We start from the raw sequence: 53,171 nt of genomic DNA, 5'->3' as shown, positions 1-53,171 counted from the left end.
CCAAGACCGTAGGTGACTCGCGTTTTAAATGTCAGGCTTGCCTGATGGCCTACGCAGATGGTGCTCCCGATTCGTTACCGAATCAGACACCAAAACGCCGCCAAGCTTCGGTTTGGCGATACGGTAAAAACCAGGAGTAAACCCGTGGCAATTAAACTCGAAGACAAGAAGGCCATCGTCGCTGAAGTCAACGAGGCTGCCAAAGCCGGTCTGTCCGCTGTCGTGGCTGATGCCCGTGGCGTGACCGTCGGCGCAATGACCGGACTCCGTAAAGAGGCCCGCGAAGCTGGTGTGTACGTGAAAGTCGTGCGTAACACCCTGCTCAAGCGCGCCGTTGAAGGCACTCAGTTCGACGTGCTCAACGACGTGTTCAAAGGCCCGACCCTGATCGCTTTCTCCAACGAACACCCGGGCGCTGCTGCTCGTCTGTTCAAAGAGTTCGCCAAGGGTCAGGACAAGTTCGAGATCAAGGCAGCTGCGTTCGAGGGCAAGTACCTCGCAGCAAACCAGATCGACGTACTGGCAAGTCTGCCGACCCGCGACGAGGGCATCGCCCAGCTGATGAGCGTTATTCAAGGCGCCACCAGCAAACTCGCTCGCACCCTGGCAGCCATTCGCGACCAGAAAGAAGCTGCTGCTGCCTAAGGCAGCGTGAGCCCTTTCGAAATCAAACGTTTAATTTGATGGTCGCGTAGGCCGTCACCCCAATACAGGAATTGATAGTCATGTCTCTGACTAACGAGCAAATCATCGAAGCTATCGGCCAGAAATCCGTTATGGAAATCGTTGAGCTGATCAAAGCGATGGAAGAAACCTTCGGCGTTACCGCTGCTGCTGCTGTTGCCGCTGGCCCGGCTGCTGCCGCTGCTGCTGTTGAAGAGCAGACCGAGTTCAACGTTGTTCTGGCCGAAGCTGGCGACAAGAAAGTGAACGTGATCAAGGCCGTTCGCGAGCTGACTGGTCTGGGCCTGAAAGAAGCCAAGGAGAAGGTCGACACCGCTCCTCAGGTTATCGCTGAAGGTCTGAGCAAAGAAGCTGCTGAAGACGCCAAGAAGAAGCTGGAAGAAGCTGGCGCCAAGGTCGAGCTCAAGTAAGCTCGCACCTTGCGTCTACAGCCCGCGCGACTCGCACAAGGCTGATGGCTGGTGGCTTTTGCCACCGGCCTTTTTCCGTTCTAGGTCGACTGTTCGTCAGTTGGCCTGGAGCCGGGAAATCCCGCCCGAGAGGCGGTTGCAAACCGAGGGTTTGCACGATTTTCTGGTCACCGCCGCCGGCGTTGACCAAATAAGCAGGTGACCAAGCTGGGGAACGCTGATGGCTTACTCATACACTGAGAAAAAACGTATCCGCAAGGACTTTAGCAAGTTGCCGGATGTCATGGATGTGCCTTACCTCCTGGCCATCCAGCTGGATTCCTATCGCGAATTCCTGCAGCAAGGGGTGAGCAAGGAACAATTCCGCGACATCGGCCTGCATGCGGCCTTCAAATCGGTATTCCCGATCATCAGCTACTCCGGCAACGCTGCCCTGGAGTACGTCGGCTATCGCCTGGGCGAGCCGGCATTCGACGTCAAGGAGTGCGTCCTGCGTGGCGTGACCTTCGCCGTGCCGCTGCGTGTGAAAGTGCGCCTGATCATTTTCGACAAAGAATCGTCGAACAAAGCGATCAAGGACATCAAAGAGCAAGAAGTGTACATGGGCGAGATTCCGCTCATGACCGAGAACGGTACCTTCGTCATCAACGGTACCGAGCGCGTCATCGTGTCCCAGCTGCACCGTTCGCCAGGCGTGTTCTTCGATCACGATCGTGGCAAGACCCACAGCTCGGGCAAGCTGCTGTACTCCGCTCGCATCATTCCTTACCGCGGTTCCTGGCTGGACTTCGAGTTCGATCCGAAGGACGCGGTATTCGTGCGTATCGACCGTCGCCGCAAACTGCCGGCTTCTGTCCTGCTGCGCGCGCTGGGTTACAGCACTGAGGAAGTGCTGGATGCCTTCTATGACACCAACGTCTTCCATGTGAAGGGCGAGAGCCTGAGCCTGGAGCTGGTTCCGCAGCGTCTGCGCGGTGAAGTCGCGGTCCTGGACATCAAGGACGCCAGCGGCAAAGTGATCGTGGAGCAGGGCCGTCGTATCACTGCCCGTCACATCAATCAGCTGGACAAGGCTGGCATCAAGGAGCTGGAAGTTCCGCTCGATTACGTCATTGGCCGTACCACTGCCAAGGCCATCGTGCACCCGGCTACCGGCGAGATCATCGCCGAATGCAACACCGAGCTGACCGCCGACCTGCTGGCCAAGATGGCCAAGGCTCAGGTTGTGCGTTTCGAGACGTTGTACACCAACGACATCGACTGCGGTCCGTTCATCTCCGACACCCTGAAGATCGACAGCACCACCAATCAGCTGGAAGCGCTGGTCGAGATCTACCGCATGATGCGTCCTGGCGAGCCGCCAACCAAGGATGCCGCCGAGACCCTGTTCAACAACCTGTTCTTCAGCGCCGAGCGTTACGATCTGTCCGCCGTTGGCCGCATGAAGTTCAACCGTCGTATCGGTCGTACCGAGATCGAAGGTTCGGGCGTACTGAGCAAGGAAGACATCGTTGCCGTACTGAAGACTCTGGTCGACATCCGTAACGGCAAGGGCATCGTCGATGACATCGACCACCTCGGTAACCGCCGCGTTCGTTGCGTCGGCGAAATGGCCGAGAATCAGTTCCGTGTTGGCCTGGTGCGCGTAGAGCGTGCGGTCAAGGAACGCCTGTCGATGGCCGAAAGCGAAGGCCTGATGCCGCAAGACCTGATCAACGCCAAGCCGGTTGCGGCGGCGGTGAAGGAGTTCTTCGGTTCCAGCCAGCTCTCGCAGTTCATGGATCAGAACAACCCGCTGTCCGAGATCACCCACAAGCGCCGAGTTTCCGCACTCGGCCCAGGTGGTCTGACTCGTGAGCGCGCAGGCTTCGAGGTCCGCGACGTACACCCGACTCACTATGGGCGCGTGTGCCCGATCGAAACGCCGGAAGGTCCGAACATCGGTCTGATCAACTCCCTGGCGGCCTACGCCCGCACCAACCAGTACGGCTTCCTGGAGAGCCCGTACCGCGTGGTCAAGGAAGGCAAGGTCACCGACGAGATCGTGTTCCTGTCCGCCATCGAAGAAGCCGATCACGTGATCGCGCAGGCTTCCGCCACCCTTAACGACAAGGGCGAGCTGGTCGATGAGCTGGTAGCCGTGCGTCACCTCAACGAATTCACCGTCAAGGCACCGGAAGACGTGACCCTGATGGACGTCTCGCCGAAGCAGGTCGTTTCCGTCGCTGCCTCGTTGATTCCGTTCCTCGAGCACGACGACGCTAACCGTGCGCTGATGGGTTCGAACATGCAGCGTCAGGCTGTACCGACCCTGCGCGCCGACAAGCCGCTGGTAGGTACCGGCATGGAGCGCAACGTCGCTCGTGACTCCGGCGTCTGCGTCGTGGCCCGTCGTGGCGGCGTGATCGACTCGGTCGATGCCAGCCGTATCGTGGTTCGCGTCAATGACAACGAAGTCGAAACCGGCGAAGCTGGTGTCGACATCTACAACCTGACCAAGTACACCCGCTCCAACCAGAACACCTGCATCAACCAGCGTCCGCTGGTGAGCAAGGGGGATCAGGTTTCGCGTGGCGACATCATGGCCGACGGCCCGTCCACCGACATGGGTGAACTGGCGCTGGGTCAGAACATGCGTGTCGCGTTCATGCCGTGGAACGGCTTCAACTTCGAAGACTCCATCTGCCTGTCCGAGCGCGTGGTTCAGGAAGACCGCTTCACCACCATCCACATCCAGGAACTGACCTGCGTGGCGCGTGACACCAAGCTCGGCCCAGAGGAAATCTCCTCTGACATCCCGAACGTGGGTGAAGCTGCTCTGAACAAGCTGGACGAAGCCGGTATCGTTTACGTCGGCGCCGAAGTCGGCCCGGGCGACATCCTGGTTGGTAAGGTCACCCCGAAAGGCGAGACCCAGCTGACTCCGGAAGAGAAGCTGCTGCGTGCGATCTTCGGTGAGAAGGCGTCCGACGTTAAGGACACCTCTCTGCGCGTGCCGACCGGCACCAAGGGTACCGTTATCGACGTACAGGTCTTCACCCGTGACGGCGTCGAGCGTGACAGCCGTGCTCTGGCGATCGAGAAGCAGCAACTGGACGAGATCCGCAAGGACCTGAACGAAGAGTTCCGCATCGTCGAGGGTGCGACCTTCGAGCGTCTGCGTTCGGCGTTGGTTGGCGCCATCGCCGAAGGCGGCGCTGGTCTGAAGAAAGGCACTGCGATCACCGATGAGTTCCTCGACGGTCTCGAGCGTGGCCAGTGGTTCAAACTGCGCATGGCTGACGACGCCCTGAACGAGCAATTGGAGAAGGCCCAGGCCTACATCTCCGACCGCCGTCAGATGCTCGACGACAAGTTCGAAGACAAGAAGCGCAAGCTGCAGCAGGGCGACGACCTCGCTCCGGGCGTACTGAAGATCGTCAAGGTCTACCTGGCTATCCGCCGTCGCATCCAGCCGGGTGACAAGATGGCCGGTCGTCACGGTAACAAGGGTGTGGTCTCGGTGATCATGCCGGTCGAAGACATGCCGCACGATGCCAACGGTACTCCGGTCGATATCGTCCTGAACCCGCTGGGCGTACCGTCGCGTATGAACGTCGGTCAGATTCTCGAGACCCACCTGGGCCTCGCGGCTAAGGGCCTGGGTGAGAAGATCAACCGCATGCTCGAAGAGCAGCGCAAGATCGCCGAACTGCGCAAGTTCCTCAACGAGATCTACAACGAGATCGGTGGCCGTCAGGAAAACCTCGACGAGTTCTCCGATACCGAGATCCTCGAGCTGGCGAAGAACCTCAAAGGCGGTGTGCCGATGGCGACTGCCGTGTTCGACGGCGCCAAGGAAACCGAGATCAAGGCCATGCTGAAGCTGGCCGATCTGCCGGAGAGCGGCCAGATGCGCCTGTTCGACGGTCGTACCGGTAACCAGTTCGAGCGTCCGACCACCGTCGGCTACATGTACATGCTTAAACTGAACCACCTGGTGGACGACAAGATGCACGCCCGTTCCACTGGTTCCTACAGCCTGGTTACCCAGCAGCCGCTGGGTGGTAAGGCGCAGTTCGGTGGTCAGCGCTTCGGGGAGATGGAGGTCTGGGCACTGGAAGCCTATGGCGCCGCCTACACCCTGCAGGAAATGCTGACCGTGAAGTCGGACGATGTGAACGGCCGTACCAAGATGTACAAGAACATCGTGGATGGCGATCACCGTATGGAGCCGGGCATGCCCGAGTCCTTCAACGTACTGATCAAAGAGATCCGTTCGCTCGGCATCGATATCGATCTGGAAACCGAATAACACGACGTGAATCGGCAGCGGGGCTAACCCAGCCCGCTGCCCGCTCCGCCAGGAGGAAAGGCCTTGAAAGACCTACTGAATTTGCTGAAAAACCAGGGTCAGATCGAAGAGTTCGACGCCATCCGTATCGGATTGGCCTCGCCTGAGATGATCCGTTCGTGGTCGTTCGGTGAAGTTAAAAAGCCGGAAACCATCAACTACCGTACCTTCAAGCCAGAGCGCGACGGCCTGTTCTGCGCCAAGATCTTTGGCCCGGTAAAGGATTACGAGTGCCTGTGCGGTAAGTACAAGCGCCTCAAGCACCGTGGCGTGATCTGCGAGAAGTGCGGCGTTGAAGTCGCCCTGGCCAAGGTTCGTCGTGAGCGCATGGCGCACATCGAGCTGGCCTCGCCGGTTGCCCACATCTGGTTCCTGAAGTCCCTGCCGAGCCGTATCGGCCTGCTGATGGACATGACCCTGCGTGATATCGAACGCGTGCTCTACTTCGAGAGCTACGTCGTTATCGATCCGGGCATGACCACGCTGGAGAAGGGCCAGCTGCTGAACGACGAGCAGTACTTCGAAGCCCTCGAAGAGTTCGGTGACGACTTCGACGCGCGCATGGGCGCCGAGGCCGTGCGCGAGCTGCTGCACGCCATCGACCTGGATCACGAGATCGGCCGCCTGCGTGAAGAGATTCCGCAGACCAACTCCGAGACCAAGATCAAGAAGCTGTCCAAGCGCCTGAAGCTGATGGAAGCCTTCAAGGACTCCGGCAACCTGCCGGAGTGGATGGTGCTGACCGTTCTGCCGGTGCTGCCGCCGGATCTGCGTCCGCTGGTACCGCTGGATGGTGGCCGCTTCGCCACGTCCGATCTGAACGATCTGTATCGCCGCGTGATCAACCGTAACAACCGTCTCAAGCGCCTGCTCGACCTGTCCGCGCCGGACATCATCGTGCGCAACGAAAAGCGCATGCTGCAGGAAGCGGTTGACGCCCTGCTCGACAACGGCCGTCGCGGTCGCGCCATCACTGGCTCGAACAAGCGTCCGCTGAAGTCGCTGGCTGACATGATCAAAGGTAAGCAAGGTCGCTTCCGTCAGAACCTGCTCGGTAAGCGCGTGGACTACTCCGGTCGTTCCGTGATCACCGTGGGTCCGACCCTGCGCCTGCACCAGTGCGGCCTGCCGAAGAAGATGGCCCTCGAGCTGTTCAAACCGTTCATTTTCGGCAAGCTGGAAGTCCGTGGTCTGGCGACCACCATCAAGGCTGCGAAGAAGATGGTCGAGCGCGAGCTGCCTGAAGTGTGGGACGTTCTCGCTGAAGTTATTCGCGAACACCCCGTCCTGCTCAACCGTGCGCCGACCCTGCACCGTCTGGGCATCCAGGCGTTCGAGCCGGTACTGATCGAAGGTAAAGCGATCCAGCTGCACCCGCTGGTCTGCGCCGCGTACAACGCCGACTTCGACGGTGACCAGATGGCCGTGCACGTGCCGCTGACGCTGGAAGCCCAGCTCGAAGCGCGCGCGCTGATGATGTCGACCAACAACATCCTGTCGCCGGCCAACGGCGAGCCAATCATCGTGCCGTCGCAGGACGTGGTACTGGGTCTGTACTACATGACCCGTGAAGCCGTGAACGCCAAGGGCGAAGGCCGCGTATTCGCCGACCTGCAGGAAGTCGACCGCGTGTTCCGCGCCGGCGAAGCGTCCCTGCACGCCCGCGTGAAAGTGCGTATCAACGAAACCATCAAAGAGAAAGATGGTTCGATCACCAAGAACACCCGCATCGTCGACACCACTGTCGGCCGCGCGCTGCTGTTCCAGATCGTGCCGGATGGCCTGTCCTATGACGTGGTCAACCAGACGATGAAGAAGAAGGCGATCTCCAAGCTGATCAACCAGTGCTACCGCACTGTTGGCTTGAAGGACACCGTGATCTTCGCCGACCAGTTGATGTACACCGGTTTCGCCTACTCGACCATCTCCGGTGTGTCGATCGGCGTGAACGACTTCGTCATTCCCGATGAAAAGGCGCGCATCATTGACGCCGCCACCGAGGAAGTGAAGGAAATCGAATCGCAGTACGCCTCCGGCCTGGTGACCCAGGGCGAGAAGTACAACAAAGTGATTGACCTGTGGTCGAAGGCCAACGATGAAGTCTCCAAGGCGATGATGGCCAACCTCTCGAAAGAGCCGGTTGTCGATCGCGAAGGTAAGACCGTCGAGCAGGAATCCTTCAACTCCATGTACATGATGGCCGACTCCGGTGCGCGTGGTTCCGCTGCGCAGATCCGTCAGCTGGCCGGTATGCGTGGTCTGATGGCCAAGCCGGACGGCTCCATCATCGAAACGCCGATCACCGCGAACTTCCGCGAAGGTCTGTCGGTTCTGCAGTACTTCATCTCCACCCACGGTGCTCGTAAAGGTCTGGCGGATACCGCACTGAAGACCGCGAACTCCGGTTACCTGACTCGTCGTCTGGTCGACGTGGCGCAGGATCTGGTGGTGACCGAGATCGATTGCGGTACCGAGCACGGTCTGCTGATGACGCCGCACATCGAAGGCGGCGACGTTGTCGAGCCGCTGGGTGAGCGCGTACTGGGTCGAGTGATCGCCAAGGACGTGTTCAAGCCTGGCACCGAGGACGTCATCGTTCCGGCCGGCACCCTGATCGACGAGCAGTGGGTCGAGTTCATCGAGCTGAACAGCGTCGACGAAGTGGTCGTGCGTTCGCCGATCACCTGCGAAACCCGCTTCGGCATCTGCGCCAAGTGCTACGGTCGCGATCTGGCCCGTGGTCACCAGGTCAACATCGGTGAGGCGGTCGGCGTTATCGCTGCCCAGTCCATCGGTGAGCCGGGGACCCAGCTGACCATGCGTACCTTCCACATCGGTGGTGCTGCAAGCCGTACCTCGGCTGCCGACAGCGTCCAGGTGAAGAACGGTGGTGCGATCCGTCTGCACAACCTGAAGTACGTCGAGCGCGTGGATGGCAATCTGGTGGCGGTTTCCCGTTCCGGCGAGCTGGCTGTGGCCGACGAGTTCGGGCGCGAGCGCGAGCGCTACAAGCTGCCGTACGGTGCCGTGATTTCGGTGAAGGAAGGCGACAAGGTCGACGCTGGTGCCATCGTCGCCAAGTGGGACCCGCACACCCACCCGATCGTGACCGAAATGAAGGGTATCGTGACCTTCGTCGGCATGGAGGAGGGCATCACCATCAAGCGCCAGACCGACGAACTCACCGGTCTGACCAACATCGAGGTTCTCGATCCGAAGGATCGTCCGGCTGCTGGCAAGGACATTCGTCCGGCCATCAAGATGGTCGACGCCAACGGCAAGGAACTGCTGCTGCCGGGTACCGACGTTCCCGCCCAGTACTTCCTGCCAGCCAACGCCCTGGTCGGTGTGGCTGACGGCGCGCAGATCGCGGTCGGTGACGTTATCGCTCGTATCCCGCAAGAGACCTCGAAGACTCGCGACATCACCGGTGGTCTGCCGCGCGTTGCCGACCTGTTCGAAGCCCGTCGTCCGAAGGAAGCTTCGATCCTGGCGGAAATCAGCGGTACCATCTCGTTCGGTAAAGAGACCAAGGGCAAGCGCCGTCTGGTCATCACCCCGACCGATGGCAGCGATCCGTACGAGGAGCTGATTCCGAAGTGGCGTCACCTGAACGTCTTCGAAGGCGAGCAAGTGAACCGCGGCGAAGTCATCTCCGACGGTCCGAGCGATCCGCACGATATCCTGCGTCTGCTGGGTGTGAGCGCGCTGGCCAAGTACATCGTCAACGAGATCCAGGACGTTTACCGTCTGCAGGGCGTGAAGATCAACGACAAGCACATCGAGACCATTCTGCGTCAGATGCTGCGTAAGGTCGAAATCACCGAGTCCGGCGACTCTTCCTTCATCAAGGGCGACCAGATGGAGCTCACCCAGGTTCTGGGCGAGAACGAGCGTCTGGCCGAAGAGGACAAATTCGTCGCCAAGTACACCCGCGTACTGCTGGGTATCACCAAGGCGTCGCTGTCCACCGAGTCGTTCATCTCGGCAGCGTCCTTCCAGGAAACCACTCGCGTCCTCACCGAGGCAGCGGTTACTGGCAAGCGCGACTACCTGCGTGGTCTGAAAGAGAACGTGGTCGTGGGTCGCCTAATCCCGGCCGGTACCGGTCTGGCCTATCACAGCGAGCGCAAGCGCAAGCGTGATGCCGACAAGCCGGTGCGTGTCAGCGCCAGTGAGGTGGAAGCCGCACTAACCGAAGCGCTGAACTCCAGCGGAAATTGAGTCAAAGCCCCGTCAGTTCGCTGGTGGGGCTTTGCCTTGACTGGGGGTGCGAGTCTCTTTAGACTCATGCACCCCTAAATTTGGCAGGGCATTTGGCTCTGCCATCTTTATTTGTGAGCGTCGAAAGACAACAGTGGAGCTAGTAGATGGCAACTATCAACCAGCTGGTACGTCAGCCGCGTAAGCGTATCGTCGAGAAATCCGACGTGCCTGCGCTGCAGAACTGCCCGCAGCGTCGTGGCGTGTGCACCCGCGTGTACACCACTACGCCGAAAAAACCTAACTCGGCACTGCGTAAAGTATGCCGCGTGCGTCTGACCAACGGTTTCGAGGTTTCCTCGTACATCGGTGGTGAAGGCCACAACCTGCAAGAGCACAGCGTCGTGCTGATCCGTGGCGGTCGTGTAAAAGACCTTCCGGGTGTGCGCTACCACACCGTGCGTGGTTCGCTGGATACCTCCGGCGTCAAAGACCGTAAGCAAGGTCGTTCCAAGTACGGTACCAAGCGTCCGAAATAAGGCCGCTTGATCCTTTCTATTTAGTTGAGTCGATAAGAGTAAGGTCGGGCGCGGTGTTTACCGTCAGTTCCGGGCTAACCTGAAGACCGTTTGAGGGCTTATCAATGCCAAGACGTCGTGTAGCAGCAAAGCGTGAGATCCTGGACGATCCGAAATACGGAAGCCAGATCCTCGCCAAATTCATGAACCACGTGATGGAAAGCGGCAAGAAGGCCGTGGCCGAGCGCATCGTTTACGGTGCTCTGGACACTGTCAAGGCGCGCAAGAACAGCGATCCCCTGGAGATCTTCGAGAAAGCTCTCGACGCCATCGCTCCGCTGGTCGAAGTCAAGTCCCGCCGTGTAGGCGGTGCTACCTACCAGGTTCCGGTCGAAGTTCGTCCGTCCCGTCGTAATGCTCTGGCCATGCGCTGGCTGGTGGACTACGCGCGCAAGCGTGGCGAGAAGTCCATGGCTCTGCGTCTGGCTGGTGAGCTGCTGGATGCTGCTGAAGGCAAAGGTGCTGCGGTCAAGAAGCGTGAAGACGTTCACCGTATGGCTGAAGCCAACAAGGCTTTCTCGCACTACCGCTTCTAATCTCGGCGACATTCACTTCGCGAGGGCTATATGGCTCGTACTACACCGATCAATCTCTACCGTAACATCGGCATCTGTGCGCACGTGGACGCGGGTAAAACCACTACCACCGAGCGCGTACTGTTCTATACCGGTGTTAACCACAAGATGGGTGAGACTCACGACGGCGCTTCGACCACCGACTGGATGGTTCAGGAGCAGGAGCGTGGTATTACCATCACTTCCGCTGCGGTAACCGCCTTCTGGGCTGGTTCGCAGAAGCAGTACAAGAATCACCGTGTAAACGTTATCGATACCCCCGGTCACGTTGACTTCACCATTGAAGTAGAGCGCTCGCTGCGCGTGCTCGATGGTGCTGTCGTTGTGTTCTGCGGTACCTCGGGCGTTGAGCCGCAGTCCGAAACCGTATGGCGTCAAGCCAACAAGTACGGTGTTCCGCGTATCGTCTACGTGAACAAGATGGACCGTCAGGGTGCCAACTTCCTGCGCGTTGTCGAGCAGATCAAGAAGCGCCTGGGTCACACTCCGGTTCCGCTGCAGCTGCAAATCGGCGCGGAAGAGAACTTCGTGGGCCAGGTTGACCTGCTGCGCATGAAGGCTATCTACTGGAACGAAGACGACAAGGGTATGACCTTCCGTGAGGAAGAGATTCCTGCTGAGCTGCAAGATCAGGCTGCTGAGTATCGTTCGAATCTGGTTGAAGCTGCGGCTGAGGCCAATGAAGAGCTGATGAACAAGTACCTGGAAGAGGGCGACCTCTCCCTGGAAGAGATCAAGGCCGGTCTGCGTCAGCGCACCATCGCCTGTGAAATCGTTCCGGCTGTACTGGGTTCTTCCTTCAAGAACAAGGGCGTGCCTCTGGTTCTCGATGCTGTTATCGACTTCCTGCCGGCTCCGACCGACATCCCGGCGATTCAGGGTATCCATCCTGATCACGTGGAGCAGGGCGACGATGCGCCGAAAGATGAGCGTCCGGCTTCTGACGATGCTCCGTTCGCGGCGCTGGCGTTCAAGATCGCTACCGACCCCTTCGTTGGTACTCTGACCTTTACCCGTGTTTATTCCGGTGTTCTCGCTTCCGGCGACTCCGTGATCAACTCGGTCAAGGGTAAGAAGGAGCGCGTTGGTCGTATGGTGCAGATGCACGCCAACCAGCGTGAAGAGATCAAGGAAGTGCGCGCAGGCGACATCGCTGCTCTGATCGGCATGAAGGATGTGACCACGGGTGACACCCTGTGCGACATCGAGAAGCAGATCATCCTCGAGCGTATGGACTTCCCGGAGCCGGTTATCTCGGTTGCTGTCGAGCCGAAGACCAAGGCCGACCAGGAGAAGATGGGTATCGCGCTGGGCCGTCTGGCTCAGGAAGACCCATCGTTCCGCGTCAAGACTGACGAAGAAACCGGTCAGACCATCATCTCTGGTATGGGTGAGCTGCACCTGGACATCCTCGTTGACCGCATGAAGCGTGAATTCAACGTCGAAGCCAACATCGGTAAGCCGCAGGTTTCCTACCGCGAAACCATCACCAAGGACAATGTCGAGATCGAAGGCAAGTTCGTTCGTCAGTCCGGTGGTCGCGGTCAGTTCGGTCACTGCTGGATTCGCTTCTCGGCTCCGGACGTGGACGACAAGGGCAACATCACCGAAGGTCTGGTGTTTACCAACGAAGTTGTGGGTGGTGTGGTTCCGAAGGAATACATCCCGGCTATCCAGAAGGGTATCGAGGAGCAGATGAAGAACGGCGTTGTTGCCGGCTATCCGCTGATCGGCCTGAAGGCTACCGTGTTTGATGGTTCCTACCACGACGTCGACTCCAACGAGATGGCGTTCAAGATCGCTGCCTCCATGGCAACCAAGCAGCTGGCCCAGAAGGGTGGCGGTAAGGTGCTCGAGCCGATCATGAAAGTAGAAGTGGTAACTCCTGAGGACTACATGGGTGACGTGATGGGTGACCTGAACCGTCGTCGTGGTCTGATCCAGGGTATGGAAGATTCGGTATCCGGTAAGGTAATCCGTGCCGAAGTTCCGCTGGGCGAGATGTTTGGTTACGCTACCGACGTTCGTTCCATGTCCCAGGGTCGCGCCAGCTACTCCATGGAATTCTCCAAGTACGCAGAAGCTCCGTCGAACATCGTCGAAGCACTGGTTAAAAAACAAGGCTAATCCCGCCCTTTAAGTAAGAGGTTTACTGTCGTGGCTAAGGAAAAATTCGAACGTAACAAACCGCACGTCAACGTTGGCACCATCGGTCACGTTGACCACGGTAAAACCACTCTGACCGCTGCTCTGACCCGTGTCTGCTCCGAAGTTTTCGGTTCGGCCAAGGTTGACTTCGACAAGATCGACAGCGCTCCGGAAGAAAAAGCTCGTGGTATCACCATCAACACCGCGCACGTAGAGTACGACTCCAACATTCGTCACTACGCGCACGTTGACTGCCCGGGCCACGCCGACTACGTGAAGAACATGATCACCGGTGCTGCCCAGATGGACGGCGCGATCCTGGTCTGCTCGGCTGCCGACGGCCCCATGCCGCAAACCCGTGAGCACATCCTGCTGTCCCGTCAGGTTGGCGTACCGTACATCGTTGTCTTCCTGAACAAGGCTGACATGGTTGACGACGCTGAGCTGCTGGAACTGGTCGAGATGGAAGTTCGCGACCTGCTGAGCACCTACGATTTCCCGGGTGACGACACTCCGATCATCATCGGCTCCGCGCTGATGGCTCTGAACGGCGAAGACACCAACGAGCTGGGCACTACCGCTGTCAAGAAGCTGGTCGAGACTCTGGATACCTACATTCCGGAGCCGGTTCGTGCCATCGACAAGCCGTTCCTGATGCCGATCGAAGACGTATTCTCGATCTCCGGCCGCGGTACTGTAGTGACCGGTCGTGTTGAGCGCGGTATCGTCAAGGTTCAGGAAGAAATCGAAATCGTTGGTCTGCGTCCGACCACCAAAACCACCTGCACCGGCGTTGAGATGTTCCGCAAGTTGCTGGACGAAGGTCGTGCTGGTGAGAACTGCGGCGTGCTGCTGCGCGGCACCAAGCGTGATGAGGTCGAGCGTGGTCAGGTTCTGGCCAAGCCGGGCACCATCAAGCCGCACACCAAGTTCGAAGCAGAAGTGTACGTACTGTCCAAGGAAGAAGGTGGTCGTCACACCCCGTTCTTCAAGGGCTACCGTCCGCAGTTCTACTTCCGTACCACTGACGTGACCGGTTCGTGCGAACTGCCGGAAGGCGTTGAGATGGTAATGCCGGGCGACAACATCAAGATGGTTGTCACCCTGATCAAGCCGATCGCCATGGAAGACGGCCTGCGCTTCGCAATTCGCGAAGGCGGTCGTACCGTTGGTGCCGGCGTGGTTGCCAAGATCGTCGAGTAATCAACGATCCGCGGTATGGAAAAGGGCCCTTCGGGGCCCTTTTCTTTTGTCTCCGCCATCCCTGGCGGGCGACCCTTCGGGCCGTCGCGGGGCGACGTCAAAAATCACTCCCGGTGATTTTTTGAACTGGTTAAAAGTTGACACCCCCAGGGGGCATCCGTACAATTGCGCCTCCCTTGAACGGGCGTAGTCCGTCTGTGGGGATTAGCAGCTTGGAATCTGAGGTCAAAATGCAAAACCAACAAATCCGTATTCGGTTGAAGGCTTTTGACCATCGCCTGATCGATCAATCTACCCAGGAAATCGTGGAAACCGCGAAACGTACTGGTGCTCAGGTGCGTGGTCCGATTCCTCTGCCTACTCGTAAGGAGCGGTATACCGTTCTGGTCTCCCCGCACGTCAACAAAGACGCGCGCGATCAGTACGAAATCCGCACTCATAAGCGTGTTCTGGACATCGTCCAGCCGACGGATAAAACCGTTGATGCGCTGATGAAGCTCGACCTTGCGGCAGGCGTGGAAGTGCAGATCAGCCTCGGCTAAAACCTGGCGGTTTTAGTCGTGTAACGCTCTGAAATGGGCGGCCATAGCGGGTGAAAGCCCCGTACACTCATGAGGTTTACAACATGACTATTGGTGTAGTCGGTCGTAAAGCGGGTATGACCCGTATTTTCACCGAAGAAGGTGTCTCCATTCCGGTTACGGTCATTGAGATCGAGCCGAATCGCGTCACCCAGTTTAAAACCGAAGAATCCGATGGCTATCGCGCAGTGCAGGTCACTGTTGGCGAGCGTCGTGCTTCGCGTGTCACAGCAGCTCAAGCTGGCCACTTCGCCAAGGCGAACGTCGCGGCAGGTCGTACCGTTCTGGAGTTCCGTCTTGAAGAAGGCGACTACCAGGTTGGCGATCTGATCAACGCTGAAATTTTCCAAGCTGGTCAACTGGTCGATGTCACCGGTCAGTCCAAAGGTAAAGGCTTCGCCGGTACCATCAAGCGTTGGAACTTCCGCGGCCAGGACAATACTCACGGCAACTCCGTGTCCCACCGTGTTCCGGGTTCCATTGGCCAGTGCCAGACCCCGGGTCGCGTATTCAAGGGCAAGAAGATGTCCGGTCACCTGGGTGCTGAGCGCGTTACCGTGCAGTCCCTGGAAGTCGTGCGCGTAGACGTCGAGCGTAATCTGTTGCTGGTCAAGGGTGCCGTTCCTGGCGCTACTGGCGGCGACGTTATCGTTCGTCCGGCTGTCAAGGCGTAAGGGGAGAATCTGAGATGCAATTGAATGTAAATGGCGCTCAGGCGATCGAAGTGTCCGACGCGACCTTCGGTGGCGAGTTCAACGAGACCCTGGTTCACCAAGCAGTCGTGGCCTACATGGCTGGCGGTCGTCAAGGTACCAAAGGCCAGAAGTCCCGTGCCGACGTTTCCGGTGGCGGTAAGCGCCCATGGCGTCAGAAGGGTACTGGTCGTGCTCGTGCCGGTACCACTCGTGGTCCGATTTGGCGTGGTGGTGGTGTGACCTTCGCAGCGTCCACCCGTAACCATGATCAAAAGCTGAACAAGAAGATGTACCGCGCAGCTCTGCGCTCCATCCTTGCTGAGCTGGTTCGTACCGACCGTCTGGTCGTAGTCGAAGACTTCGCCGTTGATGCGCCGAAGACCAAGACTCTGCTGGCCAAACTCAATGGCCTGGGCCTGACCGACGTGCTGATCGTATCCGACGCTGTCGATGAGAACCTGTACCTGGCTGCCCGCAACCTGCCGCACGTTGATGTACGTGACGTTCAGGGTTCCGATCCGGTCAGCCTGATCGCGTACGAGAAGGTGCTGGTCACCGTTTCGGCCGTGAAGAAATTCGAGGAGCTGCTGGGATGAACCAGGAACGCGTATTCAAAGTGCTGCTTGGCCCGCACATCTCCGAGAAGGCCACGGTTCTGGCTGACAAGCAAGGTCAGTTCGTTTTCAAAGTCGCTACCGATGCGACCAAGCTGGAAATCAAGAAGGCTGTCGAAGGCCTGTTCGGCGTGAAGGTTGAGCGCGTTACTACTCAGAACGTTCTGGGTAAGAGCAAGCGCACCGCTCGCGGTCTGGGCAAGCGTAACGACTGGAAGAAGGCAGTTATCTCCCTTCAGCCGGGCCAAGAACTCGATTTCACCAGCAGTGCTGAGTAAGGAAGGGGTGCATCATGGCAATCGTTAAATGCAAACCGACTTCCGCTGGCCGCCGTTTTGTGGTCAAGGTGGTCAATCAGGAGCTGCACAAAGGCGCTCCGTACGCTCCGCTGCTCGAGAAAAAGTCGAAGTCCGGTGGTCGTAACAACAATGGCCGTATTACCACCCGTCATATCGGTGGTGGTCATAAACAGCATTACCGTCTGGTCGACTTCCGTCGCAACGACAAGGATGGCATCCCTGCCACCGTCGAGCGCGTGGAATATGATCCGAACCGTACTGCTCACATCGCTCTGCTGAAATACGCTGACGGCGAACGTCGCTACATCATCGCTCCGAAGGACGTTTCTGCTGGCGACCAGCTGATTGCGGGCATCATGGCTCCGATCAAGCCGGGCAACAGCCTGCAGCTGCGCAACATTCCGGTAGGTTCGACCGTTCACGGTATCGAGCTGAAGCCGGGTAAAGGTGCTCAGATCGCTCGTTCCGCTGGCGCTTCCGCTCAGCTGGTCGCTCGTGAAGGTGCCTATGTGACTCTGCGTCTGCGCTCCGGCGAAATGCGCAAAGTCCTGGCTGAGTGCCGTGCGACCCTGGGCGAAGTCTCGAACTCCGAGCACAGCCTGCGTTCGCTGGGTAAGGCCGGTGCCAAGCGCTGGCGCGGTGTTCGTCCGACCGTTCGTGGTGTTGCCATGAACCCGGTTGATCACCCGCACGGTGGTGGTGAGGGTCGTACCTCCGGTGGTCGTCATCCGGTGTCGCCATGGGGCTTCCCGACCAAGGGCGCGAAAACCCGTGCTAACAAGCGCACCGACAACATGATCGTCCGTCGTCGCAAGTAAATAGAGGGATACGACAGTGCCACGTTCTCTGAAAAAAGGTCCTTTTATCGATCTTCACCTACTGAAGAAGGTCGAAGCGGCGGTGGAAAAGGGCGAGCGCAAACCGGTTAAGACCTGGTCGCGTCGCTCCATGATCCTGCCGCAGATGGTCGGTCTGACCATCGCTGTGCATAACGGTCGTCAACATGTCCCGGTCCTCGTGAACGAAGACATGGTCGGCCACAAACTGGGCGAATTTGCCGGCACGCGTACCTATCGTGGTCACGTTGCCGACAAGAAAGGCAAGCGTTAAGGGGTTTGGAAATGGAAGTAGCCGCTAAGTTGTCGGGCGCTCGCATCTCCGCCCAGAAAGCTCGCCTGGTCGCCGACCAGATCCGCGGGAAGAAGGTGGGCGAAGCGCTCAACCTGCTGGCTTTCAGCAGCAAGAAAGCCGCCGAGATCATGAAGAAAGTGCTGGAGTCGGCCGTTGCCAACGCCGAGCACAACGAAGGCGCAGACGTTGATGACCTGAAGGTCAGCACCGTTTTCGTCAACGAAGGGCGTTCGCTTAAGCGCATCATGCCGCGTGCCAAAGGCCGTGCTGATCGCATCGTCAAGCGGTCTTGCCATATCACTGTCAAGGTTGCGGACAAGTAACGGAGTCGATCAGATGGGTCAGAAAGTACATCCCGTTGGCATCCGCCTGGGAATCGTCAAGGATCACACTTCGGTCTGGTACGCAGATGGTCGCAATTATGCCGACTACCTGAACGCCGACCTGAAGGTTCGTGCATACCTGCAAGACAAACTAAAAAGCGCGTCCGTTAGCCGTATCGACATCGCTCGTCCGGCTCAAACCGCACGCATCACCATCCACACCGCTCGTCCCGGCATCGTGATCGGCAAGAAAGGTGAAGATGTTGAGAAGCTGCGTCAGGACCTGACCAAGCAAATGGGTGTGCCGGTGCACATCAACATCGAAGAGATCCGCAAGCCGGAGCTCGACGGTATGCTGGTTGCGCAGAGCGTAGCTCAGCAGCTGGAGCGTCGCGTTATGTTCCGTCGCGCCATGAAGCGCGCTGTACAGAACGCCATGCGCATTGGTGCCAAGGGCATCAAGATCCAGGTGAGCGGTCGTCTTGGCGGCGCTGAAATTGCCCGTACCGAGTGGTATCGCGAAGGTCGTGTGCCTCTGCACACCCTGCGTGCCGATATCGATTACGCCACCTACGAAGCGCACACCACTTACGGTGTGATCGGCGTCAAGGTTTGGATCTTCAAGGGTGAGGTCATTGGTGGCCGCACTGAAGAGCTGAAGCCGCAAGCGCCCGCTCCTCGTAAAGCTGCTAAGAAATAAGGAGTACGCATCATGTTGCAACCAAAGCGTACGAAGTTCCGCAAGCAGATGACCGGCCACAACCGTGGTCTGGCTCAGCGCGGTAGCAAGGTCAGCTTCGGCGAGTTCGCGCTGAAGTCTGTCGCCCGCGGTCGTCTCACCGCCCGTCAGATCGAGTCCGCTCGTCGTGCTCTGACTCGTCACGTAAAACGTGGCGGCAAGATCTGGATTCGCGTATTCCCGGACAAGCCGGTTACCAAGAAGCCTCTCGAAGTGCGGATGGGTAAAGGTAAGGGTGGCGTCGAATATTGGGTAGCCCAGATCCAGCCAGGCAAGGTCCTGTACGAGATCGAAGGCGTATCCGAAGAGCTGGCGCGCGAGGCATTTGCCCTGGCTGCTGCAAAGCTGCCGCTCGCCACCACCTTTGTTAAGCGGACGGTGATGTGATGAAAGCGACCGAACTTCGTGAAAAAACCGCACAGCAACTGAACGAGCAACTGCTCGGTCTGCTGCGCGACCAGTTCAATCTGCGTATGCAGAAAGCAACTGGCCAGTTGGGGCAGTCTCACCTGCTCTCGCAAGTTAAGCGCGACATCGCTCGTGTGAAAACTGTGCTCAACCAGCAGGCAGGTAAGTGATCATGGCTGAAGCCGAAAAAACAGTCCGTACGCTGACCGGCCGTGTTGTCAGCGACAAGATGGACAAGACCATCACCGTTCTGATCGAGCGCCGCGTTAAGCACCCGATCTACGGTAAATACGTCAAGCGTTCGACCAAACTGCACGCTCACGACGAAACCAACCAGTGCAAGATCGGCGACAAGGTTTCCATTTGCGAAACCCGTCCGCAGTCCAAGACCAAGTCCTGGGCTCTGGTTGAAGTCGTCGAACGCGCAGTTGACGTCTAAGGGCTAGGGGTCGGAGAAATTTTATGATTCAGACTCAATCCATGCTCGATGTGGCTGACAACAGTGGTGCACGTCGCGTTATGTGCATCAAGGTGCTGGGCGGCTCTCATCGTCGCTACGCCGGCATCGGCGACATCATCAAGGTCACCGTCAAGGAAGCAATTCCGCGCGGCAAAGTGAAGAAAGGTCAGGTCATGACCGCAGTGGTTGTTCGTACCCGTCACGGCGTTCGTCGTGCCGACGGTTCGATCATCCGCTTCGACGGCAACGCTGCTGTTCTGCTGAACAACAAGCAGGAGCCGATCGGTACCCGTATCTTCGGGCCAGTGACCCGTGAACTGCGTTCCGAGAAGTTCATGAAGATCGTCTCGCTCGCCCCTGAAGTGCTTTAAGGAGATCCGACATGCAAAAGATTCGTCGTGACGACGAGATCATCGTGATCGCCGGCAAAGACAAAGGTAAGCGCGGTAAGGTGCTCAAGGTTCTCGCTGACGACCGTCTGGTCGTCGGTGGCATCAACCTGGTGAAGCGTCATACCAAGCCGAACCCGATGTCGGGCGTTCAAGGCGGTATCGTCGAGAAAGAAGCGCCACTGCACGCTTCCAACGTTGCCATCTTCAACAGCGAAACCAACAAGGCTGACCGCGTTGGTTTCAAAGTCGAAGACGGCAAGAAAATTCGTGTCTTCAAGTCCACCCAGAAGCCGGTTGGCGCTTGAGAATCCGTAGGTAAATACCATGGCACGACTGAAAGAGATTTACCGGAAGGAAATCGCGCCCAAGCTGAAGGAAGAACTGAAGCTGGCGAACGTGATGGAAGTTCCGCGCATCACCAAGATCACCCTGAACATGGGCCTGGGCGAAGCCATCGGTGACAAGAAAGTCATCGAGAACGCCGTTGCCGACCTCGAGAAGATCACCGGTCAGAAAGTCGTTGTGACTCATGCCCGCAAGTCGATCGCAGGTTTCAAGGTTCGTGAAGGTTGGCCGATTGGCGTCAAGGTCACTCTGCGTCGCGAGCGTATGTACGAGTTCCTGGATCGTCTGCTATCCATCTCCCTGCCGCGCGTGCGTGACTTCCGCGGCCTGAATGCCAAGTCCTTCGATGGTCGTGGCAACTACAGCATGGGCGTGAAAGAGCAGATCATCTTCCCGGAAATCGATTACGACAAAATCGATGCGCTGCGTGGTCTGGACATCACCCTGACTACCACTGCCCGTAACGATGATGAAGGCCGCGCTCTGCTGCGTGCTTTCAACTTCCCGTTCCGCAACTGATCGGAGTCTGGATAATGGCCAAGACAAGCATGAAGAACCGCGAGCTGAAGCGTCAGCAAACGGTTGCCAAGTACGCCAAGAAGCGTGCCGAGCTGAAAGCCACCATCGCTAATCCGAACACCAGTCCGGAAGCGCGTTGGGAAGCTCAGGTCGCTCTGCAGAAGCAACCACGTGACGCCAGCGCCTCGCGCCTGCGTAACCGTTGCCGCATCACCGGCCGTCCGCACGGCGTTTACCGCAAGTTCGGTCTGTCGCGTAACAAGCTGCGCGAAGCCGCCATGCGCGGTGACGTACCGGGCCTGGTGAAAGCCAGCTGGTAATAGCAGTAAAAAAAGCGAAGCCGGCCTAGTGCCGGCTTTGTCTTTATTTGAACAAGCCCCTTTTGGGGCTTGATTCATTTTTGATCGGTCTCTAGAATGTCCGGCTCTCCTGAGCCTGGTATTTCCATGCCGAGCTTTTGGATGATCCCACAGCCCTCGGGCTGTTCTTTTTGTATCAGGAGCGTCTAGCCCATGAGTATGCAGGACCCGTTAGCGGACATGCTAACTCGTATCCGTAATGCCCAGATGGCTGAAAAGTCCGTCGTAAGCATGCCTTCTTCCACTCTGAAGGTAGCCGTAGCCAAAGTTCTGAAAGACGAAGGTTACATTGCGGGTTATGAAGTCAATGGTGAAGCCAAGCCACAACTGTCCATCGAGCTGAAGTACTTCGAAGGCCGTCCGGTCATCGAGGAAGTCAAGCGCGTGAGCCGTCCTGGCCTTCGTCAATACAAATCCGTCGATGACCTGCCGAAGGTTCGCGGCGGTCTCGGTGTTTCCATCGTCTCCACCAATAAAGGTGTGATGACGGATCGCGCTGCGCGCGCTGCCGGTGTCGGCGGCGAAGTGCTCTGCACCGTGTTCTAAGGGGGGGATAAGCATGTCTCGCGTTGCTAAGAACCCCGTTGTGCTGCCTGCCGGTGTCGAGATCAAACTCGCCGGTCAGCAGCTCTCGGTCAAGGGTGCCAAGGGCGCTCTGGAACTGAACGTTCACTCGTCCGTGGAAGTGATCCAGGAAGGTAGCGAACTGCGTTTCGCCGCTCGTAATGGCGACCAGCAGAACCGCGCTATGGCCGGTACTACTCGTGCTCTGGTGAACAACATGGTCATCGGTGTCAGCCAAGGCTTCGAGCGTAAGCTGCAGCTGGTCGGCGTGGGCTACAAAGCTCAAGCCAAAGGCCAGGTGCTGAACCTCGCACTGGGCTTCTCCCACCCGATCGACTACGAACTGCCGGAAGGCGTCGTGGCTGAAACCCCGAACCAGACCGAAATCCTGATCAAGGGTATCGACAAGCAACTGGTGGGTCAGGTGGCTGCGGAAATCCGTGACTTCCGTCGTCCTGAGCCCTACAAGGGCAAAGGCGTTCGTTACGCGGATGAAGTTGTCCGTCGTAAAGAAGCCAAGAAGAAGTAAGGGGCTGAAAAATGACCGACAAAAAAGTTACTCGTCTGCGTCGCGCTCGCAAAGCACGCCTGAAAATGCACGAGCTCGAAGCCGTGCGTCTGTGCGTGTACCGCTCTTCGCAGCACATCTACGCCCAGGTCATCTCGGCCGACGGCAGCAAGGTTCTGGCCAGCGCCTCTACCTTGGACAAAGCACTGCGTGATGGCGCCACCGGCAACGTCGACGCAGCCAAGAAAGTTGGTGCGCTGGTTGCTGAGCGTGCGAAAGCCGCTGGTGTGACCCAGGTGGCATTCGACCGTTCTGGCTTCAAGTACCACGGCCGCGTCAAGGCGCTGGCTGATGCTGCTCGTGAAGGCGGGCTGGAGTTCTAAGTTATGGCAAATAACGACCAAAAGCGCGACGAAGGCTACATCGAGAAGCTGGTTCAGGTTAACCGCGTTGCCAAGACCGTAAAGGGTGGCCGTATCTTCACTTTCACCGCGCTGACCGTGGTAGGTGATGGCAAGGGTCGCGTCGGTTTCGGCCGTGGCAAGTCCCGCGAAGTTCCGGCTGCTATCCAGAAGGCTATGGAAGCTGCGCGTCGCAACATGATCCAAGTTGATCTGAACGGCACCACTCTGCAGTACCCGATCAAGTCCGCTCACGGCGCCTCCAAGGTGTTCATGCAGCCGGCTTCGGAAGGTACCGGTATCATCGCCGGCGGTGCCATGCGTGCCGTGCTGGAAGTGGCTGGTGTGCAGAACGTTCTGGCCAAGTGCTACGGCTCGACCAACCCGGTGAACGTGGTTCACGCCACTTTCAAGGGTCTGAAGACCATGCAGTCTCCGGGTTCTGTTGCAGCCAAGCGTGGCAAGAGCGTCGAGGAGATTCTCTAACCATGGCTAATACCGTCAAAGTGACTCTGATCAAGAGCACCAATGGCCGTCTGGCCAATCACAAAGCTTGCGTCAAGGGCCTGGGCCTGCGTCGCATCGGTCACACCGTAGAGGTTCTGGATACTCCGGAAAACCGCGGCATGATCAACAAGGCTTACTACCTGTTGAAGGTGGAGGGTTAATCATGCAACTGAACGATCTGCGTTCCGCGCCGGGTGCCCGTCGCGAGAAGCACCGTCCGGGCCGTGGCATCGGTAGCGGTCTGGGTAAGACTGGTGGCCGTGGCCACAAAGGTCAAACCTCCCGCTCCGGTGGTTCCATCGCTCCGGGCTTTGAGGGTGGTCAGCAGCCGCTGCACCGCCGTCTGCCGAAGTTCGGCTTCGTCTCCCTGAAGGCTATGGATCGCGCTGAAGTGCGTACCTCCGAGCTGAACAAGGTAGAAGGTGTTGTAACTCTGCAGGCTCTGAAGGATGCCAATCTGGTAGGCCATCACGTACAGCGTGTGAAAGTCATGCTGTCCGGTGAGGTTACCCGTGCGGTCACCCTGAAAGGTATCGCCGCCACCAAGGGTGCGCGTGCGGCTATCGAGGCAGCTGGCGGTAAGTTCGAGGACTAAATGGCTAAGCAAGGTGCTCTCTCAGCGCTGGCAGGTGGCGGGTTGTCCGAACTCTGGGCTCGTCTGCGTTTCCTGTTCCTGGCGATCATCGTCTACCGGATAGGTGCGCACATCCCGGTTCCTGGCATCAACCCAGACCGACTGGCGGATCTGTTCCGGCAGAATGAGGGGACCATTCTTAGCTTGTTCAACATGTTTTCCGGCGGCGCGCTGGAGCGGATGAGCATCTTTGCACTGGGGATCATGCCGTACATTTCGGCATCGATCATCATGCAACTGATGACCGCTGTCAGCCCGCAGCTGGAACAGTTGAAGAAGGAAGGTGAAGCTGGCCGTCGCAAGATCAGCCAGTACACCCGCTACGGCACTCTCGTTCTGGCGTTCGTTCAGGCCATCGGTATGTCCGTTGGTCTGGCTAGTCAGGGCGTTGCGTTCTCGGGCGATTTCGGCTTCCACTTCGTGGCGATCACCACTTTCGTGGCGGGCGCGATGTTCATGATGTGGCTAGGCGAGCAGATCACCGAGCGCGGTGTCGGCAACGGTATCTCGATGCTGATTTTTGCAGGCATCGTGGCCGGTCTGCCGTCGGCAATCGGGCAGTCTTTCGAGTCTGCTCGTCAGGGCGATATCAACATCTTCGCTCTGATCGCCATCGGCCTGCTGGCAGTAGCGATCATCGGTTTCGTGGTGTTCATTGAGCGTGGTCAGCGTCGCATTGCGGTGCACTATGCCAAGCGTCAGCAGGGCCGCAAGGTCTTCGCTGCGCAGACCAGCCACCTGCCGTTGAAGGTGAACATGGCGGGCGTAATCCCGGCCATCTTCGCCAGCAGCCTTCTGCTGTTCCCGGCCTCGCTGGGTGCCTGGTTTGGTCAGTCCGAGGGTTTGGGCTGGCTGCAGGACATTTCGCAGGCTATCGCTCCTGGTCAGCCGTTGAACATTCTGCTGTTTAGTGCAGGGATCATTTTCTTCTGCTTCTTCTACACAGCGCTGATGTTCAACCCGAAAGACGTAGCGGAAAACCTGAAGAAGTCCGGTGCCTTTATTCCGGGCATCCGTCCGGGCGAGCAGTCTGCACGCTATATCGATGGCGTTCTGACCCGCTTGACCATGTTCGGTGCTCTGTACATGACGGCCGTGTGCCTGCTGCCCCAGTTCCTGGTGGTTGCAGCCAACGTTCCGTTCTACCTTGGCGGGACCTCGTTGCTGATCGTGGTCGTGGTTGTAATGGACTTCATGTCCCAAGTGCAATCGCACCTCGTGTCTCACCAGTACGATTCCCTGATGAAGAAAGCCAACCTGAAGGGCTATGGCAGCGGCATGCTCCGCTGATCCACCCGTAAGGTTCGAGGAGTTGGTAATGAAAGTTCGTGCATCGGTGAAAAAGCTGTGCCGTAACTGCAAAATTATCCGTCGCGAAGGTGTCGTGCGGGTGATCTGCAGCGCAGAGCCGCGTCACAAGCAGCGCCAAGGCTGAGTGTGAACCACGCGTGATAAGCCCGGCAGCTAGTGCGCTGCCGGGTTGATTATTTGTTATTACAGCGTTAATATCTCGCGCCCTATTTCTTGGCTTCCGGGGCGTAGGTAGCTGTCAATTGGAGTTCCACTGAATGGCCCGTATTGCAGGCGTTAACATTCCGGATAACAAGCACACTGTTATCTCGCTGACCTACATCTTTGGTGTTGGTCGCACCACTGCACAGAAAATCTGTGCCGCTACCGGTGTAAATCCGGCTGCGAAAATCAAGGATCTGACTGACGAGCAGATCGAACAGCTGCGTGGCGAAGTAGCCAAGGTGAATACCGAAGGCGACCTGCGTCGTGAAGTGAATATGAAGATCAAGCGCTTGATGGATCTGGGTTGCTACCGTGGCCTGCGTCATCGTAAAGGTCTGCCGGTTCGCGGTCAGCGTACCAAGACCAACGCTCGCACCCGTAAGGGCCCGCGTAAGCCGATCCGCAAGTAATCGCATTCGCGAATCGACAGGAATTTAGTCATGGCAAAACCTGCTGCTCGTACTCGTAAAAAAGTCAAAAAGACGGTGGTTGATGGCATCGCCCACATCCACGCGTCTTTCAACAACACTATCGTGACCATTACCGACCGTCAGGGTAACGCCCTGTCCTGGGCTACCTCCGGTGGTTCGGGTTTCCGCGGCTCGCGTAAGTCCACTCCGTTTGCTGCCCAGATCGCCGCCGAGCGCGCTGGTCAGGCTGCACTGGAATACGGTCTGAAGAACCTCGACGTCAACGTCAAAGGTCCAGGCCCAGGTCGCGAATCCGCCGTGCGTGCTCTGAACGCCTGCGGCTACAAAATCGCCAGCATCACCGACGTGACGCCAATCCCGCACAACGGGTGCCGTCCGCCGAAGAAGCGTCGCGTGTAATCAGGAGACAGTGAGAAATGGCTCGTTACATTGGTCCCAAGTGCAAACTGTCTCGCCGTGAAGGCACCGATCTCTTCCTGAAGAGTGGTGTTCGCGCGCTTGAATCTAAGTGCAACATCGAAGCAGCTCCCGGTATTCACGGTCAGCGTCGCGGTCGCCAGTCCGACTACGGCACCCAGCTGCGTGAAAAGCAAAAAGTCCGTCGTATCTACGGCGTTCTGGAGCGTCAGTTCAGCGGTTACTACAAGCAAGCTGCCAGCCAGAAGGGCGCCACCGGCGAAAACCTGCTGCAACTGCTGGAGTGCCGTCTGGATAACGTGGTTTACCGTATGGGCTTTGGTGCTACCCGTGCCGAATCCCGTCAGCTGGTTTCGCACAAAGCAATCAGCGTCAACGGTCAGACCGTAAACGTACCGTCCTACCAGGTTAAAGCTGGCGACGTCGTTGCTGTTCGCGAGAAATCGAAGAACCAGCTGCGCATCGCTCAGGCTCTTGAGCTCTGCGCCCAGCGCGGCCGTGTTGAGTGGGTAGAAGTAGACGCTGAGAAGAAGTCTGGTGTGTTCAAGAACGTACCGGCTCGTAGCGATCTGTCCGCTGACATCAACGAGAGCCTGATTGTCGAGCTCTACTCCAAGTAAGGGCTAGAAAATAGGTGCATCCATGCAGATTTCGGTAAATGAGTTCCTGACCCCCCGTCACATTGATGTGCAGGAGGTCAGTCCGACCCGCGCCAAGATCACTCTCGAGCCTCTCGAGCGTGGTTTTGGCCATACCCTGGGCAACGCGCTGCGTCGCATCCTGTTGTCCTCCATGCCTGGCTGTGCAGTAGTCGAGGCCGAGATCGACGGGGTACTCCACGAGTACTCCGCGATCGAAGGTGTGCAGGAAGATGTCATCGAGATCCTGCTCAACCTGAAAGGTCTGGCTATCAAGCTGCACGGCCGTGACGAAGTGACCCTGACTCTGGCTAAGAAGGGCCCGGGCGTAGTTACCGCTGCCGATATTCAGCTGGATCACGATGTTGAAATCGTCAATGGCGACCACGTAATCGCCAACCTGGCTTCCAATGGCGCGCTGAACATGAAGCTCACAGTGGCTCGTGGTCGCGGCTATGAGCCGGCTGACGCGCGTCAGAGCGACGAAGATGAAAGCCGCAGCATTGGTCGCTTGCAGCTGGATGCTTCGTTCAGCCCTGTGCGTCGGGTTGCTTACGTGGTGGAAAACGCCCGTGTCGAGCAGCGCACCAACCTGGACAAACTGGTTATTGACCTGGAAACCAACGGTACTCTGGACCCTGAAGAGGCTATCCGTCGTGCCGCGACCATCCTGCAGCAGCAGCTGGCCGCGTTCGTCGACCTCAAAGGTGACAGTGAGCCAGTGGTGGTCGAGCAGGAAGACGAGATCGATCCGATCCTGCTGCGTCCTGTCGATGACCTGGAACTGACCGTACGTTCGGCCAACTGCCTCAAGGCAGAGAACATCTACTACATCGGTGACCTGATTCAGCGCACCGAAGTAGAGCTGCTCAAAACCCCGAACCTGGGCAAGAAATCCCTGACCGAAATCAAGGATGTTCTGGCTTCTCGCGGTCTGTCCCTCGGTATGCGCCTCGACAACTGGCCGCCGGCAAGTCTGAAGAAAGACGATAAGGCCACTGCCTGATCGTCATCATCACCGAACGAACAAGTTTGGTAAGGAATTGAACCATGCGTCATCGTAAAAGTGGCCGTCACCTCAGCCGCACCAGCGCTCACCGCAAGGCCATGTTCCAGAACATGGCGGTTTCGCTGTTCGAGCACGAGCTGATCAAAACTACCCTGCCGAAAGCCAAGGAACTGCGTCGCGTTGCCGAGCCGCTGATCACCCTGGCCAAGGAAGACAGCGTTGCCAATCGTCGTCTGGCCTTCGACCGTACCCGTTCGAAAGCCATCGTTGGCAAACTGTTCAACGATCTGGGCAAGCGCTACGCCACCCGTAACGGCGGCTACCTGCGCATCCTCAAGTGCGGTTTCCGCGCTGGCGACAACGCTCCGATGGCTTATGTTGAACTGGTCGACCGTCCGGTCGGCGGTTCGGTAGAAGCTGCCGAGTAAGTCTCTGTTCCCTACGCCGAGCCGGCCTGCGTCAAGCAGCCAGTTCAGGCCAAGGCAACGACAAACGCCCCAACAGTGTTGGGGCGTTTGTTTTTGCGGCGGAAAAATCCTGGCTTTTCTCCTGTTGCGGTGGTGCTCGGTTTGGACGCGTCCGGGCGTCTATCGAAAGAAAATGACTATCTTGTCGTTGTGTTTCATATATTGGTTCTTTCGTAAGTGCAGGACTATTCTTCTTTCATTGTCGGGCCACAGCCGTTGGAACCGACACGATGAGGAGAAGGAGAGAAGCATGTCGAACACAGGTAAATGCCCGTATCATGTCGCAGGCCAGGGGACGACCAATCTGGATTGGTGGCCGAATCAGTTGCGTGTGGATCTGCTGAACCAGCATTCCGAGCGCTCCAACCCGCTGGGCGAGACATTCAACTACGCCGAAGAATTTAAGAAGATCGACTATTCCGCCCTCAAGGGTGATATCCGCAAGGTACTCACCGATTCGCAGGAGTGGTGGCCGGCCGACTGGGGCAGCTACGTCGGTCTATTCATCCGCATGGCCTGGCATGGCGCCGGCACGTACCGTCTGGTTGATGGCCGGGGTGGTGCGGGTCGTGGTCAGCAGCGTTTTGCGCCGCTGGGCGCCTGGCCGGACAACGCCAACCTGGACAAGGCTCGTCGCCTGCTGTGGCCGGTGAAGCAGAAGTATGGACAGAAGATCAGCTGGGCCGACCTGTTCATGCTGGCCGGCAACGTTGCCCTGGAGTCTTCGGGTTTCCGTACCTTCGGCTTCGCTGCCGGGCGCGCGGACACCTGGGAGCCGGATAACGACGTCAACTGGGGCACGGAAAAGGAATGGCTCAAGCACCGTCGTAGCGAGGCGCTGAAAGACAGCCCGCTGGCGGCCACCGAAATGGGCCTGATCTACGTCAACCCGGAAGGCCCGGAAGCCAGTGGTGATCCGCTGTCGGCGGCGCCGTTCATCCGTGCCACCTTCGGCAACATGGCGATGGACGACGAGGAAATCGTCGCCTTGATCGCCGGTGGCCACACCCTGGGCAAGACGCACGGCGCGGTGCCGGGCGACAAGATCGGCCCCGACCCGGAAGCCGCTCCCATCGAGCAGCAGGGCCTGGGCTGGTTCAGCGGCTATGGCAGTGGCAAGGGTAAGGACGCCATTACCTCGGGGATCGAAGTCACCTGGACGCAAACGCCGACCCAGTGGAGCAACTACTTCTTTGAGAACCTGTTCCAGTACGAATGGGAGCAAGTCAGGTCGCCGGCCGGCGCGATCCAGTGGGTGGCCAAGGATGCCCCGGAGATCATCCCTGATCCTTTCGATCCGGCGGTCAAGCACAAGCCGACCATGCTCACCACCGACCTGACCCTGCGTTTCGATCCGGCCTTCGAGAAAATCTCGCGGCGTTTCCTCAACGACCCGCAGGCGTTCAGCGAAGCCTTCGCCCGCGCCTGGTTCAAGCTGACCCACCGCGACATGGGGCCAAAGGCTCGCTACCTCGGCCCGGAAGTGCCGAAGGAAGACCTGATCTGGCAAGACCCGCTGCCGCCAGCCGGCCCGCTGCCGTCTGCTGCCGACATTGCCGATGCCAAAGCGAAGATCGCGGCGCTGGGCCTGAGCGTATCCGAACTGGTTTCCCTGGCTTGGGCCTCGGCGGCCACCTTCCGGGGTGGCGACAAGCGCGGCGGTGCCAACGGTGCGCGCCTGGCGCTGCAACCGCAGCGCGGCTGGGCGGTGAACAAGATCGCGGTTGCCGCGCTGGCCAAGATCGAGGGCATCCAGGCTTCGACTCGCCTGTCTCTGGCCGACCTGATCGTCCTGGCCGGTAATCTCGGCGTCGAGCAGGCCGCTAGTGCTGCCGGTACGTCGATCGAGGTGCCGTTCGCCGCTGGTCGCGTCGATGCCTCGCAGGAGCAGACCGACGTGCACAGCGTTGAATACCTGCGTGGCCCGGCCGATGGCTTCCGTAACTGGAAGGCCGATGGTATCGATATCGGCGACGAGGTGCTGCTGATCGACAAGGCTCAGCAGCTGACGTTGACCGCGCCGGAGATGACCGCGCTGCTCGGTGGCCTGCGTGTGCTGGGCGCCAACTGGGATGGCAGCCTGCGGGGTGTGTTCACCGACAAGGTGGGCGTGCTGAGCAATGACTTCTTCGTCAATGTGCTGAGCATGGACCTGGAGTGGAAACCCAGTGGCGAGGGCTTCGATGTGCTGGAGCGCAAGACCGGGGCGAAGAAGTACACGGCCAGCCGTGCCGACCTGGTGTTCGGTTCCAACTCGGTGCTGCGCGCCTATGCCGAGGTGTATGCCCAGGACGGCGGCCAGCAGAAGTTCATCAAGGACTTCGTCGCGGCCTGGACCAAGGTGATGAACCTGGATCGTTTCGATCTGGCCTGACGCTTCACTGAGCGGTAACGCAACGCCTCCCTCGCGGAGGCGTTGTGCTTTTGCTTGACCGAACCCCGCGTCAGGCGGAGCATTGCCACTTGTTCATGAATGCTACAAGGAATGCCCGGCATGAAAGGCCATACCGAAGTCGTCGACTATCTCAAGCATCTGCTCAAAGGTGAGCTGGCCGCTCGTGACCAGTATTTCATCCATTCGCGGCTGTATGAGGACTGGGGTTTCAGCAAGCTCTACGAGCGCATCAACCACGAGATGGAAGAGGAAACCCAGCACGCCGACGCGCTGCTCAAGCGCATCATCTTCCTCGAGGGTGTGCCGGATATGGTGCCCAACGCCTTCTCCTTCGGGCAGACCGTGCCTGAGGCGCTGAAGCTGGATCTGGCGCTGGAGTACGAAGTGCGCGCGGCCCTGAGCAAGGGTATCGAACTGTGCGAGAAGCATCAGGATTACCAGACTCGCGACATCCTCCTGGCACAGCTCAAGGATACCGAGGAAGACCACGCCTATTGGCTGGAGATTCAGTTGCAGCTAATCGACAAGCTGGGGCTGGAGAAGTACCTGCAAAGCCAGATGTAAGCTGACTTGTCAAAGTAAGAGCCCCGCATGTGCGGTAATGCTGTTCACTTAAGAAACGGTTGAGCTCGATCAGTCCCCTCGCCCCTCTGGGGAGAGGGTTAGGGAGAGGGGGAAACTGGCAGTTTTGCGGTGTTTTCTGCCCTCTCCCCCAGCCCCTCTCCCATAAATGGGAGAGGGGAGCCAAACGTGTGCAACCTTAAGTGAACAGCATTACCCGCATGTGCGGGGCTCTTTCGTTTCAGGCGCGGTCGCGTTCCAGCAGCGGCTTGAGGAAGTGCCCGGTATGTGAGGCCGGGTTGGCGGCTACCTCTTCCGGTGTGCCGGTGGCGATGATCATCCCACCCTTGGAGCCGCCCTCGGGGCCGAGATCGACCAGCCAGTCGGCGGTCTTGATCACGTCCAGGTTGTGCTCGATCACCACCACGGTGTTGCCGTGGTCGCGCAGACGGTGCAGCACGTCGAGCAGTTGCTGGATGTCGGCGAAGTGCAGGCCGGTGGTCGGCTCGTCGAGGATGTACAGGGTCTTGCCGGTGTCGCGCTTGCTCAGCTCGCGACTCAGCTTGACCCGCTGCGCCTCGCCGCCGGACAGGGTGGTCGCGCTCTGCCCCAGCTTGATATAGGACAGGCCGACGTCCATCAGCGTCTGCAGCTTGCGCGCGATGGCCGGCACGGCGTCGAAGAAGGCGCGGGCTTCCTCGATGGTCATGTCCAGCACCTCGGTGATGCTCTTGCCCTTGTACTTCACTTCCAGGGTTTCGCGGTTGTAGCGCTTGCCCTTGCACACGTCGCAGGGCACGTAGATGTCCGGCAGGAAGTGCATCTCTACCTTGATCACGCCGTCGCCCTGGCAGGCCTCGCAGCGCCCGCCCTTGACGTTGAAGCTGAAACGGCCCGGGCCATAACCGCGCGAGCGCGATTCCGGCACACCGGCGAACAGCTCGCGGATCGGTGTGAACAGGCCGGTGTAGGTCGCCGGGTTGGAACGCGGCGTCCGGCCAATCGGGCTCTGGTCGATGTCGACCACCTTGTCCAGGTGTTGCAGGCCGTCGAAGGAATCGTGCGGCGCAGCCTCAAGAGTGGTGGCACCGTTCAGCGCGGTGGCGGTCAGCGGGAACAGGGTGTTGTTGATCAGCGTCGACTTGCCCGAGCCGGACACGCCGGTGACGCAGGTGAGCAGGCCCACCGGAATTTCCAGGTCGACATTGCGCAGGTTGTTGCCGCGTGCGCCTTTGAGCTTGAGCAGTTTCTTCTTGTCGCGCGGCGTGCGCTGCGCCGGATAGCGGATCTTCTCGCGGCCGGACAGGTACTTGCCGGTCAGCGAGTCGGGGTGATTCATCACCTCGTCCGGCGTGCCTTCGGCGACGATGCGGCCGCCATGCACACCAGCGCCTGGGCCGATATCGACCACGTAATCGGCCATGCGGATGGCGTCCTCGTCGTGTTCGACGACGATCACCGTATTGCCCAGGTTGCGCAGGTGGTTGAGGGTGCCGAGCAGGCGCTCGTTGTCGCGCTGGTGCAGGCCGATGGACGGCTCGTCGAGAATGTACATCACGCCCACCAGGCCGGCGCCGATCTGGCTGGCCAGGCGGATGCGCTGCGCTTCGCCGCCGGAGAGGGTGTCGGCGCTGCGATCCAGGGTCAGATAATCGAGGCCGACGTTGACCAGGAACTGCAGGCGCTCGCGGATTTCCTTGAGAATTTTCTCGGCGATCTCGCCGCGCCGTCCGGTCAGGTGCAGGTTGGCGACGTAATCGCAGGCGTCACCGACCGGCAGGCCGGTGACCGCCGGCAGGGTCTTCTCGCCGACCCAGACATGTCGCGCCTCGCGGCGCAGGCGCGTGCCACGGCAATCGGGGCAGGGCTGGGTGCTGAGGAACTTGGCCAGCTCCTCGCGCACGCTGGCCGACTCGGTCTCGCGGTAGCGGCGCTCGAGGTTGGGGATGATGCCCTCGAAGGGATGCGAGCGTTTGACGATGTCGCCGCGATCGTTGAGGTACTTGAAGTCGACGCTCTGCGTAGCGCTGCCGAACAGAATGACTTTCTGGTGTTCGGCGGCCAGGTCGTCGAAGGGCTCTTCCAGGCTGAAACCATAGTGTGCGGCCAGCGAACCGAGCATCTGGAAGTAGTAGACGTTGCGCCGGTCCCAGCCGCGTATGGCGCCTTCGGCCAGGGTCAGCTCGCCATTGACCAGGCGCTTGGCGTCGAAGAACTGCTTAACGCCCAGGCCATCGCAGGTCGGGCAGGCGCCGGCCGGGTTGTTGAAGGAGAACAGCTTGGGTTCCAGCTCGCTGATCGAGTGGCCGCAGTGCGGGCAGGCGAAGCGCGCGGAGAAGATGATCTCTTCGCCCGGCTCATCATCCATGGGAGCAATCAGGGCGATGCCGTCGGCCAGGCCGAGGGCGGTCTCGAAAGACTCGGCCAGCCGTTGCTGCAGGTCTTCACGGACCTTGAAGCGGTCCACCACCACGTCGATGGAGTGCTTCTTCTGCTTGTCCAGCTTGGGCAGCTCGTCCAGCTCATGCAGCTTGCCGTTGACCCGTGCGCGGACGAAGCCCTGGGCGCGTAGCTCCTCGAACACCGACAGATGTTCGCCCTTACGCTCGCGGACCACCGGCGCCAGCAGCATCAGCTTGCGGCCTTCCGGCAGCGCCAGCACCTGGTCGACCATCTGGCTGACGGTTTGCGCCTCGAGCGGCACGTCATGGTCCGGGCAGCGCGGAATACCGGCGCGGGCATACAGCAGGCGCAGGTAATCGTAGATTTCGGTGATGGTGCCGACGGTCGAGCGCGGGTTGTGCGAGGTGGATTTCTGTTCGATGGAAATTGCCGGTGACAAGCCTTCGATGGTGTCGACATCGGGCTTTTCCATCATCGACAGGAACTGCCGGGCGTAAGCCGACAGCGACTCGACGTAACGGCGCTGGCCTTCGGCGTACAGCGTGTCGAAGGCCAGGGAAGATTTGCCGGAACCGGACAGACCGGTGATCACGATCAGCTTGTCACGCGGCAGGGTCAGGTCGATGTTCTTCAGGTTGTGGGTGCGAGCCCCACGAATCAGAATCTTGTCCACTTAGGGAACCTCAAAAAAGCTATCTGCGTTGCAAGCGCTGCGTTGAAAGCCGGCTCAGAATGCTCATTTACAGCTCGTAAACCCGCATGCGGGCCCAGTGCATTCTTCGCCTACTTTCGCCTTGCGCTAGCTGCCTCGCTAACGCTTTTACAGGCTCCCTACAACGGCCTCGCTGGGCGGGCGGAAAACGGTCGAGTATAGGGCTTGCTGCTGCCCTGCGGCAAAGTGTGCGCCTGTGCCGAAACGACGGCGGCTGCTAGAATCGCCGCCTGATTTCCTCAGGGTTCATTCGATGCACGATCCGCACAGCGAGCGCATGAGTAGTAGCGAGACCCGCGCGGCCGGCGGCCTGGCTATGGTGTTCGCGTTTCGTATGCTGGGTATGTTCATGGTGCTGCCGGTGTTGGCCACCTACGGCATGGATCTGGCGGGCAGTACTCCCGCGCTGATCGGCCTGGCCATCGGTGCCTATGGTTTGACCCAGGCTGTGCTGCAAATACCCTTCGGCATGCTCAGTGACCGTATCGGCCGACGCCCGGTGATCTACGCTGGCTTGCTGATTTTTGCTGCAGGCAGCGTGCTGGCGGCCAATGCCGATTCGATCTGGGGCGTGATCGTCGGGCGTGTGCTGCAGGGGGCTGGAGCGATCTCTGCGGCGGTGATGGCGTTGTTGTCGGATCTGACTCGCGAGCAGCACCGCACCAAGGCTATGGCCATGATTGGCATGAGCATCGGTCTGTCGTTCGCCGTAGCCATGGTGGTCGGCCCGCTGCTGACTCGTGCGTTTGGCCTGTCCGGGCTGTTCTGGGCGACGGCGGCGATGGCGTTGCTTGGCATCCTGATCGTCGCCGGCATCGTGCCGAAAGACGCCGGCCCGCTGCAGCATCGCGAATCCGGCGTGGCGGCACAGGCGCTGTGGCCGACCCTCAAACATGGCGACCTGCTGCGTCTGGACTTCGCCATCCTGGCCCTGCATGCGGTGCTCATGGCCAGTTTCGTCGCCTTGCCGCTGGCGCTGGTGGAGCAGGGCGGGTTGGTCAAGGAAGAGCACTGGTGGGTGTATCTCACCGCGCTGTTGATCGGTTTCTTCGGCATGGTGCCGTTCATCATCTATGGCGAGAAAAAACGCCAGATGAAGCGCGTGCTGCTCGGTGCCGTCAGCGTGTTGCTGGCCTGCGAGCTCTACTTCGCCTTCTTCGGCAGCAGCCTGCGGGCGCTGGTAGTGGGTATCGTGGTGTTCTTCACCGCCTTCAATCTGCTCGAAGCCTCGCTGCCGTCGCTGGTCAGCAAGGTGGCGCCGGCAGGCGGCAAGGGCACTGCGATGGGCGTCTATTCCACCAGCCAGTTCCTCGGCGCAGCCCTGGGCGGCATTCTCGGTGGCTGGCTGTACCAGCACGTAGGCCTGGGCGGTGTGTTCATCGGCTGCGCCGTGCTCTGTGCAATTTGGTTGGCTATTGCTGTTACTATGCGCGAACCGCCGTACGTGACCAGTTTGCGCCTACCGCTCGATGCCGCGGCACTGGCCGATGTCGGACTGGTCGAACGCCTCAAGGCAACGCCGGGAGTGGCGGACGCCGTGGTGGTGGTCGACGAAGCGGCCATCTATATCAAAGTCGATACCCAACAAGTGGATCGCACGACGCTGGAAAGCCTGATCATATCGGCACCGGCGGCGTGCCGAGTCTAGGAGAACGTTATGGCCCGTGGGGTTAACAAAGTCATTCTGGTCGGTACCTGCGGCCAGGACCCGGAAACACGCTACCTGCCCAGCGGCAACGCGGTCACCAACCTGAGCCTGGCGACCAGCGAGCAGTGGACCGACAAGCAGACCGGGCAGAAGGTCGAGAAGACCGAGTGGCACCGCGTCGCCCTGTTCGGCAAGGTCGCCGAGATCGCCGGCGAGTACCTGCGCAAGGGTTCGCAGGTGTACATCGAAGGCAAGCTGCAGACCCGCGAGTGGGAAAAGGACGGTATCAAGCGCTACACCACCGAGATCATCGTCGACATGCAGGGCACCATGCAGCTGCTGGGTGGTCGTCCGAGCGGTGATGAAGGCGGCGCTCCGCGTCAATCGCGTCCGGCTCCGCAGCGCGAGCCGCAACAGGCCCCGCGTCAGGAGCGTCCTGCTCCGCAGCAGGCCCAGCCAGCGCCTGACTACGACAGCTTCGATGACGATATCCCGTTCTGACGCGTGATACCGAGCTGATACGAAAACCCCGAGGCTAACCTCGGGGTTTTTCTTTAAGGCCTCAGATCAGGCCTTCTGCCTTGAGCGCCTCGACCACTTTCGGGCGTGCAGCGATGCGCGCACGGTAAGCCTGCAAGCTTGGCCACGGCTCGAGTGAGAATCCGACCGGAGCGGCCCAACCCAGTACGGTGAACAGATAGCCATCGGCTACGGTGAAATGCTCACCCAGCAGGTATTCGCGCTCCCCCATCTCCATCACGAGCCAGTTCAGACGCTTGCTCAGCAGCGTCTTTGCTGCGGCTTTCCAGTCTTCGCTCTGGGTCGGATTGAACAGGCTGCCCATCGGTTTGTGCAGTTCTGTGGAGATGAAGCTCAGCCAGCTCTGCAACTGGTAGCGCGCTTCGCTGCCATTGGCTGGCGCCAGGCCGCTTTCAGGCTTGAGGTCGGCGATGTACTGCGCGATAGCCGCTCCTTCGGTCAGTACCTTGCCGTTGTCCAGTACCAGGGCGGGGATATAACCCTTGGCGTTGATCTGGGTGAAATCGGCGCCCGACTCGGTGCGCTTGGTTTGAAGGTCAACCGCTTCCATCTCGAATTCGATACCGGCTTCGCGCAGGGCGATGTGTGGCGAGAGTGAGCAGGCGCCGGCTTTGTAGTAAAGCTTCATGCGAGATTCCTTGTGTTCATGGGTGGAGGGTGGGCGCGAAAGAGCTTACTCTTTGCTTTCTTTTGAGCAAGTACCCACCTACTGGTAAGTATTGGAGTCACTGCGATGCCCGATGACGTCCGCCTCGGCAATGTATTCAGTGGCGTTTGCCCAGCGCGCCATGTGCTCGCAGTGATCGCTGACAAGTGGTCGCTGCTGCTGATCCACGCGCTGGCGCATGGCGGCACCTTGCGCACCGCCGAGTTGCGTCGGCGTGTCGAGGGCATCTCGGAGAAGATGCTGATTCAGACGATTCGCCGCCTGGAGCGCTTTGGTCTAGTCGCACGCCAGGCCTACGCCGAGGTGCCACCTCGCGTGGAGTACTCGTTGACGCCGCTGGGGCATTCGCTCATCGAGCCGATTCGCGCCATCGACCACTGGGTGGAGCGCAATGTCGCCGAGATCGCCCGGGCGCAGCAAGCCTTCGATCAGGCCGGAGAACTTGCTACCGATCCACTGCAGCGCGTGATTGCAGGGTGACGACACCGGGTAAAACCAGCAGAATATCGGCCATCATCGCCGCCACACCGGCTGGCAGAACAATTCTGGAGTCACCCGAGCCACCATGCGAATGCGCCTGATGCTGCTGGGCGGCGGTAGCGCCCTGGGGCAAGCGCTGATCCGTCTTGGCGCCGAGGAAGACATCGGCTTCCTCGCGCCACGCCCGCCGGAAGACGGTTGGGACGCCGCCAGTCTGACCGAACTGCTCGACGAGACCCGCCCGGATGCACTGATCAACCTGGCCTACTACTTCGACTGGTTCCAGGCCGAGTCGGTGGTCGAGTCGCGCCTGCATACGCAGGAGCGCGCGGTGGAGCGTCTGGCAGAGCTGTGCCAGCACCATTCCATCGTGTTACTACAGCCGTCCAGCTATCGGGTCTTCGATGGTTCGCGGGTTACTGCTTACAGTGAAAAGGAAGAGCCGATCCCCCTCGGGCTGCGTGGCCAGGCGTTATGGCGTCTGGAGCAGAGCGTGCGAGCGATCTGTCCGCGTCATGTGCTGCTGCGCTTTGGCTGGCTGCTCGATGACAGTCGTGAGGGACTACTGGGGCGCTTTCTGCTGCGCGCCGAGCGCGACGATGCCCTCTATCTCGCCGATGACCGGCGCGGTAACCCGACGCCGGTGGACGATGCCGCGCGGGTGATTCTGGCGGTGCTCAAGCAGCTCGATTGCGAGTCGCCCCTGTGGGGCACCTATCATTACGGAGGCCATGAAGCGAGTACGTCGCTGAGCCTGGGGCAGGCGGTACTGAGTGAGGCGCGTCACTATCGCAGCAATCTGGTCGAGGATGTCGCGCCGCAAGCGCACGCCGCTCGTCCGGATGCAGTCGATGAGCCGCAGCACGCCGTGCTGGCCTGCAAGAAGATTCTTCACACCTTCGGCATCAAGCCGCGCGCTTGGCGCTCTGCTCTGCCGAGCTTACTGGATCGTTACTATCGCCATGGCTGAATTTCTCGTAACGGGTGGTGCGGGCTTTATCGGTTCAAACCTGGTCGACGCCTTGCTGGCCGCTGGGCACGGAGTGCGCGTGCTGGACAATCTGTCCATGGGCAAGCGCAGCAACCTGCCGCTGGACAACCCGCGTTTGCGCTTCATAGAGGGCGACGTCGCCGATGCCGAGGTGGTCGCGCAGGCGGTCGCTGGTTGCGCAGGTGTGGCGCATCTGGCAGCGGTAGCGTCGGTGCAGGCTTCGGTGGATGATCCGGTGTCCACGCACCAGAGCAATTTCATCGGCACCCTGAATGTCTGCGAGGCCATGCGCCAGCATGGCGTGCGACGCGTGGTCTATGCCTCCAGCGCGGCCATCTATGGCAACAACGGCGAGGGCGTGGCCATCGACGAAGCGACCGCCAAGGCGCCGCTGACGCCCTATGCGGCCGACAAGCTGGCCGGCGAGCACTACCTGGATTTCTACCGCCGCCAGCATGCTCTGGAGCCGGCGGTGTTTCGTTTCTTCAATATCTTCGGGCCGCGCCAGGATCCATCATCGCCGTACTCCGGGGTGATCAGCATCTTCACCCAGCGCGCGCAGCAGGGGCTGCCGATCAGCGTCTTCGGTGATGGTGAGCAGACTCGCGATTTCTTTTATGTCGGTGATCTGGTCGTGCTGTTGATGCAGGGCTTGCTCAGCGAGCAGGTGGTGAGTGATCCGCTCAATGTGGGGTGGAGCCAGGCGGTAAGCCTCAATCAATTGCTGGCTGAGATCGGCGTGCTTTGCGGCGGTTTGCCGCCGGTGACGCACTTACCGGCACGCGCTGGAGATATTCGCCATTCGCGTGCTGACAATGCGCGCTTGCAGGCTCACTACCGCATGCCAGAGCAGACGCCGCTGCGTGAAGGATTGCGCCAACTGCTCGGGCTGTAAGCTGCCGGAAACGTGAGGCGCCGCGACGGTTAGATCCCGTGGCTGGGCCGTTCCGTATGCGCTGTGCGCGGCGAAAAATGCGCCTTCATCGGTGCGCGCGGCGCACCCTACGCATAGCCGGGCTATCGGCGTGCTATCCGGAGCACGCACCGTAGGGTGCACCGTGCGCACCAAAGGTAGCTCGGGCTGCGCATCGGGGAAATGAAAAAGCCGGCATTTGCCGGCTTTTTCATTTCTGCGAGGGCTGTCAGAACTTGTAGCCCAGGCCGACCATGTAGATGAGGGGGTCGACGTCCACGTCGACCTTGGCCCGTACGCCAAGCGCAGTGTTGTCGACGTAAGCGGTGGTGTCGATATCGATATAGCGCACCTGTGCGTTGATCATCAGGCTGTCGGTCAGCATGTAGTCGGCGCCTACCTGCCAGGCGAGACCCCAGGAGTTCTTGGCGCGGAAGTTGTTGAAGCCATTGGCGCTGGCAGCGCTGCCGACGTGCTCGTCGAAGATCCAGGTGTAGTTGATACCGGCGCCAACATAGGGCTGGAAGGCCGACTTGGCGTCCAGCGGGTAGTACACCAGGCTCAGGGTCGGTGGCAGGTGCTTGAGCGAGCCCAGCTTGCCATTGGCTGCATCGAGGACGGTGCCTTTGATCTTCACATCGTGTTCGAACGGCGTTGCCGCCAGCAACTCGATGCCCAGATTGTCGGTGAGCATGTAGGCGAAGTTCAGACCCAGCTGAGTATCACTGTTCAGGGTTGCCTTGCCGCCCAGGTCGGTGCCGGCGAGACCGCCACGATCGACCTTGACGCTGGACGAGTCGGCCTCCGGATTGACAGTGATGGCGCCGGCACGGATGAGGATATCGCCAGCCTGATGGGCTTGTGCGACAGGGGCGGCGATGGCCAGGGCCAGCAGTGAGGCAGTGAACAGTGATTTGTACATAGCGAGCTCCAGTTCGAGTCGGTTGTGTCTTTGGCTGAAATCAATGCTAAGCCAAGCAACAATCAACTTTTTGACCTGGCTCAATAGATCGGCGAGCTCTGCTGCGGTGTTTTGTCCATTGCTTCGAATGCGTCTGTAGATGATAATGTTTCTCTTTTTGAAGCAAGCCTGTCTGTCGAGGACCCTCTGCGCATGAATCGCTTCCCCCTCCGTTCCCTGGCCGTGGCACTGATGCTCAGCAGCGGCTCGCTGCTTGCCGCGCCGCTGGATGCTGCGCTTGACGAAAGCCAGCGCCTGGCCGCCGAGGCGAAAGCCTCTCAGGGCCGTGTCGAACAGCTGGATGACGCCAGCCGCGAGATGCTCAATGAGTACCGAAATGCCCTGCAGCAGGCTGAGGCTTTGAAAGGTTATAACAGTCAACTTCGTGACCTGGTCGAAGCCCAGCGTCAGGAGCTGGCCAGTTATCAGAAGCAGCTCGATGGCATCGAACGTACCCAGGAAGCGGTGAGTCCGCAGATGGTCAAGATGGTCGAGGTACTGGGCGAGTTCATTGCCGCCGATCTGCCGTTCCTGCCTGAAGAACGCGAGGATCGCCTGGCTCAGTTGCAGGATCTGCTGCCGCGCGCCGATGTCAGCCTGGCCGACAAATACCGCCGCATCCTCGAGGCCTACCAGATCGAGAGCGACTACGGTCGTACCCTGGAAGCCTGGCGTGGCGAGCTGACCCAGGCCGATGGCGGCTCGCGTAGCGTCGAGTTCCTGCGTCTGGGCCGCAGCATGCTCTATTACCAGACCCTCGATGCTCATGAGAGTGGCTGGTGGAACCCGCAGACCAAGGCCTGGGAAGTGCTCGACGGCAGCGCGCGTCGTCCGCTGACCCAAGCTATCGCCATCGCCCGTCAGCAACAGGCGCCTGCCGTGCTGTCTCTGCCGATCAAGACCCTGGCCGAGGAGGCCGCACAATGAGTCGTCGTGTTGTAGCCGTATTGGCGCTCAGCCTGTTGCCGGCACTGGCCGCCGTGGCCGAAACCCTCAACCCCGATCAACTGCTGCAGCGCATCCGTAGCGAGCGCGCTGCCGAAGTCAGCGCCATGCAGGAGCGCGAGCAGGCGTTTCTCGCCAAGCGTAGTGAGCAGGCGCAGTTGCTGGCTGCCGCACGTTCCGCGCTGAATACCCAGAAAGCCGAAAGCGAGCGCCTCAAGGCCGAGTTCGACCGCCAGGAAGCCGAGCTGGCCGAGCAGGAAAAATTGCTGGCGCAGCGCGTCGGACACCTTGGTGAGCTGTTTGGCGTGGTGCGTCAAAGTGCCGGTGATGTCGCCGGGCAATGGCAGGACAGCCTGCTCAACGCTCAGTACCCGGAGCGCCTGAAACGCCTCAAGGCGTTGGCTGAAAGCCGCTCGCTGCCGTCCGCCGAAGACCTCGACGGCTACTGGATGCTGCTGCTCGAAGACCTGGCTGCCAGCGGTCGTATCGAGCGTCTGCAATTGCCGGTAGTGAATACCGATGGCTCGCGCCAGGAGCAGCAGGTACTGCGTGTTGGCGCCTTCGCTGTGTATGGCGAGGATGCCTTCCTGCGTTACGACGCCGATGCCGGGCAACTGGTGGCGCCGCCGCGTCAGCCGTCCGGCCTGGGCCAGGTCAAGGACTACCTGAGCAGCACCGATGCGCTCGCCACGCTGCCCATCGATCCGAGCCGTGGCAGCCTGCTGGCGCAGCTGCAGCAGCAGCCGACTCTGTGGGATCGTCTGCAACAGGGTGGTCTGGTCGGTTGGGTGATCGTCGTGCTGGGTGCTTTCGGCCTGCTTCTCGCTGTGTGGCGCATGGTCTACCTGATGCGCGTCGGCAGTGGTGTCAAGGCGCAGATGCACAACCTCAGCGTGCCGCGTGATGACAACCCGCTGGGCCGTGTGATCGGCGTACTGGGTGCCAAGCCACAACTGGCCGACCTGGAGACGCTGGAGCTGAAGCTCGACGAAGCGATCCTGCAGGAAACACCGCCGCTGGAGAAAGGCCAGGGCCTGCTCAAGCTGCTGGCAGCCGTTGCACCGCTGCTCGGCCTGCTGGGCACCGTGACCGGCATGATCGTGACCTTCCAGGCCATCACCCAGAGCGGTGGCGGCGACTCGCGCCTGATGGCCGACGGTATCTCCCAGGCGTTGGTAACCACCGTGCTGGGCCTGGTGGTAGCCATTCCGCTGCTGTTCCTGCACAGCCTGCTGGCCAGCCGCAGCAAGGGCCTGATCCAGGTTCTGGAACAGCAGAGCGCTGGTCTGATTGCCCTGCACCTGTCGGGAGCGCCGCGCCGTGACTGACCTGTTCGCCTTCTGGCTGCGTGCAGTCGACAGTGCTCATGCACTGCTCGACTTCATGAGCGCTGGCGGCGTGGTGATGTGGGCGCTGGCGGTGCTCTGCGTGGTGTTCTGGACCTTGGTGTTCGAGCGCTTCTGGTACATGCGCAGGATTTTCCCGCGCTGGGTGCAGGAGCGCCGCGAGGCCTGGCAACAGGTGCTCGCCGATGACAACGGCAACTGGCAGCGCGCCGTGCGTCTGGCCTGGCTGGCGCAGGCGCGTCAGCAATTGGCCGCGCCGCTGCGCCTGGGCAAGACCCTGGTGGCGCTGTATCCGCTGCTGGGCCTGCTTGGCACGGTGCTCGGCATGATCGCCGTGTTCGATGTGCTCGCCCTCAACGGCGCCGGTAACCCACGCGGCATGGCCGCAGGCGTGTGGCAGGCGACCCTGCCGACCATGGCCGGCATGGTCCTGGCCATTCCCGGATTGTTCAGCCTGGCGCGCCTCGAGCGCGAAGCCAGCCAGGCCATCGAGCGGCTGGCCGACCAGCTGCGTCACGACTGAGATCGCCCAACATGAGAATGCGTCGTCACCACCAGCAGGACGAAGACACCGGTATCGACCTCACGCCGATGCTCGACGTGGTCTTCATCATGCTGATTTTCTTCATTGTCACCAGCTCCTTTATCCGCGAGTCTGGCGTCGAGGTGCAACGCCCGCAGGCGGAAACCGCCAGCCCGCAAGACAAGGGCAATATCCTTATCGCCGTGACTGCCGACGGGCAGATCTGGATGGACAAGCAGCCGGTGGACATTCGCAGCGTGCGCGCCCATGTCGAGCGCATGCGCGTCGACCAGCCGGAAGGCGCCGTGGTGGTGCAGGCCGATCAGGATGCGCGTACCGGCCTGGTCGTCCAGGTGATGGATCAGGCGCGTCTGGCCGGCGTGCAGGATGTCGCCCTGGCTGCCGGTAGCGGAGTCAACTGATGCGCCTGCCGCTGTCTTTTCTCGGCGCCTGCCTGATGGCCTTGGGGCTGTTCGCCCTGATGCTTTACATGGTCGCGCCGCCGAGCGCCAAGGTAAGTCAGGACCCGGTCAGCGTGGCCAACTTCGTGCGCATGGACGGTAACGCCAGCGAGACCGCCAGCCGCACCCGTCAGCAGGCACCGCAGCCGCCGCAACCGCAGACGCCGCAGCCACCCACGCCGCCGACGCCGATGTCGGCAACGCCCAATGCGCAGTTGCCTGCACTGGATATCCAGTTGCCCAGTCTGGCCAGTGGTATCGCGGTCAATGCTGCGTCTGTGCCAAGCCTGGCAGGCCTCGCACCTGGTGCGGCAGCACCGAGCGCACCGAGCGAGGCCGCCGAGTCCGGTGGGCAGATGGGCGGCATGGAGAGCGAAGTCATGCCGCTCAACGATGTGCGTCCGGAATACCCGCGCTACGCCCTGCAGCGTGGCATCGAAGGCTTCGTCAAGTTGGCGTTCACCATCAATCGCTCCGGTAACGTGGAGAACATCCGCGTACTGGAGGCCAATCCGCGTAACGTCTTCGAGCGCGAAGCGCGCCGTGCCGCGTCTCGCTGGCGCTTCGCGCCACGTACCGAAGGCGGCCTGGCGGTGGATCGCGAAGCGGTGAAAACCCTCTACTTCCGCCTGGAAAGGAGCTGACCATGTACCGTTGGTTGTTGCTCGTGATGCTCAGTGCCGCGTCTGTACCCGGCATGGCCCAACAGACCGTCGATCCGGCCGTGTTCAAGGCCCTGAATGCGGCGCAGACAGCGCAGCAGAAGGGTGACTATGCCGCCGCACGGCGTGCGCTGGATGAGGTTCAGGCCAAGAGTGGCAGTTTCGAAGAGGCGCTGGTGTGGCGCAGCAAGGCCTACGTAGCCTGGTCGGCCGGCAGCAATGCTCAGGCCATCGACTGGTTGGACAAGGCCGTGCGCAGCGGCAAGCTGGACGCTGAAATGCTGGCTGGCGAGCGCCTCAATCTGGCCAAACTCAACCTGGGCGAGCGCCGCTACGCCAAGGTCGTCGAGCTGCTGGCGCCGAATCAGGGCACTGCCTCCGAGGAGGTGTTGCAGATGCTGGTGCAGGCCTATCAGGGCATGAACCAGCCGGCCAAGGCGTTGCCGCTGGCCGAGCGTTACGTGCAGGCCAATCCCAAGGCCGCCGATATCTGGCTGCAGTTTCTGGTGGGGGCCAATGCCGATCTGAAACGTTATGCCCAGGCCGAGCGTTGGCAGCGCCAGTTGCTGGCGCGCCAGCCGAACGATGCCAAGGGCTGGCGTCAGCTGGCCGCCCTGCAGCAGATGGCCGGCAGCAACGACAAGGCGTTGGCGACCCTGCGTGCGGCGCACAGCAAGGGCCTGCGTTTCAGCGAAGCGGAGCTGGACAACCTGGTGCTGCTCGCCGGCGCTGCGGATCAGCCCTGGCAGGGCGCCAAGCTGCTCGCCGGCATGCTCGACAGTGGCCTGCTGGCCAACACCGCCGCACGTCAGGAGCGCCTGGGCCTGTTCTGGTGGCAGGCGCGCGATCGCGCCGCAGCGGTGCGCGTGCTGCGGCCGCTGGCCGAACGCAGCGGCAACGGCAAGCACTGGCTGTACGTCGCTCAGCTGGAGCTGGAGCAGTCGCGCTGGCAGGCCGGGCTGGATGCGTTGGCGCGCGCCGAACGTGGCGGTGCCGAGCGGGCCAAGGTGCGCTCCTGGCGGCAGTGGGCGGAAAGTGAGTTGCGCTTCGAGCGAGAAAATAGGGTAGCCAGTCGCAGTTGAGTCGTTCTCGGTGCGTCGCGCGCACCAAGTAAAAAGCCAGACCTAGTGTCTGGCTTTTTCATTGGAGGTGTCGTTAGGCACGGTAGCGTATTGGCTTTTTGTAGGAGACGCGCCTCGCGGCGAATGGTGCTAACACCGCAGATGTTTCTGGATGACCGCGACCGCTTCGCCCCGAGGCGGGGCTCCTACAGGCTCAGCTGTCGGGCAATTCGTAGGCGTAGATCTTGTCCGCTGCCATCTGGTAGCCGACTTCGGCCAGCTCGCTGCTGACGTGCTCGGTTTTCAGCGGGCCTTCCACCCAGAACGGCTGGTACAGCGCATCGAGCAGTACACCGAGCTCGCTGGTGACATGCACGATCTGGTTCGACGGCGGCGGTGGTACATGAATGCAGGCGCCGAAGTAGGGCACCAGCAGAAACTCCACCACGCGGCCTTCGTCGGTCACGTCCAGCGGCACGATATAGCCGGGCAGTTTCACCTGCTGACCATCGAGTGCCTTGACCACCGGAGCGGCGGGCGACTGTTGCATGGCGGCCGGGCCGGCTTCTGACAGCGCGTCAGCCAGTTGCGAGAGGTCGTGAATCGGCGTTGGGTCGACCACCTGTGGCGGTGCATCCGGCGGGATCAGGTCGGACCAGTTGAGTTCGCGCACATCAGCGGCAGCCAGTGGCAGGGCCAGGGTCAGCAGCAGGGTGGCGAGCAGGGGGCGGGACATGAGAAACCTCTTGGTAAGAGCGCCTGCGCAGTGTACGACAGGCGCCTGCAACTTTGCCTCAGAGCCTGATCGACAGGCCGTCGGCCAACGACTGCCGATAGGCCCGCCAGGCCGGCACACTGCCCATCGCCACGGCAGCAGCGAGAATGCTGCCCAGCAGTTTCCACTCGTAGCTCGACGGCGCATTGAGTGCCAGGTACAAGCCGTAGTTGGCCTGGACGAAGCCCTGGCTGCCGGCGATGCCCAGATACAGCAGCGCGACACCTAAGGCTACGCCGGCCAGTGCCAGGGTGAAGGCTTCCAGCACCAGCAGGCTGGCGATATGCCAGGGACGGGCGCCTACCGAGCGCAGGATGGCCATCTCCCGGCGGCGCTCGTTGAGGCTGGTGAGAATCGCCGTGAGCATGCCGATCAGGCCGGTCAGCACGACGAACAGCGAGACCACGAACAGCGCCTGCTCGGCCGTGCCCATCAGGCTCCACAGCTCCTGCAGGGCAACCCCCGGCAGGATCGCCAGCAGCGGCTCGCCACGAAACTCGTTGATCTCGCGTTGCAGGCTGAAGGTGGCGATCTTGCTGTTGAGACCGAGCATGAAGGCAGTGATCTGCTTGGGCTGCAGCGCCTGTCCACAAGCTACTGCGCTTGACGCTGCTGCGTTGAAAGCGGGCTCGGAATGCTCATTGAGACTCGACTCAACTGCGCTTCCTCGCCCGCTTTCGCCTTGTCCCGTCTGCGCTCGCGACGCTTGTGAACAGGCGCTTGCCCACTCTCGCACCTGATCCGCGCTGATCTGCGCCGCGCCGCGTGCCGGCATGCCGTTTTGCCAGTCGATGTGCAGCGCCTCTATGCCCGCCAGGGAGATGTGCAGCGTGCGGTCCACTGGCGTGCCGGTGCGTTCGAGGATGCCGACCACGGTGAAGGGTTTGTCGTCGTGCTTGACCAGGCTGATGGTGGCGACGCCATGGGCCAGGACGATTTTCTCGCCGAGGCCGTAGCCCAGCGCCTGGGCCACTTCCGCGCCGAGTACTACCTCGAACGGGTCGTCGGCAAACTCGCGGCCCTGGGCCAATTTCAGCGCCTGGCTGCGGGCGTAGCGGTAGTGCTCGAAATAGGCGGTGCTGGTGCCCATGACTCGATAGCCGCGGTGCGAGTCACCGAGGGAAATGGGGATGGCCCACTTCACCTGACGGTGGTTGGCGAAGTGCTCGAAACTGTCCCAGCGGATGTTGTTGGTGGCGTTGCCGATGCGGAACACCGAGTAGAGCAGCAGGTTCACGCTGCCGGAGCGGGCGCCGACGATCAGGTCGGTGCCGCTGATGGTGTTGGCGAAGCTGGCGCGTGCCTCGGTGCGCACGCGCTCGACGGCCAGCAGCAGGCACACCGACAGGGCGATGGCGAACACCGTGAGCAGGGCGGTGAAACGACGGTTGGCCAGGCTGGCCAGGGCGATGCGGATCAGGTGCATCTCAGACCTCGACGGACTTGGCGGCGCGATTGAGTTCGCCCAGCGACAGGCTGCGGTCGAACAGCGGGGCCAGACTCTGGTCGTGGCTGACGAACAGCAGGCTGGCGCCGGCGGCGCGGCATTCGGCGAACAATAGTTGCAGGAAGGCTTCGCGGGCGTCGAAGTCCAGTGCGGAAGTGGGTTCGTCGGCGATCACCAGCTCCGGCTGGCCGATCAGCGCGCGCGCGGCGGCGACCCGCTGTTGCTGGCCGATGGACAGTTCATCGGCGCGCCGGCCAAGCAGCTCGGCGCGTAGCCCCAGGTGATCGAGCAGCGCCGCTGCGGCTGCATCGATGCTGCCGTGGCGCTGGCGTGCGCGTTCGGCACGCAGGCGCGAGAAGCGGCAGGGCAGCTCGACGTTCTCGCGTACAGAAAGAAATGGCAGCAGGTTGAACTGCTGGAAGATGTAGCCAGTGTGGTCGACGCGAAAACGGTCGCGGGCACCGGCGGAGAGTTGGCCGAGGTCCTGGCCGAGCAGGCGGATATGGCCGCTTTGCGCACGTTGTACGCCGCCGAGCAGGCCGAGCAGGGTGGTTTTGCCGCTGCCACTGGGGCCTTTGAGAAACAGGGTCTCACCGCGTGCCAGGGTGAAGACGGGGATATCCAGCAGCTGCGCCTGGCCGGGCCAGGCGAAGCCGAGATTGGCGAGTTCGATCAGAGGTTCGGTCATTGTCTGCTGCGTGTCGGGAGAAGGCATTTATTGCCGGAGCGAGGGGCGCTCACTCCGGCAATGAGACGTGGCAGGTCAGAAGCTCAAGCGTGGCTGTGCCGGCGTCAGTTCCACGCCCTGCTGACCATTCGGGCCGATCAGTTGTACCTGAATCTTCTCGGTGGCGGGGAAGCGTTTGAACAGTTCGGCGAGATCCAACTGTTTCAATTCGTTGGCCTTGGCGCATTCGAAGCGATAGTGCGCATGGATGTCGCTGTGCTCGCCTTCATGATCGTGATCGTGATCGTGATCGTGATCGTGGTCAGCGTCGCCGAACAGTGGGCTTTCCAGTTCGACCTGGGTGGCCTTGCAATCGCCGCTGTTCAGGGCGAACAGGCTGATGGGGCGCTCCAGCTCGCGCTTGGCGGCCGCGACCTTGGCCTTGTCGGCATCGCTTTTGGCTGCATGTTCGAAGCCGACCAGGTTCATCGCCGGGCTTTCGAATTGCAGCTCCAGCAGGTTGCCGTCCAGCGCGGCATTGAGGCTGGAGACACCATGCTCGTGGGCTCCCAGGCTGTCGTGGGCATGTTCGTGGTCGTGATCATGGCCGTGCTCATGAGCCTGGGCAGCGATCAGGGGCAACAGGGCGAAGGGCAGGGCGAGCAGCAGGTGGCGCATGGTTATCTCCAGCGTAGGTGCGATTTGATTGTTACGTTATAACAACTTTCGTAGCGAACTGGCCAGCCTGGCGCTGCCGTGGGAGCATGTGAATTCCTGACTGGAGGCTGAACATGGTGCGAATACGTGGGCGCATTGGCGACTGGCCGGTGGATCTGACGCTGGAGCTGGATGCCGAGGACTGGGCGCAACTGGCGCAGCACGTGGCGGTTACGCCGGTTGCCAATGTGGTGGCACCGACTCCCATGGCGGATACAGGTGATGCGTTATGGCAGACCGCATTGCAGCTGGTGCGTGAGGCGGGGCAGGTCGAAGGGCCGCGGCTGATGGCGCAGCTGGTTGCGCTGGCTGGTGGCGAAGCTGCAGGCAAGCGCTTGCTGGTGCGTCTGCGTCATTGCGAGCAGATCCGCATGGAAACCGGCGCGGATGCGCCGATCTATCACTGGCAGGAGTAGTCGCTCAGGCTGTTAGGGTGTCGCGCGCTGCCATGCAGCGCGCAACGAGGCGCTAGCGCCGCCATCGCTGGTGCGCACCACAAGGCGAGGGTCGTAGGGCGTACCGGGGCGCCGGCCGCTCGGAAGCAGTACGCCGTTGAGGGGAGTGTTGGACGTGAGTTGCGGTGCAGAACTTGGCACGGCCCGGCGGACTGTTCGCTTCGCTACGAGCGGCCGGCGTTCCGGGCCGCCCTACTGCGAGCGCGATCCAACGCTGGGATCAGTAGATCGCCTGATACAGCTTGCGGCGGTATGTGGTGACCAGCGGATGATCGCCGCCAAGCAGATCGAAGACCTGTAGCAACGTCTTATGCGGCAGGCCATCGGCGTAGCTGCGATTGCGCACGAACAGCTTGAGCAGGCCGTCCAGCGCCGCTTCGTACTGCTGGCGCGCCAGTTGTTGCACGGCCAGTTGATACAGCGCTTCGTCGTCCTCGGCATTTTGTGCCAGGCGGCTTTTCAGCGTGGCGGCGTCTGGCAGGTCGACGGCCTGACGCAGGAAGGTCAATTGCGCCTTGGCGCCGGCCAGCGCCTGCTTGTGCTCGTCACCCTTGACCGCGTTGAGCACGGTTTCCGCCTCGCCCAGCTCGCCGCGTTCGGCCAGGCAGCGTGCGTAGAGAATCAGCGCGGCCGCGTTCTCGTTGTCTTCCGTCAGCACCTGCTTGAGTAGCGCTTCGGTGTCGGCAAAACGGCCTTCGGCGAACAGTGCCTGAGCGGCCTCCATCGGGTCGGCGGCGGCAGGAGCCGGTTCAGCGACATGAGGTTTGAGCATCTCGCGGATCGCCGCTTCCGGCTGGGCGCCGGCGAAGCCGTCCACCGGCTGACCGTTCTTGAACAGCACCACGGTGGGCAGGCTGCGAATGCCGAAACGCATGACGATGTCCTGCTCGATATCGCAGTTGACCTTGGCCAGCAGCAGCTCACCGGCGTATTCCTCGGTGATCTTCGCCAGCATTGGCATCAGCGCCTTGCACGGCGCGCACCACTCGGCCCAGAAGTCCACCAGCACAGGTTTGTGGAAGGAGTTCTCGATCACCAGTTGCTCGAAGTTGGCGGCGCCGGAGATGTCGAAGATGTAGGGGGAGTCGCTCATGGTCGGTCTCGAAAAACAGGGCAATGGTCTATTAATGCGGGCACTGCCGCGCGGTTACAAGGGGCGCACGGCGTGATACAGGCTGACTTCGCGGAATTCGGCGGGCTCGGCCAGGTCTGGCCAGGTGCAGCCGTCCAGCATCGCCAGGCGCTGGTAAAGCGGATGCTGGAAATCCTTCACCCTTGAATCGGCCACCAGAGCCTGACGCCCGCGGCTGAGAAAGTGGTCGAGCAGCGGCAGGTTGGCGCGATCGTAGAGCACGTCTGCGACCAGAATCAGGTCGTAGCGATCCGCTTCGGCGAAGAAATCGTCCGAGTAGTTCAGCGTCACACCGTTGAGTGCGGCGTTGGCGCGGCTGGCGGCCAGCGCCAGTGGGTCGAGGTCGCAGGCCACCACTTCGGCCGCACCCGCCTTGGCCGCGGCAATGGCCGCTACGCCGGAGCCAGCGCCGAAATCCAGCACGCGCTTGCCGCGTACCCACTCGGGGCGCTCGGCCAGCCAGCGTGCCAGCACCAGGCCGCTGGCCCAGCAGAAGCACCAGTAGGGCGGCTCTTCGAGGATGCGCCTGGTCTCCTCGGGGTTGAAAGCGCGCTCCATGTTGCTGGCATCGATCAGCCACAGGGCGATATCGGTGCCTGGCAAGGTTTCGGCCACCAGACGGGCATCGCCGAGCAGTTCGCTCAGTGCCTGCTGCAGCGCCTCGGGTGGCCTCATGGTGCCGGCACCAACTGCAGGGCGCCAAGGTCCTGATCGCGCAGCTCGACGATGGTGCGTGCCGGCAGGCGTTGCACCAGACGTCCGGACTGGCTGACCCGGCCACGCAGCTCCAGGCGCAGATCCTGCGGTGCCTGTCGGTCGCTCAGTGGCAGATGAAACGGCAGCGCTTCGCCGTTGCCACGCAGATGAACCTGGCCCAGCAGGGCGCGTGGGCGGCCACGCATATCCACGCCCAGTAGCGCCAGATCGACATCGGCGCCGGCGGCAACGCCGCTCAGCTCACCGCGCAGGGCTGGGCCCTGGATGGGGGCAGGGCGCGCTTCGTTCTGCGTCGGGCCGGGGGCAGGTGCTACGGGTTCGTTGGCGCAGGCAGCGAGCAGGGCGCTCAGTGCCAGTAGCAGCAAGGTCAGGTATCGGTTCATGGCAGGGTTACTTTTCGGCGGTGCATGGGCATAGCTTAATTTGTCTTGCTGCCTGTAGGCAGGCCTTCTCAAGGCGCCTTGGATTTTTCAACGGCGTGCTATGCGCTACCATGGCGACTTTGCCGCCATTCGTCAGCCCTCACCATGCATTGTCCGTTCTGCGCTGCCAACGACACCAAGGTCATCGACTCCCGTCTGGTCGCCGAGGGCGACCAGGTCCGCCGCCGCCGCGAATGCGTGGCCTGCGGTGAGCGCTTCACCACCTTCGAAACCGCCGAGCTGGTGATGCCGCGCCTGATCAAGCAGGACGGCAGCCGACAGCCTTTCGACGAAGAAAAGCTGCGCGCCGGCATGCAGCGCGCGCTGGAAAAACGCCCGGTGAGCGTCGAGCGCCTGGAGGAAGCCATCGCCCGTATCAAGCAGCAACTGCGCGCCACTGGCGAGCGCGAGGTGAAGTCGCTGGTGCTGGGTGAGTTGGTGATGACCGAGCTGAGCAAGCTTGACGAGGTGGCCTATATCCGCTTCGCCTCGGTCTACCGCCGCTTCCAGGACCTCAACGAATTCCGCGAGGAAATCGAACGCCTGGCCCGCGAGCCGTCGAAAAGCCGATGAGCGAACGCGACCAATTCTTCATGGCGCGCGCCCTGCGGCTGGCGCGCAAAGGCCTGTACTCCACCCATCCCAATCCACGAGTCGGCTGCGTCATCGTGCGTGATGGCGAGATCGTCGGCGAAGGCTGGCATGCCCGTGCCGGTGAGCCGCACGCCGAGGTGCACGCACTGCGCCAGGCCGGCGACAAGGCGCGTGGCGCCACGGCGTACGTGACACTGGAGCCCTGCAGCCATCATGGGCGCACGCCGCCCTGCGCCGATGCGCTGGTTGCCGCCGGTGTCAGCCGCGTCGTTGCAGCGATGCAGGACCCCAACCCGCAGGTGGCCGGCAGCGGCCTGCTGCGCCTGGCCCAAGCCGGTATCGAGGTGGCCAGTGGCGTGCTGGAAAGCGAGGCGCGAGCGCTCAATGCCGGTTTCATCAAACGCATGGAAAGCGGCCTGCCATTCGTGCGGGTCAAATCGGCGATGAGCCTGGATGGCCGCACGGCCATGGCCAGCGGCGAGAGCCAGTGGATCACCGGTCCGGCCGCTCGCGCCGAGGTGCAGCGTTTGCGCGCGCAGTCCAGCGTGGTGCTCAGCGGCGCCGACACCGTGCTGGCGGACGATGCCCGGCTGACGGTGCGTCCCGACGAGCTGGGATTGGGGGGCGAAGGCACTTTCATGGCCGCTTCGCGACCACCGCTGCGGGTGTTGGTCGATGGTCGTCTACGCGTGCCGCTGAGCAAAGCCTTCTTCCAGGCCGGTCCGGCGCTGGTGGCCACCTGTGCGGCGGCCGCCGCCCGTGATCGCTATCTGGCCGATGGTCACGAACTGCTCGCCGTACCGGGCAGCAATGGTCACGTCGACTTGCGCAAGTTGCTGCTGGAACTGGCCGGCCGTGGCGTCAACGAAGTGCTGGTGGAAGCCGG

General features: G+C 60.9%; 62 protein-coding genes (1 of these 62 only partly in view). 52 read left to right on the top strand and 10 right to left on the bottom strand.

The genetic code is table 11. The annotated features are described in order from the left end of the window. Nucleotides 1–144: 144 nt before the first annotated feature. The 38 genes from rplJ (at nucleotide 145) to bfr (ending at nucleotide 31,049) form a co-directional block, all read left to right on the top strand. Nucleotides 145–645 carry a 50S ribosomal protein L10 gene (gene rplJ / locus PSOLE_RS04680; RefSeq protein ID WP_003463333.1) on the top strand — a complete coding sequence of 167 codons (501 nt, stop codon included), beginning with the start codon at nucleotides 145–147 and terminating at the stop codon, nucleotides 643–645. Nucleotides 646–725: 80 nt separating this feature from the next. Continuing rightward, entirely contained in the window at nucleotides 726–1,094 is a 369-nt protein-coding gene (gene rplL, locus PSOLE_RS04675) for a 50S ribosomal protein L7/L12 (RefSeq protein ID WP_074861137.1), read from the top strand. Nucleotides 1,095–1,314: 220 nt separating this feature from the next. Beyond that, nucleotides 1,315–5,388, top strand: a complete 4,074-nt coding sequence (gene rpoB / locus PSOLE_RS04670) for a DNA-directed RNA polymerase subunit beta (protein ID WP_003463329.1) — start codon at nucleotides 1,315–1,317, stop codon at nucleotides 5,386–5,388. Nucleotides 5,389–5,451: 63 nt separating this feature from the next. Continuing rightward, the gene (rpoC, locus tag PSOLE_RS04665) at nucleotides 5,452–9,651 is read left to right on the top strand and encodes a DNA-directed RNA polymerase subunit beta' (protein WP_074861139.1); all 4,200 of its coding nucleotides are present in this window, start codon (nucleotides 5,452–5,454) and stop codon (nucleotides 9,649–9,651) included. 146 nt (nucleotides 9,652–9,797) lie between these two features. Beyond that, the gene (gene rpsL / locus PSOLE_RS04660; RefSeq protein ID WP_003463319.1) at nucleotides 9,798–10,169 is read left to right on the top strand and encodes a 30S ribosomal protein S12; all 372 of its coding nucleotides are present in this window, start codon (nucleotides 9,798–9,800) and stop codon (nucleotides 10,167–10,169) included. 104 nt (nucleotides 10,170–10,273) lie between these two features. Further along, nucleotides 10,274–10,744 (top strand): 30S ribosomal protein S7, encoded by a 471-nt coding sequence (rpsG, locus tag PSOLE_RS04655; RefSeq protein ID WP_003246741.1) that lies wholly within the window; start codon nucleotides 10,274–10,276, stop codon nucleotides 10,742–10,744. Between the two features lie 30 nt (nucleotides 10,745–10,774). After that, on the top strand, nucleotides 10,775–12,910 hold the full coding sequence (gene fusA, locus PSOLE_RS04650; protein WP_003463317.1) for an elongation factor G: 2,136 nt from the start codon (nucleotides 10,775–10,777) through the stop codon (nucleotides 12,908–12,910). 30 nt (nucleotides 12,911–12,940) lie between these two features. After that, complete coding sequence (tuf, locus tag PSOLE_RS04645; protein WP_088339293.1) at nucleotides 12,941–14,134, top strand: elongation factor Tu; 1,194 nt, start codon at nucleotides 12,941–12,943, stop codon at nucleotides 14,132–14,134. A 230-nt stretch (nucleotides 14,135–14,364) separates the two neighbouring features. Further along, the gene (gene rpsJ, locus PSOLE_RS04640) at nucleotides 14,365–14,676 is read left to right on the top strand and encodes a 30S ribosomal protein S10 (protein ID WP_003463313.1); all 312 of its coding nucleotides are present in this window, start codon (nucleotides 14,365–14,367) and stop codon (nucleotides 14,674–14,676) included. Between the two features lie 83 nt (nucleotides 14,677–14,759). Then, the gene (gene rplC / locus PSOLE_RS04635) at nucleotides 14,760–15,389 is read left to right on the top strand and encodes a 50S ribosomal protein L3 (RefSeq protein WP_003463310.1); all 630 of its coding nucleotides are present in this window, start codon (nucleotides 14,760–14,762) and stop codon (nucleotides 15,387–15,389) included. A 14-nt stretch (nucleotides 15,390–15,403) separates the two neighbouring features. Next, a complete protein-coding gene (gene rplD / locus PSOLE_RS04630; protein WP_003463308.1) occupies nucleotides 15,404–16,006 on the top strand; it encodes a 50S ribosomal protein L4 in 603 nt (200 codons plus the stop codon). Continuing rightward, nucleotides 16,003–16,302 (top strand): 50S ribosomal protein L23, encoded by a 300-nt coding sequence (gene rplW / locus PSOLE_RS04625; RefSeq protein ID WP_003463306.1) that lies wholly within the window; start codon nucleotides 16,003–16,005, stop codon nucleotides 16,300–16,302. The genes rplD and rplW overlap by 4 nt, the downstream gene beginning before the upstream one ends. A gap of 14 nt (nucleotides 16,303–16,316) precedes the next feature. Beyond that, a complete protein-coding gene (gene rplB / locus PSOLE_RS04620) occupies nucleotides 16,317–17,141 on the top strand; it encodes a 50S ribosomal protein L2 (RefSeq protein ID WP_003463304.1) in 825 nt (274 codons plus the stop codon). 16 nt (nucleotides 17,142–17,157) lie between these two features. Then, nucleotides 17,158–17,433 (top strand): 30S ribosomal protein S19, encoded by a 276-nt coding sequence (gene rpsS / locus PSOLE_RS04615; RefSeq protein WP_003463302.1) that lies wholly within the window; start codon nucleotides 17,158–17,160, stop codon nucleotides 17,431–17,433. Between the two features lie 11 nt (nucleotides 17,434–17,444). Then, nucleotides 17,445–17,777 carry a 50S ribosomal protein L22 gene (gene rplV / locus PSOLE_RS04610; protein WP_003103908.1) on the top strand — a complete coding sequence of 111 codons (333 nt, stop codon included), beginning with the start codon at nucleotides 17,445–17,447 and terminating at the stop codon, nucleotides 17,775–17,777. A gap of 13 nt (nucleotides 17,778–17,790) precedes the next feature. Then, nucleotides 17,791–18,477: a 30S ribosomal protein S3 gene (gene rpsC / locus PSOLE_RS04605; protein WP_003243898.1), complete on the top strand. Its 687-nt coding sequence runs from the start codon at nucleotides 17,791–17,793 to the stop codon at nucleotides 18,475–18,477. A gap of 12 nt (nucleotides 18,478–18,489) precedes the next feature. Next, nucleotides 18,490–18,903 carry a 50S ribosomal protein L16 gene (gene rplP, locus PSOLE_RS04600; protein ID WP_003243901.1) on the top strand — a complete coding sequence of 138 codons (414 nt, stop codon included), beginning with the start codon at nucleotides 18,490–18,492 and terminating at the stop codon, nucleotides 18,901–18,903. Then, entirely contained in the window at nucleotides 18,903–19,094 is a 192-nt protein-coding gene (gene rpmC, locus PSOLE_RS04595; protein ID WP_003463299.1) for a 50S ribosomal protein L29, read from the top strand. Before rplP ends, rpmC begins: the two co-directional genes overlap by 1 nt. Nucleotides 19,095–19,096: 2 nt before the next feature. Beyond that, nucleotides 19,097–19,363, top strand: a complete 267-nt coding sequence (gene rpsQ, locus PSOLE_RS04590) for a 30S ribosomal protein S17 (RefSeq protein WP_003463297.1) — start codon at nucleotides 19,097–19,099, stop codon at nucleotides 19,361–19,363. 23 nt (nucleotides 19,364–19,386) lie between these two features. After that, the gene (rplN, locus tag PSOLE_RS04585) at nucleotides 19,387–19,755 is read left to right on the top strand and encodes a 50S ribosomal protein L14 (protein WP_003243907.1); all 369 of its coding nucleotides are present in this window, start codon (nucleotides 19,387–19,389) and stop codon (nucleotides 19,753–19,755) included. Nucleotides 19,756–19,766: 11 nt separating this feature from the next. Then, complete coding sequence (gene rplX, locus PSOLE_RS04580) at nucleotides 19,767–20,081, top strand: 50S ribosomal protein L24 (protein WP_003463290.1); 315 nt, start codon at nucleotides 19,767–19,769, stop codon at nucleotides 20,079–20,081. Nucleotides 20,082–20,100: 19 nt separating this feature from the next. Continuing rightward, nucleotides 20,101–20,640, top strand: a complete 540-nt coding sequence (gene rplE / locus PSOLE_RS04575; RefSeq protein ID WP_003243911.1) for a 50S ribosomal protein L5 — start codon at nucleotides 20,101–20,103, stop codon at nucleotides 20,638–20,640. 14 nt (nucleotides 20,641–20,654) lie between these two features. Then, on the top strand, nucleotides 20,655–20,960 hold the full coding sequence (rpsN, locus tag PSOLE_RS04570) for a 30S ribosomal protein S14 (RefSeq protein ID WP_003463288.1): 306 nt from the start codon (nucleotides 20,655–20,657) through the stop codon (nucleotides 20,958–20,960). A 192-nt stretch (nucleotides 20,961–21,152) separates the two neighbouring features. After that, nucleotides 21,153–21,545: a 30S ribosomal protein S8 gene (rpsH, locus tag PSOLE_RS04565; protein ID WP_003243915.1), complete on the top strand. Its 393-nt coding sequence runs from the start codon at nucleotides 21,153–21,155 to the stop codon at nucleotides 21,543–21,545. 13 nt (nucleotides 21,546–21,558) lie between these two features. Beyond that, on the top strand, nucleotides 21,559–22,092 hold the full coding sequence (gene rplF / locus PSOLE_RS04560) for a 50S ribosomal protein L6 (RefSeq protein ID WP_017675613.1): 534 nt from the start codon (nucleotides 21,559–21,561) through the stop codon (nucleotides 22,090–22,092). An 11-nt stretch (nucleotides 22,093–22,103) separates the two neighbouring features. After that, nucleotides 22,104–22,454, top strand: a complete 351-nt coding sequence (gene rplR / locus PSOLE_RS04555; RefSeq protein ID WP_017675612.1) for a 50S ribosomal protein L18 — start codon at nucleotides 22,104–22,106, stop codon at nucleotides 22,452–22,454. A 3-nt stretch (nucleotides 22,455–22,457) separates the two neighbouring features. After that, nucleotides 22,458–22,958: a 30S ribosomal protein S5 gene (rpsE, locus tag PSOLE_RS04550; protein WP_017675611.1), complete on the top strand. Its 501-nt coding sequence runs from the start codon at nucleotides 22,458–22,460 to the stop codon at nucleotides 22,956–22,958. Nucleotides 22,959–22,960: 2 nt separating this feature from the next. After that, complete coding sequence (gene rpmD / locus PSOLE_RS04545; protein WP_003243922.1) at nucleotides 22,961–23,140, top strand: 50S ribosomal protein L30; 180 nt, start codon at nucleotides 22,961–22,963, stop codon at nucleotides 23,138–23,140. Between the two features lie 2 nt (nucleotides 23,141–23,142). Continuing rightward, a complete protein-coding gene (gene rplO, locus PSOLE_RS04540) occupies nucleotides 23,143–23,574 on the top strand; it encodes a 50S ribosomal protein L15 (protein WP_017675610.1) in 432 nt (143 codons plus the stop codon). Further along, nucleotides 23,575–24,903 carry a preprotein translocase subunit SecY gene (gene secY / locus PSOLE_RS04535; RefSeq protein ID WP_017675609.1) on the top strand — a complete coding sequence of 443 codons (1,329 nt, stop codon included), beginning with the start codon at nucleotides 23,575–23,577 and terminating at the stop codon, nucleotides 24,901–24,903. Nucleotides 24,904–24,931: 28 nt separating this feature from the next. After that, entirely contained in the window at nucleotides 24,932–25,048 is a 117-nt protein-coding gene (rpmJ, locus tag PSOLE_RS04530) for a 50S ribosomal protein L36 (RefSeq protein WP_002555468.1), read from the top strand. A 133-nt stretch (nucleotides 25,049–25,181) separates the two neighbouring features. Next, a complete protein-coding gene (gene rpsM / locus PSOLE_RS04525; RefSeq protein ID WP_003463275.1) occupies nucleotides 25,182–25,538 on the top strand; it encodes a 30S ribosomal protein S13 in 357 nt (118 codons plus the stop codon). Nucleotides 25,539–25,568: 30 nt separating this feature from the next. Next, nucleotides 25,569–25,958, top strand: coding sequence for a 30S ribosomal protein S11 (gene rpsK, locus PSOLE_RS04520; RefSeq protein WP_003243933.1), 390 nt, complete (start codon nucleotides 25,569–25,571; stop codon nucleotides 25,956–25,958). A 17-nt stretch (nucleotides 25,959–25,975) separates the two neighbouring features. Beyond that, nucleotides 25,976–26,596: a 30S ribosomal protein S4 gene (gene rpsD, locus PSOLE_RS04515; protein WP_024309654.1), complete on the top strand. Its 621-nt coding sequence runs from the start codon at nucleotides 25,976–25,978 to the stop codon at nucleotides 26,594–26,596. A gap of 22 nt (nucleotides 26,597–26,618) precedes the next feature. Beyond that, on the top strand, nucleotides 26,619–27,620 hold the full coding sequence (locus tag PSOLE_RS04510) for a DNA-directed RNA polymerase subunit alpha (protein WP_003463273.1): 1,002 nt from the start codon (nucleotides 26,619–26,621) through the stop codon (nucleotides 27,618–27,620). Between the two features lie 44 nt (nucleotides 27,621–27,664). After that, nucleotides 27,665–28,051: a 50S ribosomal protein L17 gene (rplQ, locus tag PSOLE_RS04505; RefSeq protein WP_003243945.1), complete on the top strand. Its 387-nt coding sequence runs from the start codon at nucleotides 27,665–27,667 to the stop codon at nucleotides 28,049–28,051. 289 nt (nucleotides 28,052–28,340) lie between these two features. Continuing rightward, nucleotides 28,341–30,464, top strand: coding sequence for a catalase/peroxidase HPI (gene katG / locus PSOLE_RS04500; RefSeq protein WP_074858052.1), 2,124 nt, complete (start codon nucleotides 28,341–28,343; stop codon nucleotides 30,462–30,464). A 120-nt stretch (nucleotides 30,465–30,584) separates the two neighbouring features. Further along, complete coding sequence (gene bfr / locus PSOLE_RS04495) at nucleotides 30,585–31,049, top strand: bacterioferritin (protein ID WP_074858054.1); 465 nt, start codon at nucleotides 30,585–30,587, stop codon at nucleotides 31,047–31,049. Between the two features lie 238 nt (nucleotides 31,050–31,287). Here the strand turns inward: bfr and uvrA are convergent, their stop codons facing one another. Then, the gene (uvrA, locus tag PSOLE_RS04490; protein WP_074858057.1) at nucleotides 31,288–34,122 is read right to left on the bottom strand and encodes an excinuclease ABC subunit UvrA; all 2,835 of its coding nucleotides are present in this window, start codon (nucleotides 34,120–34,122) and stop codon (nucleotides 31,288–31,290) included. Nucleotides 34,123–34,414: 292 nt separating this feature from the next. On the opposite strand from uvrA, the gene PSOLE_RS04485 reads away from it, so the two are divergent. Further along, nucleotides 34,415–35,809 carry an MFS transporter gene (locus tag PSOLE_RS04485; protein ID WP_074858059.1) on the top strand — a complete coding sequence of 465 codons (1,395 nt, stop codon included), beginning with the start codon at nucleotides 34,415–34,417 and terminating at the stop codon, nucleotides 35,807–35,809. 9 nt (nucleotides 35,810–35,818) lie between these two features. Next, entirely contained in the window at nucleotides 35,819–36,310 is a 492-nt protein-coding gene (locus PSOLE_RS04480) for a single-stranded DNA-binding protein (RefSeq protein ID WP_003463262.1), read from the top strand. A gap of 61 nt (nucleotides 36,311–36,371) precedes the next feature. Here PSOLE_RS04480 and gstA read toward each other — a convergent pair whose 3' ends face one another. Next, a complete protein-coding gene (gene gstA, locus PSOLE_RS04475) occupies nucleotides 36,372–36,977 on the bottom strand; it encodes a glutathione transferase GstA (RefSeq protein ID WP_074858063.1) in 606 nt (201 codons plus the stop codon). A 105-nt stretch (nucleotides 36,978–37,082) separates the two neighbouring features. On the opposite strand from gstA, the gene PSOLE_RS04470 reads away from it, so the two are divergent. The 3 genes from PSOLE_RS04470 (at nucleotide 37,083) to PSOLE_RS04460 (ending at nucleotide 39,382) form a co-directional block, all read left to right on the top strand. Continuing rightward, nucleotides 37,083–37,496, top strand: coding sequence for a winged helix-turn-helix transcriptional regulator (locus PSOLE_RS04470; RefSeq protein WP_074858066.1), 414 nt, complete (start codon nucleotides 37,083–37,085; stop codon nucleotides 37,494–37,496). Between the two features lie 85 nt (nucleotides 37,497–37,581). Further along, nucleotides 37,582–38,466 carry a sugar nucleotide-binding protein gene (locus tag PSOLE_RS04465; protein WP_074858069.1) on the top strand — a complete coding sequence of 295 codons (885 nt, stop codon included), beginning with the start codon at nucleotides 37,582–37,584 and terminating at the stop codon, nucleotides 38,464–38,466. Next, nucleotides 38,459–39,382 (top strand): NAD-dependent epimerase/dehydratase family protein, encoded by a 924-nt coding sequence (locus tag PSOLE_RS04460; RefSeq protein ID WP_074858072.1) that lies wholly within the window; start codon nucleotides 38,459–38,461, stop codon nucleotides 39,380–39,382. Before PSOLE_RS04465 ends, PSOLE_RS04460 begins: the two co-directional genes overlap by 8 nt. Before the next feature lie 247 nt (nucleotides 39,383–39,629). On the opposite strand, the gene PSOLE_RS04455 is transcribed toward PSOLE_RS04460, so the two are convergent. After that, nucleotides 39,630–40,322: an OmpW/AlkL family protein gene (locus PSOLE_RS04455; RefSeq protein ID WP_074858075.1), complete on the bottom strand. Its 693-nt coding sequence runs from the start codon at nucleotides 40,320–40,322 to the stop codon at nucleotides 39,630–39,632. 192 nt (nucleotides 40,323–40,514) lie between these two features. On the opposite strand from PSOLE_RS04455, the gene PSOLE_RS04450 reads away from it, so the two are divergent. Genes PSOLE_RS04450 through PSOLE_RS04425 form a run of 6 tightly spaced genes read left to right on the top strand, consistent with a single transcriptional unit; the run spans nucleotide 40,515 to nucleotide 45,380 of the window. Further along, a complete protein-coding gene (locus PSOLE_RS04450) occupies nucleotides 40,515–41,288 on the top strand; it encodes a DUF3450 domain-containing protein (protein ID WP_074858079.1) in 774 nt (257 codons plus the stop codon). After that, nucleotides 41,285–42,634, top strand: a complete 1,350-nt coding sequence (locus tag PSOLE_RS04445) for a MotA/TolQ/ExbB proton channel family protein (RefSeq protein ID WP_074858082.1) — start codon at nucleotides 41,285–41,287, stop codon at nucleotides 42,632–42,634. The genes PSOLE_RS04450 and PSOLE_RS04445 overlap by 4 nt, the downstream gene beginning before the upstream one ends. Then, nucleotides 42,627–43,175, top strand: a complete 549-nt coding sequence (locus PSOLE_RS04440) for a MotA/TolQ/ExbB proton channel family protein (protein WP_013717326.1) — start codon at nucleotides 42,627–42,629, stop codon at nucleotides 43,173–43,175. The genes PSOLE_RS04445 and PSOLE_RS04440 overlap by 8 nt, the downstream gene beginning before the upstream one ends. An 11-nt stretch (nucleotides 43,176–43,186) precedes the next feature. After that, on the top strand, nucleotides 43,187–43,597 hold the full coding sequence (locus tag PSOLE_RS04435; RefSeq protein ID WP_021489595.1) for an ExbD/TolR family protein: 411 nt from the start codon (nucleotides 43,187–43,189) through the stop codon (nucleotides 43,595–43,597). Beyond that, nucleotides 43,597–44,280, top strand: coding sequence for an energy transducer TonB (locus PSOLE_RS04430; protein WP_074858085.1), 684 nt, complete (start codon nucleotides 43,597–43,599; stop codon nucleotides 44,278–44,280). The genes PSOLE_RS04435 and PSOLE_RS04430 overlap by 1 nt, the downstream gene beginning before the upstream one ends. 2 nt (nucleotides 44,281–44,282) lie before the next feature. Then, nucleotides 44,283–45,380, top strand: a complete 1,098-nt coding sequence (locus tag PSOLE_RS04425; protein WP_074858088.1) for a tetratricopeptide repeat protein — start codon at nucleotides 44,283–44,285, stop codon at nucleotides 45,378–45,380. Nucleotides 45,381–45,573: 193 nt separating this feature from the next. Here PSOLE_RS04425 and PSOLE_RS04420 read toward each other — a convergent pair whose 3' ends face one another. The 4 genes from PSOLE_RS04420 to PSOLE_RS04405 all read right to left on the bottom strand — a co-directional run bounded on the left by PSOLE_RS04420 (nucleotide 45,574) and on the right by PSOLE_RS04405 (nucleotide 48,926). Further along, complete coding sequence (locus PSOLE_RS04420; protein ID WP_074858092.1) at nucleotides 45,574–46,095, bottom strand: DUF3299 domain-containing protein; 522 nt, start codon at nucleotides 46,093–46,095, stop codon at nucleotides 45,574–45,576. Nucleotides 46,096–46,153: 58 nt separating this feature from the next. Then, on the bottom strand, nucleotides 46,154–47,560 hold the full coding sequence (locus PSOLE_RS04415; protein WP_074858095.1) for an ABC transporter permease: 1,407 nt from the start codon (nucleotides 47,558–47,560) through the stop codon (nucleotides 46,154–46,156). Between the two features lies 1 nt (nucleotide 47,561). Continuing rightward, nucleotides 47,562–48,269, bottom strand: a complete 708-nt coding sequence (locus PSOLE_RS04410) for an ABC transporter ATP-binding protein (protein ID WP_074858096.1) — start codon at nucleotides 48,267–48,269, stop codon at nucleotides 47,562–47,564. A 75-nt stretch (nucleotides 48,270–48,344) separates the two neighbouring features. Next, nucleotides 48,345–48,926, bottom strand: coding sequence for a DUF2796 domain-containing protein (locus PSOLE_RS04405; protein ID WP_074858100.1), 582 nt, complete (start codon nucleotides 48,924–48,926; stop codon nucleotides 48,345–48,347). Nucleotides 48,927–49,039: 113 nt separating this feature from the next. On the opposite strand from PSOLE_RS04405, the gene PSOLE_RS04400 reads away from it, so the two are divergent. Further along, on the top strand, nucleotides 49,040–49,381 hold the full coding sequence (locus PSOLE_RS04400) for a hypothetical protein (RefSeq protein WP_003463237.1): 342 nt from the start codon (nucleotides 49,040–49,042) through the stop codon (nucleotides 49,379–49,381). A gap of 259 nt (nucleotides 49,382–49,640) precedes the next feature. Here the strand turns inward: PSOLE_RS04400 and trxA are convergent, their stop codons facing one another. From trxA to PSOLE_RS04385, 3 genes are read right to left on the bottom strand one after another with little or no spacing between them, the layout of a single operon-like run. Next, on the bottom strand, nucleotides 49,641–50,513 hold the full coding sequence (gene trxA / locus PSOLE_RS04395; RefSeq protein WP_074858103.1) for a thioredoxin: 873 nt from the start codon (nucleotides 50,511–50,513) through the stop codon (nucleotides 49,641–49,643). 54 nt (nucleotides 50,514–50,567) lie between these two features. Further along, entirely contained in the window at nucleotides 50,568–51,227 is a 660-nt protein-coding gene (locus PSOLE_RS04390) for a class I SAM-dependent methyltransferase (RefSeq protein ID WP_074858106.1), read from the bottom strand. Continuing rightward, nucleotides 51,224–51,652, bottom strand: coding sequence for a hypothetical protein (locus PSOLE_RS04385; RefSeq protein ID WP_084343979.1), 429 nt, complete (start codon nucleotides 51,650–51,652; stop codon nucleotides 51,224–51,226). Before PSOLE_RS04385 ends, PSOLE_RS04390 begins: the two co-directional genes overlap by 4 nt. Nucleotides 51,653–51,796: 144 nt before the next feature. Between PSOLE_RS04385 and nrdR the strand changes: the two genes are divergently transcribed. Continuing rightward, the gene (gene nrdR, locus PSOLE_RS04380) at nucleotides 51,797–52,264 is read left to right on the top strand and encodes a transcriptional regulator NrdR (RefSeq protein ID WP_003243991.1); all 468 of its coding nucleotides are present in this window, start codon (nucleotides 51,797–51,799) and stop codon (nucleotides 52,262–52,264) included. Beyond that, nucleotides 52,261–53,171 carry the 5' portion of a bifunctional diaminohydroxyphosphoribosylaminopyrimidine deaminase/5-amino-6-(5-phosphoribosylamino)uracil reductase RibD gene (ribD, locus tag PSOLE_RS04375; RefSeq protein ID WP_074858114.1) on the top strand. It continues 205 nt past the right edge of the window, so the window shows 911 of its 1,116 coding nt (coding positions 1–911); it begins with the start codon at nucleotides 52,261–52,263; its stop codon lies off the right edge, out of view. Before nrdR ends, ribD begins: the two co-directional genes overlap by 4 nt.

The organism is Pseudomonas oleovorans subsp. oleovorans (genome assembly GCF_002197815.1).
GTDB lineage: Bacteria > Pseudomonadota > Gammaproteobacteria > Pseudomonadales > Pseudomonadaceae > Aquipseudomonas > Aquipseudomonas oleovorans.
This window is presented reverse-complemented; position numbering and strand designations above follow the sequence as displayed.

What these genes read in the sequence shown, in the direction of transcription:
- trxA (WP_074858103.1), bottom strand. Translation starts at nt 50,513, where the DNA reads ATGAGCGACTCCCCCTACATCTTCGACATCTCCGGCGCCGCCAACTTC.
- PSOLE_RS04480 (WP_003463262.1), top strand. Translation starts at nt 35,819, where the DNA reads ATGGCCCGTGGGGTTAACAAAGTCATTCTGGTCGGTACCTGCGGCCAG.
- rpmJ (WP_002555468.1), top strand. Translation starts at nt 24,932, where the DNA reads ATGAAAGTTCGTGCATCGGTGAAAAAGCTGTGCCGTAACTGCAAAATT.
- PSOLE_RS04390 (WP_074858106.1), bottom strand. Translation starts at nt 51,227, where the DNA reads ATGAGGCCACCCGAGGCGCTGCAGCAGGCACTGAGCGAACTGCTCGGC.
- rpsM (WP_003463275.1), top strand. Translation starts at nt 25,182, where the DNA reads ATGGCCCGTATTGCAGGCGTTAACATTCCGGATAACAAGCACACTGTT.
- rplO (WP_017675610.1), top strand. Translation starts at nt 23,143, where the DNA reads ATGCAACTGAACGATCTGCGTTCCGCGCCGGGTGCCCGTCGCGAGAAG.
- rplD (WP_003463308.1), top strand. Translation starts at nt 15,404, where the DNA reads ATGCAATTGAATGTAAATGGCGCTCAGGCGATCGAAGTGTCCGACGCG.
- PSOLE_RS04455 (WP_074858075.1), bottom strand. Translation starts at nt 40,322, where the DNA reads ATGTACAAATCACTGTTCACTGCCTCACTGCTGGCCCTGGCCATCGCC.
- rpsK (WP_003243933.1), top strand. Translation starts at nt 25,569, where the DNA reads ATGGCAAAACCTGCTGCTCGTACTCGTAAAAAAGTCAAAAAGACGGTG.
- rplR (WP_017675612.1), top strand. Translation starts at nt 22,104, where the DNA reads ATGACCGACAAAAAAGTTACTCGTCTGCGTCGCGCTCGCAAAGCACGC.
- rplC (WP_003463310.1), top strand. Translation starts at nt 14,760, where the DNA reads ATGACTATTGGTGTAGTCGGTCGTAAAGCGGGTATGACCCGTATTTTC.
- rpsL (WP_003463319.1), top strand. Translation starts at nt 9,798, where the DNA reads ATGGCAACTATCAACCAGCTGGTACGTCAGCCGCGTAAGCGTATCGTC.
- rplN (WP_003243907.1), top strand. Translation starts at nt 19,387, where the DNA reads ATGATTCAGACTCAATCCATGCTCGATGTGGCTGACAACAGTGGTGCA.
- rplF (WP_017675613.1), top strand. Translation starts at nt 21,559, where the DNA reads ATGTCTCGCGTTGCTAAGAACCCCGTTGTGCTGCCTGCCGGTGTCGAG.
- PSOLE_RS04415 (WP_074858095.1), bottom strand. Translation starts at nt 47,560, where the DNA reads ATGCACCTGATCCGCATCGCCCTGGCCAGCCTGGCCAACCGTCGTTTC.
- rpoB (WP_003463329.1), top strand. Translation starts at nt 1,315, where the DNA reads ATGGCTTACTCATACACTGAGAAAAAACGTATCCGCAAGGACTTTAGC.
- PSOLE_RS04445 (WP_074858082.1), top strand. Translation starts at nt 41,285, where the DNA reads ATGAGTCGTCGTGTTGTAGCCGTATTGGCGCTCAGCCTGTTGCCGGCA.
- rplE (WP_003243911.1), top strand. Translation starts at nt 20,101, where the DNA reads ATGGCACGACTGAAAGAGATTTACCGGAAGGAAATCGCGCCCAAGCTG.
- rpsN (WP_003463288.1), top strand. Translation starts at nt 20,655, where the DNA reads ATGGCCAAGACAAGCATGAAGAACCGCGAGCTGAAGCGTCAGCAAACG.
- rpsG (WP_003246741.1), top strand. Translation starts at nt 10,274, where the DNA reads ATGCCAAGACGTCGTGTAGCAGCAAAGCGTGAGATCCTGGACGATCCG.
- PSOLE_RS04405 (WP_074858100.1), bottom strand. Translation starts at nt 48,926, where the DNA reads ATGCGCCACCTGCTGCTCGCCCTGCCCTTCGCCCTGTTGCCCCTGATC.
- fusA (WP_003463317.1), top strand. Translation starts at nt 10,775, where the DNA reads ATGGCTCGTACTACACCGATCAATCTCTACCGTAACATCGGCATCTGT.
- PSOLE_RS04430 (WP_074858085.1), top strand. Translation starts at nt 43,597, where the DNA reads ATGCGCCTGCCGCTGTCTTTTCTCGGCGCCTGCCTGATGGCCTTGGGG.
- rplB (WP_003463304.1), top strand. Translation starts at nt 16,317, where the DNA reads ATGGCAATCGTTAAATGCAAACCGACTTCCGCTGGCCGCCGTTTTGTG.
- bfr (WP_074858054.1), top strand. Translation starts at nt 30,585, where the DNA reads ATGAAAGGCCATACCGAAGTCGTCGACTATCTCAAGCATCTGCTCAAA.
- rpmC (WP_003463299.1), top strand. Translation starts at nt 18,903, where the DNA reads ATGAAAGCGACCGAACTTCGTGAAAAAACCGCACAGCAACTGAACGAG.
- rpsQ (WP_003463297.1), top strand. Translation starts at nt 19,097, where the DNA reads ATGGCTGAAGCCGAAAAAACAGTCCGTACGCTGACCGGCCGTGTTGTC.
- rpsE (WP_017675611.1), top strand. Translation starts at nt 22,458, where the DNA reads ATGGCAAATAACGACCAAAAGCGCGACGAAGGCTACATCGAGAAGCTG.
- PSOLE_RS04385 (WP_084343979.1), bottom strand. Translation starts at nt 51,652, where the DNA reads ATGAACCGATACCTGACCTTGCTGCTACTGGCACTGAGCGCCCTGCTC.
- rplX (WP_003463290.1), top strand. Translation starts at nt 19,767, where the DNA reads ATGCAAAAGATTCGTCGTGACGACGAGATCATCGTGATCGCCGGCAAA.
- PSOLE_RS04460 (WP_074858072.1), top strand. Translation starts at nt 38,459, where the DNA reads ATGGCTGAATTTCTCGTAACGGGTGGTGCGGGCTTTATCGGTTCAAAC.
- rpmD (WP_003243922.1), top strand. Translation starts at nt 22,961, where the DNA reads ATGGCTAATACCGTCAAAGTGACTCTGATCAAGAGCACCAATGGCCGT.
- rplP (WP_003243901.1), top strand. Translation starts at nt 18,490, where the DNA reads ATGTTGCAACCAAAGCGTACGAAGTTCCGCAAGCAGATGACCGGCCAC.
- rplL (WP_074861137.1), top strand. Translation starts at nt 726, where the DNA reads ATGTCTCTGACTAACGAGCAAATCATCGAAGCTATCGGCCAGAAATCC.
- rpsD (WP_024309654.1), top strand. Translation starts at nt 25,976, where the DNA reads ATGGCTCGTTACATTGGTCCCAAGTGCAAACTGTCTCGCCGTGAAGGC.
- rplQ (WP_003243945.1), top strand. Translation starts at nt 27,665, where the DNA reads ATGCGTCATCGTAAAAGTGGCCGTCACCTCAGCCGCACCAGCGCTCAC.
- PSOLE_RS04435 (WP_021489595.1), top strand. Translation starts at nt 43,187, where the DNA reads ATGAGAATGCGTCGTCACCACCAGCAGGACGAAGACACCGGTATCGAC.
- PSOLE_RS04450 (WP_074858079.1), top strand. Translation starts at nt 40,515, where the DNA reads ATGAATCGCTTCCCCCTCCGTTCCCTGGCCGTGGCACTGATGCTCAGC.
- rplV (WP_003103908.1), top strand. Translation starts at nt 17,445, where the DNA reads ATGGAAGTAGCCGCTAAGTTGTCGGGCGCTCGCATCTCCGCCCAGAAA.
- PSOLE_RS04470 (WP_074858066.1), top strand. Translation starts at nt 37,083, where the DNA reads ATGCCCGATGACGTCCGCCTCGGCAATGTATTCAGTGGCGTTTGCCCA.
- nrdR (WP_003243991.1), top strand. Translation starts at nt 51,797, where the DNA reads ATGCATTGTCCGTTCTGCGCTGCCAACGACACCAAGGTCATCGACTCC.
- rpsH (WP_003243915.1), top strand. Translation starts at nt 21,153, where the DNA reads ATGAGTATGCAGGACCCGTTAGCGGACATGCTAACTCGTATCCGTAAT.
- PSOLE_RS04400 (WP_003463237.1), top strand. Translation starts at nt 49,040, where the DNA reads ATGGTGCGAATACGTGGGCGCATTGGCGACTGGCCGGTGGATCTGACG.
- PSOLE_RS04425 (WP_074858088.1), top strand. Translation starts at nt 44,283, where the DNA reads ATGTACCGTTGGTTGTTGCTCGTGATGCTCAGTGCCGCGTCTGTACCC.
- katG (WP_074858052.1), top strand. Translation starts at nt 28,341, where the DNA reads ATGTCGAACACAGGTAAATGCCCGTATCATGTCGCAGGCCAGGGGACG.
- PSOLE_RS04420 (WP_074858092.1), bottom strand. Translation starts at nt 46,095, where the DNA reads ATGTCCCGCCCCCTGCTCGCCACCCTGCTGCTGACCCTGGCCCTGCCA.
- PSOLE_RS04485 (WP_074858059.1), top strand. Translation starts at nt 34,415, where the DNA reads ATGCACGATCCGCACAGCGAGCGCATGAGTAGTAGCGAGACCCGCGCG.
- PSOLE_RS04410 (WP_074858096.1), bottom strand. Translation starts at nt 48,269, where the DNA reads ATGACCGAACCTCTGATCGAACTCGCCAATCTCGGCTTCGCCTGGCCC.
- rpsJ (WP_003463313.1), top strand. Translation starts at nt 14,365, where the DNA reads ATGCAAAACCAACAAATCCGTATTCGGTTGAAGGCTTTTGACCATCGC.
- PSOLE_RS04465 (WP_074858069.1), top strand. Translation starts at nt 37,582, where the DNA reads ATGCGAATGCGCCTGATGCTGCTGGGCGGCGGTAGCGCCCTGGGGCAA.
- rpsC (WP_003243898.1), top strand. Translation starts at nt 17,791, where the DNA reads ATGGGTCAGAAAGTACATCCCGTTGGCATCCGCCTGGGAATCGTCAAG.
- rplW (WP_003463306.1), top strand. Translation starts at nt 16,003, where the DNA reads ATGAACCAGGAACGCGTATTCAAAGTGCTGCTTGGCCCGCACATCTCC.
- secY (WP_017675609.1), top strand. Translation starts at nt 23,575, where the DNA reads ATGGCTAAGCAAGGTGCTCTCTCAGCGCTGGCAGGTGGCGGGTTGTCC.
- gstA (WP_074858063.1), bottom strand. Translation starts at nt 36,977, where the DNA reads ATGAAGCTTTACTACAAAGCCGGCGCCTGCTCACTCTCGCCACACATC.
- PSOLE_RS04510 (WP_003463273.1), top strand. Translation starts at nt 26,619, where the DNA reads ATGCAGATTTCGGTAAATGAGTTCCTGACCCCCCGTCACATTGATGTG.